General features: G+C 70.2%; 41 protein-coding genes, 1 tRNA gene, 2 pseudogenes and 1 riboswitch. Of the genes and pseudogenes, 22 read left to right on the top strand and 22 right to left on the bottom strand.

Annotated elements, in window-relative coordinates:
- Positions 1-169 precede the first annotated feature (169 nt).
- From ACWGKQ_RS20225 to ACWGKQ_RS20215, 3 genes are read left to right on the top strand one after another with little or no spacing between them, the layout of a single operon-like run.
- Positions 170-970, top strand: a complete 801-nt coding sequence (locus ACWGKQ_RS20225; RefSeq protein WP_453293295.1) for a hypothetical protein — start codon at positions 170-172, stop codon at positions 968-970.
- Positions 967-1,854, top strand: a complete 888-nt coding sequence (locus tag ACWGKQ_RS20220; RefSeq protein ID WP_453293294.1) for a DUF6339 family protein — start codon at positions 967-969, stop codon at positions 1,852-1,854. The genes ACWGKQ_RS20225 and ACWGKQ_RS20220 overlap by 4 nt, the downstream gene beginning before the upstream one ends.
- A gap of 29 nt (positions 1,855-1,883) precedes the next feature.
- A complete protein-coding gene (locus ACWGKQ_RS20215; protein WP_453293293.1) occupies positions 1,884-2,546 on the top strand; it encodes an HAD family hydrolase in 663 nt (220 codons plus the stop codon).
- On the opposite strand, the gene ACWGKQ_RS20210 is transcribed toward ACWGKQ_RS20215, so the two are convergent.
- The gene (locus ACWGKQ_RS20210) at positions 2,527-3,807 is read right to left on the bottom strand and encodes a transcriptional regulator (RefSeq protein ID WP_453293292.1); all 1,281 of its coding nucleotides are present in this window, start codon (positions 3,805-3,807) and stop codon (positions 2,527-2,529) included. The genes ACWGKQ_RS20215 and ACWGKQ_RS20210 overlap by 20 nt on opposite strands.
- A gap of 348 nt (positions 3,808-4,155) precedes the next feature.
- Between ACWGKQ_RS20210 and ACWGKQ_RS20205 the strand changes: the two genes are divergently transcribed.
- From ACWGKQ_RS20205 to tgmC, 4 genes are read left to right on the top strand one after another with little or no spacing between them, the layout of a single operon-like run.
- Positions 4,156-4,479, top strand: a complete 324-nt coding sequence (locus ACWGKQ_RS20205; protein ID WP_453293291.1) for a hypothetical protein — start codon at positions 4,156-4,158, stop codon at positions 4,477-4,479.
- Between the two features lie 43 nt (positions 4,480-4,522).
- Positions 4,523-4,789 (top strand): putative ATP-grasp-modified RiPP, encoded by a 267-nt coding sequence (gene tgmA / locus ACWGKQ_RS20200; RefSeq protein ID WP_453293290.1) that lies wholly within the window; start codon positions 4,523-4,525, stop codon positions 4,787-4,789.
- Between the two features lie 11 nt (positions 4,790-4,800).
- Complete coding sequence (gene tgmB / locus ACWGKQ_RS20195) at positions 4,801-5,784, top strand: ATP-grasp ribosomal peptide maturase (RefSeq protein WP_453293289.1); 984 nt, start codon at positions 4,801-4,803, stop codon at positions 5,782-5,784.
- Entirely contained in the window at positions 5,781-6,980 is a 1,200-nt protein-coding gene (tgmC, locus tag ACWGKQ_RS20190; protein ID WP_453293288.1) for an ATP-grasp peptide maturase system methyltransferase, read from the top strand. The genes tgmB and tgmC overlap by 4 nt, the downstream gene beginning before the upstream one ends.
- 380 nt (positions 6,981-7,360) lie before the next feature.
- Here the strand turns inward: tgmC and ACWGKQ_RS20185 are convergent, their stop codons facing one another.
- Positions 7,361-7,954, bottom strand: coding sequence for a PASTA domain-containing protein (locus ACWGKQ_RS20185; protein ID WP_453293287.1), 594 nt, complete (start codon positions 7,952-7,954; stop codon positions 7,361-7,363).
- Between the two features lie 233 nt (positions 7,955-8,187).
- A pseudogene (locus ACWGKQ_RS20180) lies at positions 8,188-8,292 on the bottom strand (IS5/IS1182 family transposase); the annotation flags it as partial.
- Between the two features lie 229 nt (positions 8,293-8,521).
- Here ACWGKQ_RS20180 and ACWGKQ_RS20175 point away from each other — a divergent pair.
- The gene (locus ACWGKQ_RS20175; protein WP_453293286.1) at positions 8,522-10,444 is read left to right on the top strand and encodes an N-acetylmuramoyl-L-alanine amidase; all 1,923 of its coding nucleotides are present in this window, start codon (positions 8,522-8,524) and stop codon (positions 10,442-10,444) included.
- Positions 10,445-10,532: 88 nt separating this feature from the next.
- Here ACWGKQ_RS20175 and ACWGKQ_RS20170 read toward each other — a convergent pair whose 3' ends face one another.
- On the bottom strand, positions 10,533-11,237 hold the full coding sequence (locus ACWGKQ_RS20170) for a Clp protease N-terminal domain-containing protein (protein WP_453293285.1): 705 nt from the start codon (positions 11,235-11,237) through the stop codon (positions 10,533-10,535).
- A 94-nt stretch (positions 11,238-11,331) separates the two neighbouring features.
- On the opposite strand from ACWGKQ_RS20170, the gene ACWGKQ_RS20165 reads away from it, so the two are divergent.
- Positions 11,332-12,501, top strand: coding sequence for a serine hydrolase domain-containing protein (locus ACWGKQ_RS20165; RefSeq protein ID WP_453293284.1), 1,170 nt, complete (start codon positions 11,332-11,334; stop codon positions 12,499-12,501).
- A 162-nt stretch (positions 12,502-12,663) separates the two neighbouring features.
- Here ACWGKQ_RS20165 and ACWGKQ_RS20160 read toward each other — a convergent pair whose 3' ends face one another.
- Positions 12,664-13,512 carry an SDR family oxidoreductase gene (locus ACWGKQ_RS20160; protein WP_453293373.1) on the bottom strand — a complete coding sequence of 283 codons (849 nt, stop codon included), beginning with the start codon at positions 13,510-13,512 and terminating at the stop codon, positions 12,664-12,666.
- 142 nt (positions 13,513-13,654) lie between these two features.
- On the opposite strand from ACWGKQ_RS20160, the gene ACWGKQ_RS20155 reads away from it, so the two are divergent.
- From ACWGKQ_RS20155 to ACWGKQ_RS20140, 4 genes are all read left to right on the top strand, one after another.
- Complete coding sequence (locus ACWGKQ_RS20155) at positions 13,655-14,203, top strand: TetR/AcrR family transcriptional regulator (protein ID WP_453293372.1); 549 nt, start codon at positions 13,655-13,657, stop codon at positions 14,201-14,203.
- Positions 14,204-14,292: 89 nt separating this feature from the next.
- Positions 14,293-14,814, top strand: coding sequence for a SigE family RNA polymerase sigma factor (locus tag ACWGKQ_RS20150; RefSeq protein WP_453293283.1), 522 nt, complete (start codon positions 14,293-14,295; stop codon positions 14,812-14,814).
- Between the two features lie 36 nt (positions 14,815-14,850).
- Entirely contained in the window at positions 14,851-16,122 is a 1,272-nt protein-coding gene (locus ACWGKQ_RS20145; protein ID WP_453293282.1) for a hypothetical protein, read from the top strand.
- Positions 16,123-16,217: 95 nt separating this feature from the next.
- Entirely contained in the window at positions 16,218-16,520 is a 303-nt protein-coding gene (locus ACWGKQ_RS20140; RefSeq protein ID WP_453293281.1) for a hypothetical protein, read from the top strand.
- Between the two features lie 63 nt (positions 16,521-16,583).
- Here the strand turns inward: ACWGKQ_RS20140 and ACWGKQ_RS20135 are convergent, their stop codons facing one another.
- Together ACWGKQ_RS20135 and ACWGKQ_RS20130 are read right to left on the bottom strand one after the other, a co-directional pair.
- A complete protein-coding gene (locus tag ACWGKQ_RS20135; protein ID WP_453293280.1) occupies positions 16,584-18,758 on the bottom strand; it encodes a DEAD/DEAH box helicase in 2,175 nt (724 codons plus the stop codon).
- Between the two features lie 265 nt (positions 18,759-19,023).
- Positions 19,024-19,980 (bottom strand): GlxA family transcriptional regulator, encoded by a 957-nt coding sequence (locus ACWGKQ_RS20130; RefSeq protein WP_453293279.1) that lies wholly within the window; start codon positions 19,978-19,980, stop codon positions 19,024-19,026.
- Positions 19,981-20,124: 144 nt separating this feature from the next.
- On the opposite strand from ACWGKQ_RS20130, the gene ACWGKQ_RS20125 reads away from it, so the two are divergent.
- Both ACWGKQ_RS20125 and ACWGKQ_RS20120 read left to right on the top strand, forming a co-directional pair.
- Positions 20,125-20,583 (top strand): hypothetical protein, encoded by a 459-nt coding sequence (locus ACWGKQ_RS20125; RefSeq protein WP_453293278.1) that lies wholly within the window; start codon positions 20,125-20,127, stop codon positions 20,581-20,583.
- 86 nt (positions 20,584-20,669) lie between these two features.
- On the top strand, positions 20,670-22,124 hold the full coding sequence (locus ACWGKQ_RS20120) for an alginate lyase family protein (RefSeq protein WP_453293277.1): 1,455 nt from the start codon (positions 20,670-20,672) through the stop codon (positions 22,122-22,124).
- Between the two features lie 35 nt (positions 22,125-22,159).
- Here the strand turns inward: ACWGKQ_RS20120 and ACWGKQ_RS20115 are convergent, their stop codons facing one another.
- The 6 genes from ACWGKQ_RS20115 to ACWGKQ_RS20090 form a co-directional block, all read right to left on the bottom strand.
- On the bottom strand, positions 22,160-23,656 hold the full coding sequence (locus ACWGKQ_RS20115) for an MFS transporter (protein WP_453293276.1): 1,497 nt from the start codon (positions 23,654-23,656) through the stop codon (positions 22,160-22,162).
- A gap of 61 nt (positions 23,657-23,717) precedes the next feature.
- Positions 23,718-25,034 (bottom strand): DUF445 domain-containing protein, encoded by a 1,317-nt coding sequence (locus ACWGKQ_RS20110; RefSeq protein ID WP_453293275.1) that lies wholly within the window; start codon positions 25,032-25,034, stop codon positions 23,718-23,720.
- A 692-nt stretch (positions 25,035-25,726) separates the two neighbouring features.
- Entirely contained in the window at positions 25,727-26,500 is a 774-nt protein-coding gene (locus ACWGKQ_RS20105; RefSeq protein ID WP_453293274.1) for a DUF1707 SHOCT-like domain-containing protein, read from the bottom strand.
- Between the two features lie 33 nt (positions 26,501-26,533).
- Positions 26,534-27,550 (bottom strand): ABC transporter ATP-binding protein, encoded by a 1,017-nt coding sequence (locus ACWGKQ_RS20100; protein ID WP_453293273.1) that lies wholly within the window; start codon positions 27,548-27,550, stop codon positions 26,534-26,536.
- Positions 27,551-27,581: 31 nt separating this feature from the next.
- Entirely contained in the window at positions 27,582-28,346 is a 765-nt protein-coding gene (locus ACWGKQ_RS20095; RefSeq protein WP_453293371.1) for an ABC transporter permease, read from the bottom strand.
- Positions 28,347-28,389: 43 nt separating this feature from the next.
- Positions 28,390-29,175, bottom strand: coding sequence for an ABC transporter permease (locus ACWGKQ_RS20090; protein WP_453293272.1), 786 nt, complete (start codon positions 29,173-29,175; stop codon positions 28,390-28,392).
- Positions 29,176-29,396: 221 nt separating this feature from the next.
- On the opposite strand from ACWGKQ_RS20090, the gene ACWGKQ_RS20085 reads away from it, so the two are divergent.
- Positions 29,397-32,156, top strand: coding sequence for a transglycosylase domain-containing protein (locus tag ACWGKQ_RS20085; protein ID WP_453293271.1), 2,760 nt, complete (start codon positions 29,397-29,399; stop codon positions 32,154-32,156).
- On the opposite strand, the gene ACWGKQ_RS20080 is transcribed toward ACWGKQ_RS20085, so the two are convergent.
- The 3 genes from ACWGKQ_RS20080 to ACWGKQ_RS20070 form a co-directional block, all read right to left on the bottom strand.
- On the bottom strand, positions 32,150-32,470 hold the full coding sequence (locus ACWGKQ_RS20080; protein ID WP_453293270.1) for a DMT family transporter: 321 nt from the start codon (positions 32,468-32,470) through the stop codon (positions 32,150-32,152). The two genes, ACWGKQ_RS20085 and ACWGKQ_RS20080, sit on opposite strands and share 7 nt — an antisense overlap.
- Positions 32,471-32,504: 34 nt before the next feature.
- Positions 32,505-32,578: riboswitch (guanidine-III (ykkC-III) riboswitch) on the bottom strand.
- Between the two features lie 53 nt (positions 32,579-32,631).
- Positions 32,632-32,988: a GroES family chaperonin gene (locus ACWGKQ_RS20075; protein WP_046730549.1), complete on the bottom strand. Its 357-nt coding sequence runs from the start codon at positions 32,986-32,988 to the stop codon at positions 32,632-32,634.
- Positions 32,989-33,012: 24 nt separating this feature from the next.
- Entirely contained in the window at positions 33,013-33,345 is a 333-nt protein-coding gene (locus ACWGKQ_RS20070; RefSeq protein WP_351490942.1) for a DUF3618 domain-containing protein, read from the bottom strand.
- A gap of 96 nt (positions 33,346-33,441) precedes the next feature.
- On the opposite strand from ACWGKQ_RS20070, the gene bcp reads away from it, so the two are divergent.
- The 3 genes and pseudogenes from bcp to ACWGKQ_RS20055 all read left to right on the top strand — a co-directional run bounded on the left by bcp (position 33,442) and on the right by ACWGKQ_RS20055 (position 34,611).
- Positions 33,442-33,909, top strand: coding sequence for a thioredoxin-dependent thiol peroxidase (bcp, locus tag ACWGKQ_RS20065; RefSeq protein WP_453293269.1), 468 nt, complete (start codon positions 33,442-33,444; stop codon positions 33,907-33,909).
- An 87-nt stretch (positions 33,910-33,996) separates the two neighbouring features.
- Positions 33,997-34,527 (top strand): annotated as a pseudogene (locus tag ACWGKQ_RS20060) (HNH endonuclease).
- Positions 34,528-34,536: 9 nt separating this feature from the next.
- Positions 34,537-34,611: transfer RNA gene (locus ACWGKQ_RS20055), tRNA-Leu, on the top strand.
- Positions 34,612-34,656: 45 nt separating this feature from the next.
- On the opposite strand, the gene rdgB is transcribed toward ACWGKQ_RS20055, so the two are convergent.
- From rdgB to ACWGKQ_RS20035, 4 genes are all read right to left on the bottom strand, one after another.
- Positions 34,657-35,262 (bottom strand): RdgB/HAM1 family non-canonical purine NTP pyrophosphatase, encoded by a 606-nt coding sequence (gene rdgB / locus ACWGKQ_RS20050; protein WP_453293268.1) that lies wholly within the window; start codon positions 35,260-35,262, stop codon positions 34,657-34,659.
- A 33-nt stretch (positions 35,263-35,295) separates the two neighbouring features.
- Positions 35,296-35,703, bottom strand: a complete 408-nt coding sequence (locus tag ACWGKQ_RS20045; protein WP_453293267.1) for a hypothetical protein — start codon at positions 35,701-35,703, stop codon at positions 35,296-35,298.
- A 148-nt stretch (positions 35,704-35,851) separates the two neighbouring features.
- Entirely contained in the window at positions 35,852-36,589 is a 738-nt protein-coding gene (gene rph, locus ACWGKQ_RS20040; protein WP_453293266.1) for a ribonuclease PH, read from the bottom strand.
- 86 nt (positions 36,590-36,675) lie between these two features.
- Positions 36,676-36,909, bottom strand: a complete 234-nt coding sequence (locus tag ACWGKQ_RS20035) for a glucose PTS transporter subunit EIIB (RefSeq protein WP_453293265.1) — start codon at positions 36,907-36,909, stop codon at positions 36,676-36,678.
- 201 nt (positions 36,910-37,110) lie between these two features.
- On the opposite strand from ACWGKQ_RS20035, the gene ACWGKQ_RS20030 reads away from it, so the two are divergent.
- Entirely contained in the window at positions 37,111-38,409 is a 1,299-nt protein-coding gene (locus tag ACWGKQ_RS20030; RefSeq protein ID WP_453293264.1) for a PTS transporter subunit EIIC, read from the top strand.
- Between the two features lie 132 nt (positions 38,410-38,541).
- Positions 38,542-39,792 (top strand): PTS transporter subunit EIIC, encoded by a 1,251-nt coding sequence (locus tag ACWGKQ_RS20025; protein ID WP_453293263.1) that lies wholly within the window; start codon positions 38,542-38,544, stop codon positions 39,790-39,792.
- 77 nt (positions 39,793-39,869) lie between these two features.
- On the opposite strand, the gene ACWGKQ_RS20020 is transcribed toward ACWGKQ_RS20025, so the two are convergent.
- Complete coding sequence (locus ACWGKQ_RS20020) at positions 39,870-40,622, bottom strand: MBL fold metallo-hydrolase (RefSeq protein WP_453293262.1); 753 nt, start codon at positions 40,620-40,622, stop codon at positions 39,870-39,872.
- A gap of 237 nt (positions 40,623-40,859) precedes the next feature.
- Between ACWGKQ_RS20020 and ACWGKQ_RS20015 the strand changes: the two genes are divergently transcribed.
- A complete protein-coding gene (locus tag ACWGKQ_RS20015; RefSeq protein ID WP_453293261.1) occupies positions 40,860-41,318 on the top strand; it encodes a type II toxin-antitoxin system PemK/MazF family toxin in 459 nt (152 codons plus the stop codon).
- 3 nt (positions 41,319-41,321) lie between these two features.
- Here ACWGKQ_RS20015 and ACWGKQ_RS20010 read toward each other — a convergent pair whose 3' ends face one another.
- Positions 41,322-41,834: a hypothetical protein gene (locus tag ACWGKQ_RS20010; protein WP_453293260.1), complete on the bottom strand. Its 513-nt coding sequence runs from the start codon at positions 41,832-41,834 to the stop codon at positions 41,322-41,324.
- Positions 41,835-42,051 lie beyond the last annotated feature (217 nt).

The following is a 42,051-nucleotide window of genomic DNA, read 5'->3' as shown; positions in this document are numbered from 1 at the left end:
CGCCAGGACCGCCCGCCTCCGGTGCCGCCGGAACCCCCAGCAGCGCTCTCGCCCACCCGGCGTCGGGGGGGCGGGAGGGGGGGCGGCCCCCGGCCGCCGGCCGCGCGCCCCGCCCGCCCGCCCCCCCCCCCACGACTGGCAGATCGCGCGGATCGCGCTTACGGCGACCGTGCCGGTCCGAGAGATCGAGACGAAGGGGCATTGGTCCGACATCACGGTTGTCGCCGTTCTGACGGAGGGGGCCACGAACACGCGTACTTGCGTCCCGTTGACGTGTGGTGCGGATGGTGACAGAGAGTGGACTGGCGAGATCGAGCTCGACCGGGACGACCATCTGGATCGCGCGTCGCTGGCTGTGCACGTGGTGGCCACAGTCGAGGAAACACCAGGACGGATCATCGGCTCCATCGATCAGGACTGGGTGGTCGACCTCACTTCCGACGTCCCACTCAGGGATCGCCAACTGGAAGTCAGCACAGTCAGTTTCGCTCGCGGTGCCGAGTGGTTGCGTAGCTTCCGGGACGCGCCCTGGATAGTGGACACCTCGGGCCGCATGCCTACTGTTCGCCTCAACTCAGACTTCGAGGGCCTCGCAGCGCTGGTGGAGGGTCGGGGCTCGAAGGTGGAGGGCGTGGTAGGGGAGATGCTGCTGGCCCAGATGTGCGCCGATGTATGGACCGCTGTGTTCCACACTGCCATCGGCGACCTGGAGGTCGAGGACGACGGGACGCCGCTCTTCCCGCCCGACTGGCGAGGCGCGGTGCTGCGAGAGATGCTTCCGGACATCGTCCCGGGGCGGGCGGCGGAGGATGCGCTCCGCGAGGTGCATCTCCGGCGCACCGGTGAGGGGAGTTGGACTGATCTGCAACCTCGGATCCAGTACGCCGCCGCACGTCGTGCCGAGGTTCCCAAGGCGTTGGCCACCACTGTCCGTGACATCGAACGAATCGACCAGGAGACCCTCGCGTGACTTCCCGTCCCGAGCATCTGCCGGAACGGCTTGCTCTGATCTCCGATGTACAAGCTGCCGAGTTCATCTCGACAGGACTGCTCGAGGGACGCGAGGACGTCCCCTCCATCGCGCTTAACAAGATTGCCGAGAGACTGCCGGGTGACGACGCGCGCAGGCGACTGGACCGAGTTCGGGATCTGATCGAACACGCGCTGAGCAGATTCGGGAACGAACGCCCCACAGCCGCGGACGCATGGCTGGCGCCGCGTCTGCACGAGACCCTTCGACTCACACGTCGGGAAGCGGCCGAGAAGGGGTTCTGGACATATCTAGCCCTTGGAGTTGCGCCGGACTACGTAGTGTGGCGGCATCTGTCCGAACCAAAGGCGGATGGATCGCCTGGGCGCGTAGCTCGCGACAGGTTCATCGGCCCGCACTACAAGCAGACGTTCGCCCGGCTCTGGTGGGCAGCCGAACTCTTCCGTGACGGTCCGGACTACCGTCCCGTCGCAGTGGCCTGCGGCAACCAAGACATGCTCAACTCTGCCCTTCGACTCGACATCATCGACCACCGACCCACCGCCCTTGCCCTCGTCCGGCTCATGGAAAGGAGTGCTGTTCGCACAGGTCGAGAAGTCAACGCCCTGACTTCTGCGGTCAATGCTGCCGCAGCGACCTTGATGTACGACGTCATCGCTCTGGATGTGGAAATGGATCGGGAGCCGCTGCGCGACTGGATCGCGGGCGCAGAGTCATCACTTCCATCGCCAAGGAATGAGCTGCCCCAAGGTCCGGAGGAGGAGAGGGTGCCAGAGGAGGCAGTTGAGAGACTGATCGTTCACTTCGAGGATCTGTTTGCGTACGCGCAGGTCAGGGGGCGGATTTCAGGCGAGAGCGAATGACATTGCCAGCCTCCCGACAACCTGCTCCCGTGATCCGCGCAGTGGTCTTCGACGTAGGTGAGTGTCTGGTAGACGAGACCCGGGAGTACGGGACCTGGGCCGACTGGCTAGGTGTATCCCGGCACACCTTCCACGCGATGTTCGGGGCCGTGATCGCTCAGGGGCGGGACTACCGGGACGTCTTCCAGGAGTTTCGGCCCGGCTTCGATCTCTACGAGGAGCGGCAGGAACGGGCAGCCGCTGGGCAGCCGGAGTCGTTCGGGGAAGAGGATCTCTACGCGGACGTCAGGCCTGGGCTTGCGGCGCTGCAAAGTGACGGGCTCTGGCTCGGGATCGCCGGAAACCAGACTGTTCGGGCGGGCGAGATTCTGCGGGAGTTGTTCTCTAACGACGTCGATCTGATCGGTACGTCGGACGACTGGGGGGCCAGCAAGCCCGACCCTGAGTTCTTCAAGCGGGTCGCCGACGCCGTGCCGTTCGATGTCGGCGAGATCCTGTACGTCGGGGACCGCTGCGACAACGACATCCGTCCCGCCCGGCAGGCCGGCATGCTCACCGCCCTCGTGCGCCGCGGGCCTTGGGCCACCATCCAGTGGAGCGATCCCTCGGCCAGGGAACTCCCGACCTTCCGGGTTGAGGGGCTGCTCGAACTTCCGGATCGGATCAGTCAGTTCAACGGCCGAGTGCGCTGAGCGTCGTCGACCAGTCGTACAGGCGGTCGTCGAGGTCACGCACGCAGCGTTCGGCCTGGTGGGGCGCGAGCGTCCGGCGTACCTCTCGTACCCGGTCCATGCCGGTCGCGTACCAGGTGAGCGCCAGCTGGTCGAGGGCCTTGTCCGCGTACCCGCACGCCTGCTCCGGGTTTCCGGACGCCGCCTCAACGGCTGCCAGGTCGGCGTAGACCACCGAGCGTTGCTTGTCCTCGGCCGGTGTCATCGCGGTCAGCGCATGCAGCAGACTTTCACGGGCTTGCGGAAGATGGCCCGCGATCATCTGGGTATTGCCCTTGAAGGCCGCCAGACGGGCCGGGGAGAACCAGTCCAGCCATTCCGGCGAAGGGTGTTCGTTGCCCGCCGTCAGGACGTCCTCGGCGTGGCCGAGCAGGTGCAGCGCGGTACGGCTGTTGCCCGACCTCGTCTCGCACTCGGCTTCCACCGCGTCCAGCCAGGCCAGGAACTCGGCGGAAGCGAGGGTACGTCGTGCGTAGGTGCGCGCGGCAGTCATTCGCTCAAGCGCTCCGTCGCGATCCGCCACCCATCCCGGGACGAACGCCATGTGGGCGATGATCGCCGATCCGAGCAGCGCGTCGTTCGCCTCCCCCGCTGCCTGTAGGGCCAACAGGAGGGTGTCGTTGGCCGTAGTCGGCTCGCGGAGATCGAAGAATTCGATACGACCTGCCAGGAGGTAGGTCTCCGCCATCGCCGCGGCGATCTCACGACGTGTCGAATCCGCCGTCTCCGGCAACAGGGCGCATCCCAGCGTCGCGTGCGCGACAACGGCCGGGTGCAGCTCGGCCGGTGCGACCGACCAGTAGAGCCGGCGGTGGGCACGGGTCACCGCCATGAAATCGGTGCCGGCGGAGGAAGGTTGAGGCGCCACCGCGACTTTGCGAGGCAGCGATGTCCGGCCTCCCAACATTGTCCGGCCGCCGGTGGTCGGGGGCCGCCGTGCGTGCTCTGCGGGCTGTGGCCCGTCTGTACCCCACGGGGGCGTGAACCCCAACGCCTCCATGCTCTGGCCGAGCATGTGCACAAGAACGCGTTGACAGTCCGGCTGCGGCCAGGGCGGATTGTCCGACTCCCAGCGGCGAACCTGTCGTACACCGATCGACAACCCTCGAACGCCCATCTCCTTGGCGTGCTGGGTGAGCGCATCGGCCAAATGCTGCTGGGAGTTGAAGCCCGCGGCTACGCGGGCGGCCTTGAGCCGGACGTTGCCGGTGGGCCTGGGCACTGGAGCACCTCCTGCTACGGCTTCTCCAACTCTTCCACACAGAGTCCTGTTCACGCATGGCCTCCCCCTCAAGGAGTCATAGAGGCCCCCTTGGAGTCCTTTCGGCGACCTCTTCAAGTCCTCGAATATGACGCTCGGTTACTGGACGCTTTGTGTTGTTCCCAGGACAGGAGGCAGGTCGTGGACACACAAGAGGCCCTGGACAGAGCGATCTCAGAATGGCTCGCACGAACCCACCCGACGCCTGCGCAGGCCTGGCACGAGTGGGCGGTTCACGGCGTCGCCCTGTTACCGCTCGGCGATCGGTTCGCAGCGGTGCGGATGGCGTCGGACGAGGTACACGCAGCCGTGGATTCGAACGACCCGGACCAGGTCGCCGTCTGCCTCGGCCTCCTCCTCGGCGGCTCGATCATCTACGACCGCCGCGTGGCGGGTGGCACGTACTACGCCCTGATTCAGGGGCACGCCGGTCTGGTCTGGGCGTACGACGACATCGCCACGTGTCTGGGGTATGGCACCTATCTCGGCGTGCCACGGCTCGACCGGCAGCAGCCCCCGGGCACCTACTGGCTGGTTCCGCCCCGCTACGAGGGCGATCTGTGCGCGCCGCGTTCGATCACGGCCCTGGTCAAGAGGGGGCGGTCACGACTGGCCGCACGCTCGGAAGTCTGATCCTCCGCCGCGAAGAACCTCGAAAGGAATGGTGAGCAATCACATGACGACTACGGCCGTTCAGGCGCCATGGGCCATGCGGTTGGTGACCGATCGGCTGCCGGTCGCGGCTTCGTCGTACGTGTCCGTGGTGCTGGATGCCGCCTCGCAGACCGCCGTGTACACGGACGCCACCGGGCAGGTGGTCGAGATGGGGAAGCACGGGACGTCGAAGACGACGGGTACGGCCTCGGTCTCCGGTGGTGGGGACGGGCAGCAGCCCCAGCCTCAGACGCACGACGACAACACGACCGACTACGAGTCGGACTGAGGGGTGAAGTCGTGGAGTCCGTTGTTCTGGCGCTCACCGCGTTGGAGGACGTCACCGCGGACCGGGTCATCGAGGCTCTGAACGAGCGCGGCGCGGCCGTCGTACGCGTTGATCCAGGGGATGTCGGGCCGGACCTTGTTTTCGGTTTTCGGCTCGAGCAGGGAGGCGGCTCGACGTGGGGTGGGCGGTTGCGTACCGCGAGCCGGGAGGTGGATGTGGAGGCCGTGACGGCCGTCTACTGTCGCCGGCCGACCCCGTACACCGCGCGCTTTCGGCAGTTGCCCCGTCAATCTGGCGAGTTCGCCGCCGCCGAGGCACGTCATGGGCTCGGGGGTGTGCTTCACGGTCTGCGCAGTGCGTTGTACGTCAACCATCCGTCCGCCGTGGCCCGCGCCGATTTCAAGCCCGCCCAGCTGCAGAGGTTCGCCGCTCTCGGTCTGCGTGTTCCGGCGACCCTGGTCACCAATGACGTGGAGGAGGCTCGGAAGTTCGCGGCCGAGTACGAGCACGTCGTCTACAAGTCGTTCCGCGGGTTGCCGGAGGGGGAGGACGGGCGCGCCGGGGCGATCTGGGCCCAGCGGATCGAGGCCGATGCCCTGGACGACTCGGTCGCGGTGACCGCGCATCTTTTTCAGGCCGAGATTCCGAAGAGCGGGGATGTGCGGGTCACCGTGGTCGGACGTCGGGTCTTTGCCCAGCGGATCACCACGCCGGACGGTGCGCTGGACTGGCGCCGGGGTGACTGGGACCGTCTCGTCCACACCCCCGTCGCCGTGCCCGAGTCCGTTCGGGCCGCTCTGCACGGCTACTTGGCCTCTTTCGGGCTGGTCTTCGGTTGCTTCGACTTCGCGCTCACCGGTGACGGGACGGCTCCGGAGGACTGGTGGGCGATCGAGTGCAATCCGAACGGGCAGTGGGGTTGGCTTCCGGACGCCCCGTCCATCGCCGACGCGTTCGCCGAGATCCTGAGCAGAGAGGGAATCGAAGAACCTTGACGACACCAAACGCCCTTGAGAGCAATGCCGTTCTGCTTCGGCGGAAGATGGCGAAGGGGCTCGCGCGGGACGGGTCGGTGGACGATCCGCGCTGGTTGGCGGCTGTGGACGAGGTGCCTCGGCATCGGTTCGTGCCAAGCTTCTATCTGGCGGCCGGCGAGACAGACGAGAACGGGCTGGCGGTCTGGGAGCCCGTCACTGCTGAGCTCGACTACGGCAGATGGCTGGCCGCCGCGTACTCCGATGCCACGCTGATCACCCAGTTCGACGACCGGGAGCCGGACTGGAACGCGCCCGAGGTGCGGCACGGTGGGGCGCCCACCTCCTCCTCGACCCTGCCGTCACTCGTCCTGCGGATGTGGGGCGATGCCGAACTGAGCGACGGAGACACGGTGTTGGAGATCGGTACAGGCAGCGGCTACTCCACCGCCCTCGCCTGCGAGCGCCTCGGGTCCGCCGACGTCACGAGCATCGACGTCGATCCCGACCGGCTGGCGGTGGCAGCGGATGCGTTGTACGGCTGCGGCTACACGCCGACCCTGGCCGTGGCAGACGGGCGGTACGGCTACTGGCCCGAGGCTCGCTTCGATCGGATCGTGGCCGCCTGCTCCTTTCGTTCCGTGCCGGAAGCGCTCGTCGCACAGACCCGGCCTGGCGGGAAGATCCTGCTCACTCTGTCGGGCTGGTTGTACGGCTATGCGCGCGTCCTCCTCACGGTCGCCGAGGACGGTAGGGCGGAGGGGCCGCTGCTGCCGGGCACGGTCTCCTTCATGTCGGTCCGGGCGCAGGCCGCTCCGGCCTTCGGGAACCCCGCCCACTGGGCTGCGGGGTTGCCGGAGAGAACCAGGGCAGCGCGGTACGGGCCGGAGCGGATCACGGTTGCCAGCCCGGAGGGGTTCCATCTGCGCTTCCTCGCCCAGTGCGCGGTGCCTCATGCTCAGATGACCACCGTGGGGAAGGTCGTGCACCTGGTCGACGTCGTCCATGGCTCTGCCGCGTCGCTCACGCCGCGCGACGGTGGGTGGGAGGTGCGGGAGGCCGGGCCTGTGCGGTTGTGGGAGCGCGTTGAGGAGGTCGTCGACGCCTTCGACTCTGCGGGGTGTCCGGGGCCGGAGTCGTTCAGGCTGCAGGTGTGCGGGAGCGGGCAGAGGCTGGTCCACGCACAGGTGTCCGGTCTTGGGTTGCCGGGGGCTTGAACTGCTTCTGGAGTGGGGCCCGGTATCGAGGTCGACGTGCCGAACTGTTGGCTGCAAGGTGCCCCAGCCGCCCGGAAGGATGCGGGGAGTCTCACGCCGGGCAGTCGTCACCCGGGTGGACAGGACCCGGCGGTGGGAACTCGGGCCTCCGGTGGTTGAAGACGCCCGGGTTGGGAGGGCTTGCGCATCCGCAGGGGAGGATCGTCGCAGGTGGCGGTGAGGGTGGGGGTGAGGGTGGCGGTGGCCGGCTCGGGGCGATCGCGGGGCTCTGCGGAAGGCGCTGGAAGGCGCCAGAAGGCGGGGAGAGGCCGGGGGAGTCGTGGATCTCCCCCCGCCTCTCCCCGCCTTCCGAATTGCCGCGTCGGGCAACCCGGCCCGGATCAGGGACAGTTGTGGGTCGGTCCCACGGTCACGATCAGGTCCACGGTGCTGCCCAGCGGCAACGCGGTGCCGCCGTCCGGGATGGTTTCGAACACCTCACCGCCGGGGCAGTCCGGCGTGGTGCCGCCGATCACCGGCACGTACCCTGCGGCGCGCAGCACGTTCTGCGCCACGGCCGTCTTTTGCCCGACCACGCCCGGCACGTAGGTCACCCCCGTCACCGGGACCGTCAGGGTCGCGAGGACACGGCTCGCGCCGGTGTCTGAACTCGCGTCGATCAGGACCTCGGTCCACGACGCGGTGGAGGTGTCGGTGATGAACACCGGCCGCGACCCGCCGAGGTTCAACTCGTCGGTGGCCGGGTTGAATCCGGGCCCGAAGATCTCCACGATGTCCTCCGGCGTGGGAGACACGCAGTTCACCCCCCATGACACCGTCGTGTTCTGCCCGTACGTCACCGGGTTCGACGACGTCGTGAGCGAACCGGTGGCCGTCGCGAGGCAGTTGGCACCCGGGTCGTCCGCGTGCGCCGGCACCGCCAGGAACAGCCCGGCCAGCGCCGCGACGAACGCGGGCACCGTCCACCGTGCCACGCGCCTCAGCCCGCCCGGACCGCGTGATCCGGATAAACCTTTCATTCCGTTCATTTCCGCGTCTCCCTCAACACCGCCGTCCGGACCGTCCGGGCGAACGCCCGACCAGATTGCTCGCGCGGTCCCGTGAAGGCCCGTACTGGTCCGCTCAGCGGAACGGCGCGGGTCGCCGGGGTGCGAACCCCGCAACTGCCAGGTCCGGGGGCCGAGAAGTCGGGCGGACAGGCATGCGGTCATGGGCGTCGGTTCGGGCGTTCGTCGCAGTGGTGGGTGGTCCAGGCCCGTCGGATCAGGTTGCGCACGGTGGTGCTCGTGTCGGCGAGGTCGAAGAGGGCGTCGGCGAACCCGTTCTTCCCGGGTTGCTTGTCTCTTGCTCAAGTTCCCTTTGAACAACTGAAGTTGACTCAACTTGAGACAGAGGGGGATCATCCACTGCCAGGCGTCGACGGACGGAGCCCCGCGTAGGTCGCGGAGGCCTGCGCATACCGGCTCGGCCGATGAACCGATGCCCCGTCGTATGCATCCTCCATTCCGCCATTTGATCCTCCGAGGTTCGGGGACTTTTTCATGAGTTCAAGCAATTCCAGACGCACAGACGCCTCGAAGCGTCGTCGTCCGGCCGTGCTGACCGCCGTTGCCGCGCTCGCCGTTGCGGGCGGCGCGGCGGTGCCGGTGCCGGCGTTGGCCGACGGTGCGGCCGCGGGTGCGGTGACCGGCACGCTGCAGCAGGACTTCACGGCCGCCGCCGACGCGTACCACGTCCCGCGTCAGTTGCTGATGGCGGTGGCGTACCAGGAGTCGGCCTGGGACACGCATGCCGGGCAGCACAGCACCGACGGCGGGTACGGGCCGATGCATCTCACGGACGTCACCCCGGCGATGATGGCCGGTGGCGACGCGGGCGCGGCGGGGCGTGGGGATGTGGCGAAGCTGGCGGACGCGCCGGCCCTGCACACCGTCCAGGCCGCCGCGAAGCTGACCGGGCTGTCGGCCGGGGAGTTGCGTACCGACCCGGCGGCCAACATCCGCGGTGGCGCGGCGCTGCTCGCGTCGTACCAGAAGGCCGTGACCGGTTCCGTGTCGTCGGATCCCGGCAACTGGTACGCGGCCGTGGCCCGTTACAGCCAGGCCACCGAGCGGCAGGGCGCTTCGGCCTTCGCCGACCGGGTCTTCGCCACGGTGAAGAAGGGCGCCCACCGCACCACGACCGACGGTGAGCACATGAAGCTGGCGGCTGACGGCGATGTCGCCCCGGCCACCAAGCAGTTGGCCTCGCTGGATCTGAAATCCGCGGCGGACACCAGCGTCGAGTGCCCGGCCACCGTCGCCTGCACCTTCGTGCCGGCGTCGCCGTCCAACGGGCAGGTGTCCAACCGCCCCGCCAACGGCATCCGGATCGACAGCATCGTCATCCACGACACCGAGGGCTCGTACGACTCCGCCATCACCAGCTTCGAGCAGCCGGGCGGCGCCGCCGCGCACTACGTCATGCGGTCCTCCGACGGCGCGGTCACGCAGATGGTGCCCACCAAGGATCTCGCCTTCCACGCGGGCAACTACTCCACCAACATGCACTCGATCGGCATCGAGCACGAGGGCTACGCCGCGCACGGTGCCACCTGGTACACCGAGGCGCAGTACGAGGCCACGGCCGAGCTGGTGAAGTACCTCGCGGCGCGCTTCGACATACCGCTGGACCGTGAGCACATCATCGGCCACGACAACGTCGCCGGGCCGAACTCGTCCCTCGTCTCCGGCATGCACTGGGACCCGGGCCCCTCCTGGGACTGGAACCACTTCATGAGCCTGCTCGGGGTGAACACCGGGCGGCACGGCGTCGGCCCCGTCGGCTCGGTGGTCACCATCGCGCCTCGTTTCGCCGACAACCTGCAGACCGTCCAGATCTGCCCGTCCGACGACCCGACCGGCGCCACCACCGCGTGCACCGAGACGCAGCAGGCGTCGAACTTCGTGTACCTGCGCACCGGGCCCAGTGACTCCGCTCCCCTCTTCGGCGACCAGGCGCTGCACCCCGGCGCGGCCGGTACCGACCGGATCAACGACTGGGGCAGCACGGCGGCGGCGGGACAGCAGTTCGTGGTCGCCGGACAGGACGGGGACTGGACCGCCATCTGGTACAGCGGCTCGGAGGTTTGGTTCTACAACCCGCACGGGTGCAACACCGCGCCCGCCCACGGGGTGCAGGTGATCGCAGCGGCCGACACCTCGCCGGTGGCGGTGTACGGCTCCAGCTACCCGGACGCCGCCGAGTACCCCGCGGGCCTGTCGCCCTCGAAGCAGGCCCCGCTGAGCATGTACTCCGTCCCGGCCGGTCAGGCCTATGTGGCCACCGCGGCGCCGTCCCTCACGGACGACTTCTTCCCGTCCAGCGGGACGGTCGTCACCGGTGCCAAGGCGATGTACACCATCCAGTACAACCACCGGGTCGCCCTCGTGTACGCATCGGCGGTCACGGCCACGGACGGCTGACGGTCCGCCGGCCGCACACCGGCCGCGCGCCGACGCACGTTCATGTGGTGCCCAGGAGGTTCCGGCCTCCTGGGCACCATTTGTCTTGTCACCGGTCGCCGCGCGCGGCGAGCCGCTCGGTGATCTCGGTCCGGACCGTCTCGTGCAGTTCCTCCGACGTGAAGCCGAGGGTGCGGAGGATCTGGGCGGCCGGGCTCTGTGCGGTGCGGATCAGGCCCAGCAGCGTGTGTTCCGTACCGACCCAGTCGTGGCCGAGGTCGGCGGCCGCGCGGCGGGTCTGGCCGATGGCCTCCTTGGTCTCTTCCCGGAACGGGATGTGGCCGCGCAGTGCCTTCTCGCCGGCCGGCGGCAGTGCTTCCCGGATCGCGTCGCGGACGCGTTGCTCCGAGCCGGCCTTGGCCACCAGCACCTCGTACGCCAGGCCCCGTGGTTCGCCGAGCAGGCCGAGCAGGAGGTGTTCGGTGCCGATGGAGTCGTGCTTGTAGGTGCGGGCGGCCTCCTGGGCCAGCACGATGCTGTGCCGGTTCAGGTTGGTGAACCGCTCGAACGCGGCGGGCGCGTGGCGTTGCTGGGCGGCCTGCTTGGACACCCCGATGGCGTCGCCGATCTCGGTCCACGACGCGCCGGTCTGCTTGGCCTTGCTGACGTAGTGGTCGATGAGCTGGTCACCGAGGTCGGACAGGGTCTGGGCGCGCAGTCGGGCCTCGCTGATGCGGGCCAGTTCGCTTGCTTCCGGGAGCTCCTCGTCGAGACGGGCGATCAGGTCCGCGAGGCTGATGTCGAGTGGGCTCATGCGTCAACTTTAAGTTGACGATCCAGGATCGTCAACTTGTAATTGACGATCCTTTTCGGCACGCGCTGCGCCAACTCTCTTGCAGGATGAGGGGATGACGACCATTCACGGGGAAGTGGCCGACGGGTTCGAAGGCGTGCGGGAGGCGTTCCGCGCCAACTTCGCGGAGCGGGGGGATGTCGGGGCCGCCGTCTGCGTGTACCGGGACGGGCGGCCCGTGGTGGATCTGTGGGGCGGGGTGGCCGATCCGAGCACCGGGCGGGAGTGGGAACGGGACACCTTGCAGCTCGTGTACTCGGCGACCAAGGGCGCCACCGCCACCGTGGCGCATCTGCTCGCCCAGCGGGGGGAGTTGGACCTCGATGCGCCGGTGACCGCCTACTGGCCCGAGTTCGGGGCGGAGGGGAAGGCGGAGATCCCGGTGCGGTGGCTGCTGTCGCACCGGGCCGGGGTGGTGAGCGTCGAGCCGCCGGTACCGGTGGGCGAGGCGTTGCGCTGGCAGCCGATGGTCGACGCCCTCGCCGTACAGCGGCCGCAGTGGGAGCCGGGGACCGCGCACGGGTATCACGGGCGGACCTTCGGGTGGCTGGTGGGCGAGGTCGTACGGCGCGTCTCCGGGCGTACGCCCGGCCGGTTCTTCGCCGAGGAGGTCGCCGGACCACTGGGCCTCGACTTCTTCATCGGGCTGCCGGCGGCCGAGCGCGGGCGGGTCAGCCGGATGGTGTATCCGAAGCCGGAGGTCGACCTGAGCACCGTACCGCTGGAGTTCGTGCCGCCGGAGGCGCGGGAGTTCGTCGCCGCGCTGCAGGATCCGCGGTCGTTGAGCAACCGGGCGTTCACCGTCACCGATCCCGCCGAGATCGACTTCAACTCGGCCGAGGTGCAGGCCGCGGAGCTGCCCGCCTCCAACGGGATCGGCACCGCGCGCGGCCTCGCGCGGATGTACGCCGCGCTGATCGGGGAGGTGGACGGGGTACGGCTGTTCAGCCCGGAGACGCTCGCGTCGGCGACCGCGGAGCAGGCCGCCGGGGTGGACAAGGTCATCATGTTCCCGGTCCGGTACGCCTCCGGGTACATGCTGCCGGTCGACATGAACCCCCTGACCGGCCCCCGCGCCTTCGGCCACCCCGGCCGCGGCGGATCGCTGGGCTTCGCCGACCCCGAGCACGGCATCGCCTTCGCCTACGTCATGAACAGCATCGTCGAGGGGGCGGAGGACACGCGGGCGTCCACGCTCGTCGAGGCGGTACGGGCCGCGTTGTGACCGGTACGACCACTACCGGCACGACCACTACCGGTACGGCCGATACCGGCACGACCACTACCGGTACGGCCGATACCGGTACGGCCGATACCGGCACGACCGCTACCGGCACGCCGGCCACCGAGACACCGGCTATCGAGACACCAGCTGCCGAGACACCGGCTATCGGAACGCCCGCAGGTTGCGCCCCACCCACCCCCCGAACCCGGCCGCCGGCCGCCCCAGCACCGCCTCCACGTCAGGGCTGACCCCCAGCTCCGTGGGGAGCGGTGCGCCCAGGACGTCCAGCGTGCCCGTGACCGCCTCTTCCGGCATGAAGCGGGACATGGCCGCGTGGGCCTCCTCACGGGAGAGTTCCACGAACGTCACCTCCTCGCCCAGCACCGAGGAGATGACCGCCGTCTGCCGGCGCGGGCTGATCGGTTCCGGGCCCGTCAGCTCGTACACCCGGCCCCCGTGGCCGTCCCCGCGGAGCGCCTCCGCCGCCACCGCCGCGATGTCCGCCGGGTCGACGACCGGGAGGGCCACGTCGGCGAACGGGGCGAAGACCGTGCGCTTGGTGCGGATCGTGTCGGCCCACGCGAAGGCGTTGGAGGCGAAGCCGCCGGGGCGCAGGATCGTGAAGCCGAGGCCCGATGCGCGTACCGCCGCCTCGTACTCGCGCAGGCGGGCATGTGAGGGTGCCTCCGGACGGGTGGCGCTGACCTGGGAGGACACCAGGACGACCCGTTCGACGCCGGCGTCCGCGGCCGCTCGCAGCAGGAGCTCCGGGTTCTCGCCCCGGGCGTTGAGTTCGCCGCCCAGGACGACGAACAGGGCACGGGCGCCGGCCAGGGGTGCCCGCATGCTCGCCGCGTCACCGACATGGCCCTCGGCCCATCGGACACCGGGCCGCCCGCCGGACGCCTGCCGGGGTTGCCGGGACACCGCCGTCACGTCCTCGCCCGCCTCGGCCAGCAGGTCCACCAGCGTCCGGCCGATGTTGCCGGTCGCGCCCGTCACTGTGATCATCATCGATCCCCCTGTTAGTTAGTTGACTGACTTACTCGATGGGCAGACGCTAGCACGACCGAACCCCGGGTTGTCTATAGTTAGTTGGGTGACCAACTCAGTGGATCGGCGGGGGCAGGCGACGCAGAAGCGGCAGCGGCTGATGGCGGCGGCCGCCCGGGTGCTGCACGAGCAGGGCGTCGAGCGCACCACCCTCGCCGACATCGCACGGGAGGCCGACGTCCCCGTCGGCAACGTCTACTACTACTTCAAGACCAAGGACGAGCTGGTCCAGGCCGCCCTGTCCGAGCACACCGCGCACCTCGACGAACTCACCGGCCGGCTCGACCTGTTGCCCGACCCGCGCGAGCGGCTCAAGGCGCTGGTCGAGGCGTGGGTCGGGCAGCGCGACATCGCCGCCCGGTACGGCTGCCCCACCGGCACCCTGGCCGCAGAGCTCGGCAAGCGCACCGAAGGGACCCTCGACGCCGAGGCGGGCGCGGTGATCCGGCGGCTGCTCGACTGGGCCGCACGCCAGTTCCGTGAGATGAGGCCGACCGGCCCGGACGGCCCGCAGGACCCGGACGACCTGGCCCTCACCCTCGTCTCCGGCTACCAGGGCATGTCGCTCATGGCCAACGCGCTGCGCGACCCGGAGATCATGAACCGCGAAGGCGCCCGTCTCCTCGGCTGGCTCGACTCCCTCCGGTGAGCCTGCCCTGAGAAACCTTTGAAACATTTTCCCGGCCCACCGCATCAATGAGGTGAGCGGCAGAGCGCCGGGGACGGGGGAACACGCGGATGAGTCAGCGCGCTGGGGAGGACTACGCCGAGTTCGCCGCGGCGCGGGCCGGGCATCTGTACCGGTCCGCCTGTCTGCTCACCGCCGGGGACACCCACCTCGCCGAGGACCTGGTGCAGGAGGCCCTCGGGCGGATCTACGTCCGCTGGGGCCGGGTCTCCCGCGTCGAGAACCCCGCCGGGTACGCGCAGACGGTCCTCACCCGGACCTTCCTCGCCCACCGGCGGCGGTTCAGCAGCAGAGAGCGGGCCAGGGACTCGTTCCCCGAACTGGCCGACACCGGCGCCGACCAGGCCGGCAACGATCCCTCGCTGCGGCTGACCCTCCTCGACGCGCTCGCCCGGCTGCCCGCCAAGGACCGGGCCGTGGTCGTCCTGCGGTACTGGGAGGACCGGTCGATACACGAGACCGCGGACGCGCTCAACGTGAGCTCGGCCGCCGTCCGTACGCGGTGTGTGCGGGCCCTCGCCCGGCTGCGCGAGCTGCTGGGCGAGGACCTCGCCGAATACGCCCGCCCCTGACCTCAACCCTGTGGAAACTGGAAACGGTGGTTCGTCATGCCCGTCGAGCGGCAGCACAGCGACAGCGATCCCCTCGCTCCCTTCGAACAGCGGCTCTCCTCCGCCCTGCACGACGCCGGCGGCACCTTCGACGCCGACCGGGGCGCGCTCGCCGCCGCCGGTACGGCCCGGGGACGGCGGCTGCGGCTGCGGCGCCGCGCCACCGTGCTGGGCGGCGTGGCGGGCGTCGCGCTGGCGGGGGTGGGGGGCGCCCTGGTGGTGGCGGCGGACGGCGGGTCCGCCGACCGCTCCCCCGCCTCCGTGGCCGGCACACCGAAGCCGACGGCCAGCGCGTCGCCCGCGCCGGTCACCGGGGACCAGATGGTCCGCACGCTGGAAAGGCTGCTGCCCAAGGGGAAGTTCAGCAAGGCACAGGGGCGGGGCGTCGACCCGGAGCAGCCGCTCGTGGCGCCGTACGCGCAGCTCGTGTACGACGACGGGCACGGCGCCGCCGCCATCAGTATCTCGGTGAACCGGGTGCTGCCGGGCGGGTACGACGCCCAGCAGACCCTCCGGTGCCCGGACAAGGTCTACACACCGTACGACAGTTGCACCACCAGCCATCTGCCGGACGCGTCCGTGGTCACGGTCGTCAAGGGGTACGAGTATCCGGACCGGCGGGTGGACACCAAGCTCTGGACCGCGAACCTCGTCACCCCGGACGGGCATCACGTCTCGATCAGCGAGTGGAACGCCGCCGCCGAGAAGGACGCCCCGATCAGCCGGGAGCAACCTCCGCTGTCCGCAGCGCAGTTGAGGACGCTCGCGGCCGCGAAGGACTGGCGCGGGGTGATCGACGCCATTCCGGAGGATCCGCGGCAGACCCAGGAACCGCCCAGCGCGCAGGGGGACGGAAAGGCCGTCCGGCAGACCCTCACCTCGCTGATCCCGAAGGGGCTGAAGGTCGTGGCGCACGGGGCCGATGACGACACCCAGTTCAGCTACGTCGTCGTCGACGACGGCAAGGGCAGGAGTCTCGTCCAGGTCAACGTGCAGCCGGACATGTCCGATGTGGCCGGTGACCTGTTCGGCAGCGGGTCCGAGACCCTGCCCGACGGGACGAAGGTCGCCGAGCGGCAGGGGCCCGGGGAGAAGGGGGGCGCCGGGGTCGTCATGTGGACCGTCGACACGATGCGCACCGACGGTTTCCGCGTCGTGATCAGCGCCTTCAACTCCGGCTCCCAGCAGACCGCCGCGACCCGCAAGGCCCCGGCGCTGACCATGAAGCAGCTGCGTGCGATCGCGCTCAGCGCGAAGTGGCGGCCGTAGTTCGGGGTCGGGTGCGGGTGGGTGGGGGCCGGTCGCGAGCCGCCGGTTACTCTCGGGAATCCAGGCGGAAGCGGCAGAAGCAGAAGGAGACAGGCATGGCCAGGGTTCCCAGTTCGGTGATCGCCGCGAGCGGGCTCGTCGGAGGTTACGGCGTGGCCCGGTGGACGAAGAAGCGGCCGCTGGGCGGAGCTGTGCTGGCCGTCGCCGGCGTCGCCGCCGCGCAGCAGTGGCGGCAGCAGGCGGGCGGCAAGGCCGCCGGGGCGCTGTCGGTCGCCTATGTCGCCGCGTTCGCCGGGTCGCATCCGCTGGCCAAGAAGGTCGGCGCCTGGCCGTCCGTGTTCGGGGTGGCGGGCGCGGTGGCACTGGCGTCCTGGGCCGTCGCGGACCGGCGGGCCTGAGGAGGGCTGGGCTCAGGGCTCGGCGGTGACGACCCCGGCGCACCACGCTGGCCCCTCCGTTCGTCAGGCGCCCGCACTCTCGATGTGGTCCCTGACCGTCATGCCCAGACGCGCCTGTTCCTCCTCGACGATCCGGCGGGCCAGTTCGGTGTCCGACACGTCGACCGCGTCCGGGGTCGCTTCGGCCACCGCGCTGCGGCGGGCGTAGGCGTCGAACAGGCGGGTCTTCCGCTCCAGCATCCGCACCAGGCGTTCGTCCACTCCTCCGGTGGCGAGCAGGCGGTGCACCCGGACCGGTCTGACCTGGCCCATGCGGTGGGCCCGGGCCACGGCCTGGTGTTCGATGGTCGGCTTGATCTGGGGTTCGCAGATGACGACGACGGAGGCGGCCTGCATGTTGAGGCCGACGCCCGCCGCCTGGATCTGCGCCAGGAGCACCGCGGCGCCCGGGGCGGCGGCGAAGTCGTCGACGAGCTGCTGCCGGCGTGCGGCCGGGACGGCGCCGGTGAGCGGGCCGAAGACCGTGGTGCCGTCGGCGAGTGCCTCCTCGACCACACGCAGGACGTCCTTGAAGTTGGAGAAGACGACCGTCTTCTGCCCGTTCTCGCCGGCCTCCTCGACGATCTCCCGGAGCCGCTCCAGTTTGGCCGACTTCTCCGGGCGCAGGTACGCGGCCCTGCGCATCGCCATGAAGTTGCCGGCGCGGACGGCGTCGCGGTACGCCTCCTCGTCCGACGCGCTCAGCTGCTCCCACTCGTCGGTGTGCTGGAGGCTGGGGAGCTCCGTCAGCACGTCCTGCTGGTTGCGCCGCAGGTAGACGGGGGCGACGGCCTTGCGGAAGGCGACCGATCCGGCCAGGGCGTCCCCGTCGTCCAGGGACTCCGCGACCCCGTGGTCGAGCATCCCGACCAGGTTGCGGAACTCCGCGACCCGGTTCTCCATCGGGGTGCCGGTCATGAAGAGGGTGCGCTCGCAGCGCTCCGCCCACCGGGCGACCGCCTGGGACCGCTTGGCGCTCGGGTTCTTCACCGAGTGCGCCTCGTCGACCACGAACAGTCCGACCTCGCCGCCACCCGGTGCGGGAAACCCGCGCAGGGCGTCGAACGTGGTCACCCCGACCCCGCCCCGCCCCTTCCAGTCGGCGAACGCGTCACGCCGGTCGGGGCCGTGCAGCAGCAGCACGCGCAGGGCGCTGCGGGCCTCGATCTCCCGCGTCCAGTTCACGAGGACGCTCGCCGGGCACACCACCATGAAGTGGCTCTGCCCCTCGGCGGCCAGGTGGGCCAGCACGGCGATCGCCTGGATGGTCTTCCCCAGGCCCATCTCGTCGCCGAGGATCACCTTGCGCTGCGCGAGGGCGAACCGCGCGCCGAACGCCTGGTAGCCGCGCAGGGAGACCCGCCGGTGCGAGTCGTCGAGGTGCTGGGCCCGGACCCGCTCGGCGATGTCGTCCGGCAGGAAGCCCTCGGCGGCGGCCGCGTCGGGCGCGGCGCCGGAGATCTCGGCGAGCAGGCTGTAGTACTCGGCGGAGCGGAGTTCGAAGTCCGCCCAGGCGGCGAGGTCGGACGACGGCCCCCGGAGCAGGTCCACCGAGGCCTGGGCGAACTGTTCGGGCAGCCGCCCCCGGTCCGCCTCGTCCACCAGCGGACGGAGCTCGGCCACCGCCGCCAGCGCGCGGGCCTTCCGCTCCCGGCCGGCCAGCAGCATCCGGAACCGCCCGGCGGCGGGCCCGGCGTCGGCCAGCAGCGGTTCCAGCCGTTGCGACAGGGCAGCGGCCCGGTCGACGGCGCGCCGCGCCTGGGGCCCCGCCTCCACCAGCACATGCAGGGCCCTGACGAGCGCGGTGGTGCTCGGCTCCGGCCGGTCCACGTCGATATGGACGGCCACGGTCTCGTGCACGGCCTCGGAGAGTCTGCGGGCCGCGGCGAGCATCTGGTCGACGGTGCGCCGCCCGACACCGGGTATCTGAAGCAGCCGGTACGCGCCCGCTTCGAGCACGGCGCCCACCGTCCGCAGTCCGCTCTGCTCGACGCCGCCCAGCCGCAGCCGGCCCTCGGTGACGTCCTGGAGCCGCGCGACCGGGATGGCGTCGAGCTCCCGCCGTACCGCCGCTTCGTGGATCGGCGTGAGCGCCGCCCGTACCGCCCCGACGGCACCGTCATGGTCACCGACCACGTTCCGGGCCGCCTCGGCCAGCCGCGCTCCCCGCGCGACCACGCCTCGTTCTTCCCGCCCCACGCGCCCGCCCCTCACTCCTCACCGGCCGTTCCGGCATCTTCCCACCCCACACCGACACCGGCGGCAGAACCGGGTCCGATCCGGCGGAGCGTCCGGGGTGCGGAAGCATCACCAGGCGCTCCGCTGGAATTGCCGCGCTATGCCGTCTGTCGACCGCGGCTCCGTCGTGGCTGGTCGCGCAGTTCCTCCCCCAGCCTTCGGCCGGGGGTACCCCCAGCGCCCCTTCTGGGCGCTGCCGAACCGCAGCGGACTTCGCCGGACCCGCTCAGGCGTCCGAGGTGCGGAAGGCCCGGCGGTAGGCCTGGGGGCTGGTGCCGACGACTCTTCTGAAGCGTTCCCGGAAGGCCGTCGGGGAGCCGAAGCCCGACTGGGTCGCGATGCGTTCGACGGGGTGGGCGGTGGTCTCCAGGAGGTGCTGGGCCCTGCGTACCCGGGCCCGGTGCAGCCACTGGAGCGGGGTCGTGCCGGTCTGGTCGCGGAAGCGGCGGTTGAGGGTACGGGTGCTCATGCCGGCCTGCGCCGCGACCTCGTCCAGGGTCAGGTCCCGGTCGCAGTTGTCCTCCAGCCAGGCCAGGAGCGGCTCCAGGGTGGCGCCGGCCGGGGCCGGCGGCTGGTCGTGGACGATGAACTGGGCCTGGCCGCCCTCCCGTTCCAGCGGCATGACCGACATCCGGGCGGTGTGCGCGGCGACCGCCGAGCCGTAGTCCTTGCGGACCATGTGCAGGCACATGTCCATGGCGGCGGCCGCGCCCGCCGAGGTCAGGAACTGGCCGTTGTCGACGTACAGGACGTTCGGGTCCACCTCGACCGCCGGGTGCCGGGCGGCCAGGGTGTCGGCGGCGACCCAGTGCGTGGTGGCGCGCAGGCCGTCGAGGAGGCCGGTGGCCGCCAGGACGAACGCGCCGACGCAGACCGACGCGATCCGCGTGCCGTTCGCCGCCGCCGCGTGCAGGGCGCCTGCGACCTCCGGCGGGAGGGCGAGGGCGGGATCCGCGACGCCCGGCACGATGACCGTGTCCGCCTCGGCGAGCGCGTCCAGCCCGTACGGCGCCCTGACCGTGAACGCGCCGCCCGCCGCGGTCACCTCCGCCGCCGCCCCGCACACCCGCACCCGGTAGGCGTCCCGGCCGTCGGGCAGCCGGGCCCAGCCGAAGGTGTCGATCGGCACGGTGAAGTCGGACGGGATGACCTGGTCCAGGACGAGTACGGCGACGGTGTGCATGGCAGGAACGTAGCGGTTCGACGGGTTGCCGCCAATCGCGGGTCCGGTTACCGGGCAGTTCCCTCCGCCGACTGGCGAGAATCCGTCGAAGGGTGGCAGTATCGCCGCTTCTGCGCGATCATCCGGCCGCCTACGGTCGTCGCCGTGACCAAGTTCCTCCTCGCCGTCCATGTCCTCGCGGCGATCGTCGCGATCGGTCCCGTCGCCGTCGCCGCCAGCATGTTCCCGCCGGCCGCCCGGCGCGCCATCGAGGCACCGGACGACGTCCGGGCCGCCGAGACCGTTCAGCTGCTGCACCGGATCTGCCGGGTGTACGCCGTCGTCGGCGTCGTCGTCCCGGTGTTCGGGTTCGCCACGGCGAGCAACATGCATGTGCTGGGCAGCGCCTGGCTGATCACGTCGATCGCGCTCACCGCAGTCGCCGCCCTCGTCCTCGCCGCGCTGGTGCTGCCCCGGCAGAGCGCGCTGGTGGAGGGCGCCGCCGACGGACGTACCCGGCAGGCCACCGTTCAACTGGCCATGTTCACCGGGGTGTTCAACCTGCTGTGGGCCGTCGTGACGGTGCTGATGATCGTGCGGCCGGGGTCGACGACGGGCGCCTGAGCGATTTCGCGGCTTTCTGTTATCGCGGGGTGGGCCCGTTCGTCTCCCGGGGCATGCACATGACTCGACAGATCAGCCGCCGGAGCATGTTGAAGGCCTCGGGCGCGGCGGCGGGGGCCGCTGCCGCCGGGATCGCCGTGGGCAGCGGCCCCGCAGCCGCCGCCGGGGCCGCCGCCTTCGCCCACCCCGGCCTGCTGCACACCCGTACCGACCTCGACCGCATGGCCGCCAAGGTGAAGGCGGGCGCCGCGCCCTACACGGCCGGGTTCGCGAAGCTCACCGCCAACCGGCATGCGCAGAGCGGCTGGCAGGCGCGGCCGCAGGCCGTGGTGTACCGGGGCTCGGGCACCCCGGAGAACTACTCGCTCCTCTACAACGACATCCACGCCGCGTACCAGAACGCCCTGCGGTACCACGTGACCGGCGAGAGCGTGTACGCCGACACCGCCGTCGCCGTCCTCAACGCCTGGTCGGCCACCCTCACCGCGGTCAACGGCTCCGCCGACCGGTTCCTGGCCGCCGGACTGTACGGCTACCAGTTCGCCAACGCCGCCGAACTCGTCCGCGGCCACGGGGACTTCGAGCTCGCCCGCTTCCAGGAGATGCTCAGCAAGCTGTTCGGCGCGGTCAGCGACGACTTCCTGGTCCGGCACAACGACGCCGTCGTCTCCAACTACTGGACCAACTGGGACCTCGCCAACATGGCCTGCGTCCTCGCCACCGGCATCTTCTGCGACGACCGTGCCCAGGTCGCCCGCGCGGTCGACTACTTCAAGCACGGCGCCGGGCTCGGGTCGGTCAGGAACGCGATTCCCGTGGTGTACGACGAGAAGGACGGCGCGCTGGGCGAGTGGCTGGAGGCGGGGCGCGACCAGGGGCACGCGCTGCTCGGCGTCGGGCTGATGGGCACGTTCTGCGAGATGGCCTGGAACCAGGGGATCGACCTGTACGGGTACGACGACAGCCGGTTCCTCAAGGGCGCGCAGTACGTCGCCAAGTGGAGCCTGGGCGGGCAGGTGCCGTTCACCGCGAGCACCCGGCGCAAGGGAGCGGTCGGGGGATGGTCGGGGAGTGAGACGGTGACGGCCGCGGCGGCCGTCGATCCGTCGATGACCCGTCCCATCTGGGCGATGATCGCCAACCACTACACGAAGCGGCGGGCCATGCCGGCGACGTATGTCACGCGGATCGCGGCCAAGGCGGCGCCGGAGGGCGGCGGCGGGGACTACGGCCCGAACAGCGGAGGGTACGACCAACTGGGCTTCGGGACCCTGACGTTCACGCGGGACCGGGCGAAGGCGGCGGGCAGTACGGCGTCGTCCTCGCCGAGTCCTGGAGCGTCCGCCTCGGCGTCGGCATCCGCTTCCGCGTCGGCCTCCGCCTCGGCCTCGGCCTCCTCCGCCCCGTCGGCCATGGGCGGGGGCGGCGACCTCGCCGCCACCGGGACCGGTGACATCGTCGGGTGGAGCGCGGGGGCGGGGATCACCGCGCTGGCCGGCGGGCTGCTGTTGCTGCGCAGGCGGGCGCGCGGCGGTCAGTAGCGGCGCCCTTGCCCGAAGGGGCTTTCCCGCAGCCCCTAGGGGGTGTCCGGCGGGGCGGCGGCCGTCAGCGGGCGGGCGATGTCCTCCAGGGAGCGGCGCTCCGCCTTCACCGCCAGCGCCGCCGCCACCAGCCCCGCCGCGCACATCAGTCCGGCGCCGATCTGGAAGGCCAGCACCGTGTCGGACACCTTGCCCGTCCCCGTCAGGTCGGCGAACAGGAGCGGCCCGCTGATGCCGCCGGCCGCCGTGCCCAGCGCGTAGAAGAAGGCGATGGACATCGCCCTCGTCTCCATCGGGAAGATCTCGGAGACGGTCAGGTACGCGCTGGACGCGCCCGCCGACGCGAAGAAGAGGACCGCGCACCAGCACGCCGTCAGCGTTCCCGCCGTCAGCACGCCCTGGCCGAACAGCCATGCCGTGAGGAACAGGAGCAGGCCCGACAGGAGGTACGTCGACGAGATCATCACCCGTCGGCCGACCGTGTCGAACAGCTTGCCCAGCAGCAGGGGGCCCAGGAAGTTGCCCACCGCGATGACCACGAAGTAGTACCCGGTGTGGCCCGTCGGCACGTCGAAGAACGTCGTGAGGATCGCGCCGAAGCCGAAGGTGATCGCGTTGTAGAGGAACGCCTGGCCGATGAAGAGGGAGAAGCCGAGGACGGCGCGGCGCCGGTAGTCGTGGAAGACCGTGCGGGCGATCTCGGCGAAGGTGACGCTCGGCCGCTGGTGGATCACCAGCTCGCCGGCCGGTTCGGGGAGCGGGGTACCCGTCTCGTCCTCCACCTGCCGTTCGATGGACGTGACGATCTTCTCCGCCTCCTCCTCCCGGCCGTGGATCAGCAGCCAGCGCGGGCTCTCCGGGACGTTGCGCCGTACCAGCAGGATGACCAGGCCGAGGACGACGCCCAGCGCGAAGGTCAGGCGCCAGCCCACGTCCTTGGCCAGGAAGTCCGTGTTCAGCGCGACGATGGAGAGCAGCGAGCCGCCGACCGCGCCCACCCAGAAGCTGCCGTTGATGATCAGGTCGACGCGGCCGCGGTGGTACGCCGGGATCAGCTCGTCGATCGCCGAGTTGATCGCCGCGTACTCGCCGCCGATGCCGAAGCCGGTCAGGAAGCGGAAGGTGAAGAACCACCAGGGGGCGAAGGAGATCGAGGTCAGGGCGGTGGCGGCCAGGTACACCGCCAGGGTGATCATGAAGAGTTTCCTGCGGCCGTGGCGGTCGGTCAGGCGACCCCAGAACAGGGCGCCGGTGCAGGCGCCGGCCACGTAGAGCGCGGCGGCCGTGCCGGTGACCTGGGAGGAGGAGATCGCGAGACCGCTGCCCGGTTCGGAGAGGCGGCTGGCGATGTTGCCGACGACCGTGACCTCCAGGCCGTCCAGGATCCAGACCGTGCCGAGGCCGATGACGATCGTCCAGTGCCAGCGGGACCAGGGCAGCCGGTCCAGGCGGGCCGGGATCCGGGTGGTGATCGTGCGGCCGCCGTCGATCCCGCCCGCACCGCCCGCGCCCACACCCGTAGCCGTACCCATCGCGCCTCCTCGACCGGCGGAACCACCGAAACCCGCGGCCGAGTGCCCATCTCCGGGCGGGTTACCCGCCCAGTGCCCGGGACACCGTGAAGATCAGTACTCCGGCCAGCGACCCCACCACCGTGCCATTGATCCGGATGAACTGCAGGTCGCGGCCGATGTGCGCCTCGATCTTCCGGGTGGTGTGCTCGGCGTCCCAGCCGGCCACCGTGTCGGTGATCAGGGACGTGATCTCCTTGCGGTACGTCGTCACGACGTGCACGGCCGCGCCCTCGACCCAGCTGTCCACCTTGTCCTGGACCTTGGGTTCGGTGGCCATCCGGGCGCCCAGGGAGATCAGCGAGGCGCGGACGCGCAGCCGCAGCTCGCTGCGTTCGTCCTCGGCCGCCGAGACGATCATGGACCGTACGGCCGTCCAGGCGGACGCGATCAGGTCCTGCACCTCGCCGCGGCCCAGCACGTCGCCCTTGAGCCGCTCGACGCGGGCGCGGGTGTCGGTGTCGGACTGGAGGTCGTTCGCGAAGTCCGTGAGGAAGCGGTCCAGGGCGCCGCGGGCCGGGTGGGAGGGCATGTCCCGCATCTCGGCGCAGAAGCGCAGCAGCTCCTTGTAGACGCGCTCGCCGACCTTGCGGTCCACGAACCGGGGGGTCCAGCCGGGCGCCCCGCCCTGCACGGCGTCCATCACGGAGTCCGCGTGCAGCACCAGCCAGTCGTGCGCCCGGGTGACGACGAGGTCCACGACGCGGTTGTGGCCGCCGTCGGCGACGACCCGCTCCAGCATCTTGCCGATGCCGGGGGCGATCTCCTGGGCGTCGGCCCGGCGGGTGATCGCCTCGCCGACCACCGCCTGGACGTCGGAGTCCCGCAGCACGGTGAGCGCGCCGCGGAGCGCTGTCGCGAGCTCGGCGGTGACCCGGTCGGCGTTCTTCGGCTCCGCGAGCCAGGCGCCGAGCCGGCTGCCGATGCCTACGGCGCGCAGCCGTTGCCGTACGACGTCCTGGGAGAGGAAGTTCTCGCCGACGAACTCGCCGAGGGAGACGCCCAGCTGGTCCTTCTTCGTGGGGATGATCGCGGTGTGCGGGATGGGCAGGCCGAGGGGGTGGCGGAACAGGGCGGTCACCGCGAACCAGTCGGCGAGCGCGCCGACCATGCCGGCCTCGGCGGCCGCGGCCACGTAGTCCGCCCATGCCCCGGCGCCGGCGCCGGACGCCCACTTGGCCAGGGCGTACACCACCGCGACGACCAGCAGCAGGCCGGTCGCCGTGCGCTTCATGCGCCGGACGCCGCGCTGGCGCTCCTCGTCGGCGGGCGTGAACGCGTTCATGGACTTGTAGGACGGGGCGGCTGCCGCCACCGCCGCTTCCGTACGTTCCTCCATCTGCTCCACCCGTTCGAACCCGGCACCACCCTCACGGTGCTCCCCCACCCATTGTCCCTACCTGCCCTACTCCCGAACCGAACCAAGAGTTCCCCCATCGCCCAGCCCAAAAAACTCACCGCCGCGACGGCGGATGCCGACGGCGCCGAACCGGCCGGTGGATCCCTGCGGGCCGGTGGGGGCTGGCCGCGCCCACGCGGCGGAGCCGCACATCGACACAGCCCCGCGCCCCTGGGCGGGCCGCCCCCACGACGCCCGAAAGACCCCGTCACTCCCCTGGCCCCCGCCGTTCCCCTCTACCCCGCCGCTCCCCCCATCCCGCCGCGACGGCGATCAACCACGACGGCGGAATCCGGCGGCGCCGAACCGGCCGGTGGATCCCTGCGGGCCGGTGGGGGTTGATCGCGCCCACGCGGCGGAGCCGCACATCGACACAGCCCCGCGCCCCTGGGTGGGCTGCCCCCACGACGTCCGAAAGACCCCGTCACTCTCCCCCACCCACCGCGGCGGATGCCTGCGGTGCCGAACCGGCCAGTGAGTACCTGCGAGCCGGTAGGGGCTGGTCGCGCCCACGCGGCGGAGCCGCACATCGACACAGCCCCGCGCCCCTGGGCGGGCTGCCCCCACGACGCCGGAAAGACCCCGTCACTCTCAGTTCCCCGCGCCCCTGGGTGGGCTGTCCCACTGCCCGGTCAGTAGTCCCCGTGTCGCCGGCGTTCCCGTTCCTCGCGGCGTTCTTCGCGGTGCTCTCTGCGCTGCTGGTGCCATTCGTGGCGGGCGGCGTGCAGTTCGTGGCGGGTTGACCTGCGGTCCAGCTTCTCCTGGCGGCGTTCCTCCTTCAGACGTTGCTGTTCCGCCTTCGTGATCTTGTGTTTCACGTCCACCCCGCCCCAGAAGGCGAGGCCGGTCACGATCACCTTCGGGGCGCCCGGGTCGGGCGGTGTGCCCTCCTCGTGGTGGTCGAAGCCGCCCATGACGGCGATGCCCCGTACCACCACCTCGACCCCCGGCGGCACGATCACCTCCACCCCGCCCATGATCGCGACGCAGTTGAGCTCGACCTCGCCGTCCGCGAAGTTCGCCTCGCGCAGGTCGATCTCGCCGCCCCCCATGAACGCGAAGCAGGCGAACCTCTTGGGCACCGTCCAGCGCCCCTTGCGCTGGAACCCGGACATCACGGCCACCGCCCACGTCGACGTGCCTTCGCCACCGACGATCCGGCTTCGCCAACTGCCGTCGTCCACAGGAGGCTTGGTGAGCGACACGGCCGGCGACGTGCCCGCCACGGGCAGATCCTTCGTGATCGGCGCCAGCTCGCCGTACGTACGGGCCTGGTACGTCGCCTCCAGCCGCTCCTCGAACTCCGCCATGTCGAGCCGCCCCTCCGCGAGGGCGTCCCTGAGGATCTCGGCGACTCGTTCACGATCGGCGTCGGCGGCGCGCAGCTCCGGAGCATCGTCGGTCATAGAGTGCAGCGTACGAGTTCCCGGCGCCGCGGACTATGCCGTCGTCTGCTCGGCATACATCGCCGCGATCACCGTCTCGATGTCCGGCTCCCGGACCGACAGGTCCAGCAGGGGGTACTCCGCCGCTATCCGCGCCACCAGCGGCGCCGCCGACTCCGACGCCGGGAACGCCAGCCACTGCCGAGGGCCCTCCACCTTCACCACCCGCGCCGCGCCGCCCGCGTCGATCGGCGGCAACTCCCGCTCCAGGTCCACGACCAGGGTCCGTTCGCTCTCCCCCACCTCGTGCAGGCCGGCCAGCGGACCGTCGTACACCAGCCGCCCGTGGTCGATCACCATCACACGGGAGCACAACTGCTCGATGTCCTGGAGGTCGTGGGTGGTGAGCAGGACCGTGGTGCCGCGTTCGGCGTTCAGTTCGCGGAGGAAGTCGCGGACCCTGGCCTTCGAGATCACGTCCAGGCCGATCGTCGGCTCGTCCAGGTACAGCACGTCCGGGTCGTGCAGCAGCGCCGCCACGATGTCGCCGCGCATCCGCTGGCCGAGGGAGAGTTGCCGTACCGGGACGTCCAAGAGGCTTTCCAGGGACAGGAGTTCGACCAGGCGGTCCAGGTTCTCGGCGTAACGGGCGTCCGGGATGCGGTACATGCGGTGCATCAGGCGGTAGGAGTCGATGAGCGGGAGGTCCCACCATAGGGTCGTGCGCTGGCCGAAGACCACGCCGATGCGGTGGGCCAGGCGGGTGCGCTCGCGGGACGGGTCGATGCCGGCCACCCGGAGCCGGCCGCCGCTCGGGGTCAGGATGCCCGTCAGCATCTTGATCGTGGTCGACTTCCCGGCGCCGTTCGGGCCGATGTAACCGACCATCTCGCCGCGCGCCACCGTGAAGGAGAGCGAGTCGACCGCCCGCACCTGCCGGCGCTCCCGTTTCAGGAACCCGGCCTTCTTGCGGACCTCGAAGACCTTCTCCACCCCGTCGACCTCGATGAACGCCTCGCCGGTCCCGTCAGTCCCGTCGGCCCCGTCGAATTCGCCGGACATGTCCGACATCTGATCAGCACTCCTCACTCCGGTCATCGGATCAGCTGCCCGTACTTCGATACGACCTGAGGCCCGCCCGCCAGGCCAGGCCCGCCAGCACGCAGCACACCGCCGCCACCAGCGGCGGCGACCACACCGTCCACGCCGGCAGCCGCAGCGGATACGGCCGCCCCAGCACATACGCGGCCGGCACCCAGTTGACGAAGGCCAGCGGCAGCATGAACGTCACCCCGCGCACGAAGTCCTTCCCGAACACCGTCGGCGGGTACTGGAGCAGCGTCGTACCGCCGTACGTGAACGCGTTCTGCACCTCCGCCGCGTCCTGCGCCAGGAACTGGAAGGCCGCGCCCGCCACGAACAGCGCGCAGAAGATCGCCGCGCCGGCGGCCAGCATCAGCGGCATCAGCAGCACCTTCGCAGGCGTCCAGGCGATGCCCGCGGAGACCAGCGCCCAGCCGAGCACCACCGCGCCCTGGGTGATCCGGCCCAGGCGGCGCAGCGCGAAGTGGTCCGCGCCTATCTGCGCGAGCACCGGGGCCGGCCGGACCAGCAGCGTGTCGAAGGAGCCGTCGCGGATCCGGGTGCCCAGCACGTCCATCGAACCCAGCACCAGGTCGGCGACGCCGAACGCGGTCGCCGACAGGCCGTACAGGAAGCAGACCTCGGGCAGCGACCAGCCGCCGAGCGAGTCGACCCGCGAGAACATCAGCAGGATCGTGGCGAAGTCCAGCCCGGTCACCAGCAGGTTCCCGGCCATCGTGAGGGCGAAGGACGTGCGGTAGGTCATCGTGGAACGGATCCACATCCCGGCGATCAGCCGGTACGCCCGCAGCCCCGCCAGGGCACGCTCACCCACCCTGCACCACCACCCGCCGCGTCGCCGCCGACTGGAGCAGCCGCCCCGCCGCCAGCAACGCCACCGCCCACGCGGCCTGGAAGGCCAACGCCCCCGCCACGCTGGTCTCCCCCATCAGCACGTCCGCCGGCATCTGGATCTGCGCCGCCCAGGGCAGGGCGCGCGCCACCTCGCCGAGGGCGCCCGGGAAGACGTTCAGCGGCAGGGTCATGCCCGAGAAGAACACGCCCGTGATCATCATGACCTGGTTGACACCCATCCCGTCCATCAGCCAGAACGCGCTCAGCGCGACCAGGTAGCGGATGCCGAAGCTGACGAGCATCGCGAGGAGCAGCGCGACCAGGAACGCGGCCCAGGTGCCGGCGTCCGCGGGCAGCGCCATCGGGAACAACACCGTGCCGACCAGGAAGGGGACCACGCCCCGTCCCAGCAACTGGAACAGCGAGCGACCCAGATCGGTCGCCAGCCACCACAGTTGCAGATCGGCCGGACGGTACAGGTCGATCGCGATCGCACCCGTACGGATACGCTCCATCAGGTCTTTTTCCATGCCCCCGCCCTGGATCGCGAGGGTCGCGTAAAGGCACTGCCCAAGCCACACATAGGTCACCGCCTGTGCCTGGTCATAGCCTCCGAGGTGCGGTTTCTCGTGCCACAGCGCCAAGTACGTGTAGACGAGGATGATCCCGAAGGCCGTATTGGTGAACACCCCGGCCGCGGTGGCCGCCCGATACGTCGCGTACCGTCGGAAACCCCCCGCCGCGACGGCCGTGTACAACCGTCCAGCGCCCACGCCAACCGACCTCCCGGACCGTCCGACACCGAAGCGCAGGAGCCTACTGCGCCGACGACATCGCAGGCCACGCAATTTCCGTGACCGAAGCGTGCCGGAATCCGGGAACGGAACGCACGGTGCGAGAGTCTTCAACAGGGGGCGCAGAAGCGTACGAGGTCGTACGGGAACGAACGTACGACGCGAAACAGGAGTCCGTGCACGACATGAGCGACGAGCCGCAGCCGCAACAGCCGAACCAGGGCGGCGGAGGCCCGACGGAGCCGCCGACTGCGGCCGAGGAGAAGAAGACCCCACCGCAGCCGGGGGCCGAGGCGAAGCAGCCGGAGCCGCCCGCGGCGGCCGAGGACAGGCAGGACCCGCAGGACACGCAGACGCGTCAGCTCACGGCGGTCACGGTGCCGAGGGCACGGCCGCCCGCGGCGGCCGAGAGCAGACAGGACACGCAGGACACGCAGGACGCGCGGGACGCGCACGACAGGCAGGACACGCAGACACGGCAGCTCGCGGCCGTCAGGGTGCCGAAGGCAGAACCGCCCACGGCGGTCACCCCGGTCACGGCGCCCACCGCTCCCATCGCGCCCACGGCGCCCGGGGCGGAACCGCCCGCGGCCGACGTGCGCACGAACGGGGGCGAGAAGAAGATGAAGCGGCCCAAACGGACCGGGTGGCGGCGGATCATCCCGACCTGGCGGATGGTGCTCGGCACCTTCGTGCTCGGGACACTGCTGCTGATCGGCCTGTTCTTCCTCGGCTACTCGATGGTCAAGATCCCGGCGGCCAACGCGTTCGCCACCAAGCAGTCCAACGTGTACCTGTACGCCGACGGCTCCCAGCTCGCCCGCGACGGCGAGGTCAACCGGGAGAACGTGACCCTCGCCCAAGTCTCCGCGGACGCCCAGCACGCCGTGCTCGCCGCCGAGGACCGCGACTTCTACACCGAGTCCGCCGTCGACCCCAAGGCGATGCTGCGCGCCGCCTGGAACACCGCGACCGGCAAGGGCACCCAGTCCGGCTCGACGATCACCCAGCAGTACGTGAAGAACTACTACCTCGCGCAGGAGCAGACCGTCACCCGCAAGGTGAAGGAGGTGTTCGTCGCGATCAAGCTGGACCGCAGCGAGTCCAAGGACGAGATCCTGGAGGGCTACCTCAACACCAGCTACTTCGGCCGCAACGCCTACGGCATCCAGGCCGCCGCCCAGGCCTACTACGGCAAGGACGCCACCGACCTCGACCCGGCCCGCGCCGCCTACCTCGCCGCGCTCGTCAACGCGCCGAGCGAGTACGACGTCGTCGCCCACCCCGAGAACAAGGCCGCGGCCGTCGCCCGCTGGAACTACGTCCTCGACGGCATGGTCAAGAAGGGCTGGCTCAGCGAGTCCAAGCGGGCCGGCATGAAGTTCCCGATGCCCAAGGAGCAGACCGTCTCCACCGGCATGTCCGGGCAGCGCGGCTACATCGTCAACGCCGTCAACGACTACCTGATCAAGAACAAGATCGTCGACTCGGACTCCCTGGAGGCCGGCGGCTACCGCATCACCACCACGCTGCAGAAGTCCCGGCAGAACGCCTTCGTGAAGGCAGTCGACGACAAGCTGATCTCCCAGCTGGACAAGAAGAACAAGGTCGACAACTACGTGCGGGCCGGCGGCGCCTCCGTCGACCCGAAGACCGGCAAGGTCGTCGCCATGTACGGCGGCATCGACTACGTGAAGCAGTACACCAACGGCGCGACCCGCGGCGACTTCCAGGTCGGCTCCACCTTCAAGCCCTTCGTCTTCGCCTCCGCCGTCGACAACGGCTCCACCACCCAGTCCGGCCAGACCATCACCCCGAACACCTACTACGACGGCACCAACAAGCGCACCGTCCAGGGCTGGTCCGGCGGCGCCTACGCGCCGGAGAACGAGGACGAGAAGTCGTACGGCCAGATCACCGTCCGCAAGGCCACCGACCTCTCCGTGAACTCGGTGTACGCGCAGATGGCCGTCGACGTCGGCCCGTCCAAGGTCAAGCAGACCGCCGTCGGCCTGGGCATCCCCGCCGACACCAAGGACCTCCAGCCGTACCCGTCCATCGCGCTGGGCACCGCCACCGCCAGCGTCCTGGACATGGCCGAGGCGTACGCCACGCTCGCCAACCACGGCAGGCACGGCACGTACACGATGGTCGACAAGATCACCAGGGACGGCACGGAGGACATCAGGCTGCCGGAGTCGACGACCAAGCAGGCCGTCAGCCGGCAGGCCGCCGACACCACCACCTCCATCCTGCAGAGCGTGGTCGACAACGGCACCGCCACCGCCGCCCAGGCCGCGGGCCGCCCGGCCGCCGGCAAGACCGGCACCGCCGAGGAGGACACCGCCGCCTGGTTCGCGGGCTACACCCCCGACCTCGCCACCGTCGTCTCCGTGATGGGCCAGGATCCGGTCACGGCCGCCCACAAGTCGCTGTACGGCGCGCTCGGCCTCGCCCGCATCAACGGCGGCGGGGCCCCGACCGAGATCTGGGCGCAGTACACCAAGGCCGCCCTGAAGGGCACCACGGCCTCCGACTTCAACCTGGACCTCCAGGCCGGCGCGGAGACCCAGGCCCCGGCCACCCTGAACCCGGCCACCCCGGGCACCGGCGGCCAGGACAACGGCGGCACCACCGACCAGGGCCAGAACAACGGCGGCACCACGGACGGCGGCACCGGCAACGGCGGCACGGACGGCACCACCACCGCCGGCACCACCGACGGCGGCACGACGGACGGCTCCACCACCAACGGCGCCACCACGTCCGGGACGACGACCTCAGGCACCGACGCGGGGACGACGACCGGCGGTACCGATACCGGTACGACCACGGCGGGCACCGACGGCGGCACCAATACCGGTACGACCACCGCGGGCACCGACGCCGGCACCACCGCCGGCACGACAGCGGGCGACGGAAACGGATTCGGGTTCATTCAGTGACCGCTGGTCGCCTTGAGCCCCACCACGGCGACCAGCAGCAGGCACACGAAGAAGATCCGGGCGGCGGTGGCCGGCTCCCCCAGCACCACCATCCCGAACACCGCCGCCCCGGCCGCCCCGATCCCCACCCACACGCCGTAGGCGGTACCGATGGGCAGGGTCCGGGCGGCGTACGACAGCAGCAGCATGCTGGCGACGATCCCGCCGCCGGTGAGCAGACTGGGCACGGGCCGGGTGAACCCGTCCGTGTACTTCATGCCGACGGACCAGCCGACCTCCAGCAGACCGGCGACGGCAAGCAGGACCCAGGCCATGACAGACACCTCCGAGACGATTCACCGAACACGGGGTGCGTCGTCTTTGCCTTCACGGTCCCGGTACGGCGCGTCTCGTCGGGCTGGCTCCTTCGAAGGTAGCAAAGAAACAGCAAAGGGGCCCGGTGACCACAGTCACCAGGCCCCTCCAAGCCTCTGAATCAGAGATACAGGCCGGTCGAGTCCTCCGAGCCCTCGAAGCGGTCGGCGGCCACCGCGTGCAGATCGCGCTCCCGCATCAGCACGTACGCCACGCCCCGCACCTCGACCTCGGCACGGTCCTCCGGGTCGTACAGCACCCGGTCCCCGGGCTCCACCGTCCGCACGTTCTGCCCGACCGCGACCACCTCGGCCCAGGCCAGCCGGCGCCCGACGGCCGCCGTGGCGGGAATCAGGATGCCCCCGCCCGACCGTCGCTCGCCCTCCCCGGTGTCCTGCTTGACCAGGACCCGGTCGTGCAGCATCCGGATCGGCAGCTTGTCGTGCTGGCTGCTCTGCTCGTCTCTCTTGGCGCTCACGCCTTTGAACCTACCTGCCTCTGGTCAGCTCTTGCGCCGCCGGGTACCGCTGAAGACCAGCAGCCCGACCACGCCCACGGCGACGAGCGCGACCGGCACCACCCGCTCCAGCCGCGGCGCGCCCTCTTCGTCCACGAACTGGGCCTTCACATCGCTCACGACCCGGTTGACCTGGACGTAGGCCCTCCCGAGCGTGTGATCGACGTTGGCCGCGACCTTGGCCTTCGCATCGCCGACGATGGTCTTCGGATGCACCCGCACCCCGATCTCGTCCAGCGTCTCGGCCAGCACCTCGCGGCGGCGCTTGATGTCCGCCTCGATCTGCGCCGGGGTTCTGGTGTCCGACGTCTCCGCCACCGTAGGCCCTCCGAAGTCTGCCGTACTGCCTGTTCTGGACAGTCTGTCAGTTCTCGCCACCGCCGCCATGCCAGGACCCCCCGTTACGCTAGACCGATGAGCGAGCGACTCCAGCCCGGGGACGTAGCCCCCGACTTCACCCTCCCCGACGCCGACGGCAACGAGGTGTCCCTCTCCGCCCACAAGGGCCGCAAGGTCATCGTCTACTTCTACCCCGCCGCCCTCACCCCGGGCTGCACGAAGCAGGCCTGCGACTTCACGGACAACCTCTCCCTCCTGGCCGACGCCGGCTACGACGTCCTCGGCATCTCCCCCGACGCCCCGGAGAAACTCGGCAAGTTCCGCGAGAAGGAGAACCTCAAGGTCACACTCCTCGCCGACCCCGACAAGAAGGTCCTGGACGCCTACGGCGCCTTCGGCGAGAAGATGAACTACGGCAGGACCTACCTGGGCGTCATCCGCTCCACGGTCATCGTCGACGAGGAGGGCAAGGTGGAACGCGCCCTCTACAACGTCCGCGCCACCGGCCACGTGGCCAAGATCATCAAGGATCTGGGCATCTGAGCAACCCATTCCGCCACTGACGGCTCACACCGGGATGACCCGGCGTGAGCCGTTTTCCCTTTTCCGGCTTCCGGGCGTGACTGTCCGATAAACGGTTCGTTACTCCGTACGAGCTGCGAACGTGCAGGCGGACAGCGACGGCCCGGGGCCGAAGAGTTGCGCACGGCTGTGGCCGAGTCGGTTTCCATCGCAGGGACGCTGCGCCTGTTGCGGCGGCCGGACACCGGCACACAGCGTGCGCTGCTGCGGCAGTGGATCACCGAAGAGGGACTGTCGACCGCGCATTTCCTGGGGTAGGCGCATCAACGGGGAAAGGCTCGGCCAGACAAGGCCAGGCGTCCGAAGGACATCCTGGTCAAGCACGACGGCACGCGCGGCACCAGGACCGCGCTGTTACGCCGAGCCCTTCGGAAGGTCGGCGTACCGGACGTGTGCGCCGAGTGCGGTGTGGGTCCGGAATGGCTCGGGAAGCCCATGACACTGGAGATCGACCACATTAACGGGAACTGGAGCGACGACCGACAGCAGAACTTGCGGTTGCTGTGCCCCAACTGCCACGCGATCACCAGTACCTGGTGCAGGGCAGGCAATCGGCAATCGCTCGCCGAGTACCAGTAAGGTGTACGCGGGGCCGTAGCCCAACTGGCAGGAGGCACCACTTTTAGGTAGTGGACAGTGCGAGTTCGAGTCTCGTCGGCCCCACTTGCAGGGCGCGGCTCCCCAGGGGGCGCCGCGCTCCTCCATTCCTCAGCCCAACAGCTCCCGCACCACCGGCACCAGCGCCCGGAACGCCTTCCCCCGGTGGCTGATCGTGTTCTTCTCCTCGGGGCTCAGCTCGGCGCAGGTCCGCACCTCCCCCTCCGGCTGGAGGATCGGGTCGTAGCCGAAGCCGTTGGTGCCGGACGGGGTGTGGCGGAGCACGCCCCGCAGTTGGCCCTCGACCACGCGCTCCGTGCCGTCAGGCAGGGCGAGGGCCGCCGCGCAGGCGAAGTGGGCGCCCCGGTGCTCGTCGGCGATGTCCGAGAGCTGGGCCAGCAACAGGTCCAGGTTGGCCTTGTCGTCGCCGTGGCTGCCTGCCCAGCGGGCGGAGAAGATGCCCGGGGCGCCGTTGAGGACGTCCACGCAGAGGCCGGAGTCGTCGGCGACCGCCGGGAGGCCGGTGGCCTGGGCGAGGGCGTGGGCCTTGAGGAGGGCGTTCTCGGCGAAGGTGACGCCGGTTTCCTTGACGTCGGGGATGTCGGGGTACTCCTCGGCGCCGACCAGGTCGTGGGGCAGGCCCGCCTCGGCGAGGATGGCGCGGAGTTCGGTGATTTTGCCGGCGTTGCGGGTGGCGAGGATCAGGCGGGTCGTCATGACAGTGAGTATGGCAACCGCCGCGCCTTCCGCTTACGGCGTGCAGACCTTCGTCAGTTCGCCGGCCGCGTCGGTGACCGGGGTGACGTCGGGGGTGGAGTCGCCGTTCCTGACGGCCGTGCGGACGTTGTCCACGGCCTGCTGAAGGTGGTCGACGGCCTTGTTGACGTCGGCGTCGTCGGTCTTGTCGCCGATCTTCTTCAGGTTCTGCTGGATCGAGTCGAGGGAGGCGTCGGTCCGGGTGGGGTCGTTCGCGGCGTTCTCCACGGCCTGCTGGAGGGCGGTGACGCTGTCGGCGATGGAGTCGGCGGTGCGGACGCAGTCCATTGCCGTGTCGACCGAGTCGCAGCCGGCCAGCAGGGCGGCGGTGAGTGCGGTGGTCGCGGCTACGGCGGCGATGGCGGTGACGCGACGGCGTCCTCGGCGTCGGCTGGCGGCCATGGTGGTGTTCCCTCCCCGTTGTACGGCTGGCCGGGCGCACGGTTGTTCGTACCGTGCGCCCGTACCCATAGGGACGCTGGGTCGGCCGCCGGGGTTGCCCTGCCGTACCTCTGCTTTTTCCCTTCCCTTTACTTCTTGAGGGGCTCTTCTACTTCTTGAGGGTCTCTTCGAGCGCGGCCTGCTGGATCGTGGCGAGGTCGGTGCAGCCGGCGACCGCGAGGTCGAGCAGGGCGTTGAGTTCGTCGCGGGCGAAGGGTTCGGCCTCGGCGGTGCCCTGGACCTCGACGAAGCGGCCGTCGCCGGTGCAGACGACGTTCATGTCGGTCTCGGCCCTGACGTCTTCTTCGTAGCAGAGGTCGAGGAGCGGCACGCCGCCCACGATGCCGACCGAGACGGCCGAGACGGTGCCGGTCAGGGGCTGGCGGCCGGCCTTGACGAGCTTGCGTTCCTTCGCCCAGGTGACGGCGTCGGCGAGGGCCACGTAGGCGCCGGTGATGGCGGCGGTGCGGGTGCCGCCGTCGGCCTGGAGGACGTCGCAGTCGAGGACGACGGTGTTCTCGCCGAGGGCCTTGTAGTCGATGACGGCGCGCAGGGAGCGGCCGATGAGGCGGGAGATCTCGTGGGTGCGGCCGCCGATCTTGCCCTTGACGGACTCGCGGTCGCCGCGGGTGTTGGTGGCGCGGGGGAGCATGGAGTACTCCGCGGTGACCCAGCCCTCGCCGCTGCCCTTGCGCCAGCGGGGGACGCCTTCGGTGACGGAGGCGGTGCAGAAGACCTTGGTGTCGCCGAAGGAGACGAGGACGGAGCCCTCGGCGTGCTTGCTCCAGCCGCGTTCGATGGTGACCGGGCGGAGTTGTTCGGGGGTGCGGCCGTCGATTCGAGACATGGCGACGAGCCTATCGGGAGCGGCGCAAGGGGCTCCGCCCAGGAGGGAGGAGCCCCTTGCCGGTGAGGCCGGGTGAGCGCGTGGGCTCACATCATGTCTTCGATCTCCGCGGCGATCGGGTCGGCGTCGGTGCCGATGACGACCTGGATGGCGGTGCCCATCTTGACGACGCCGTGGGCGCCGGCGGCCTTCAGGGCGGCGTCGTCGACGAGGCCGGGGTCGTTCACCTCGGTGCGCAGCCGGGTGATGCAGCCTTCGATCTCCTCGATGTTCTCGATTCCGCCGAGGCCGGCGACGATCTTCTCAGCCTTGCTGGCCATGTTCCTTCTCCCTGATCCGAACCGCTTTGTCGCAGTAACCCACAGTTGGCCCATCTTTGCGAGCGGCCGTACCGCGGGTGCCGAATGATGGCGAGCACCGCGGCGGAACCGTCTGCCGACTGGTCTACACCAGCTGGCGGCCGGTCGACAAACCCTCGCGACGACCCCGCGGTACAGCCGAGCGGCCGGGAGGACGCGCCCATGAGTGCCGAGAGCGCCGACAGTACGGCCGGTCCCGCGCGGGAGCGGTGGCATGTGCTGTTCCAGGGGCTCCAGAAGATGGGCCGCAGTCTTCAGCTGCCGATCGCGGTGCTGCCGGCGGCGGGGATCCTCAACCGGCTGGGCCAGCCCGACGTGTTCGGCGACCAGGGGCTGGACTGGACGGCGGCCTCCAAGGTGATGAAGGGGGCGGGCGGCGCGCTGCTGGACGGGTCGGTCGGGCTGCCGCTGCTGTTCTGCGTCGGGGTCGCGATCGGCATGGCGAAGAAGGCGGACGGTTCGACGGCGCTGGCGGCGGTGGCGGGCTTCCTCGTCTACTACGGGGTGCTGCACCAGTTCCCGGAGGACTGTCCCGGGGGCTCGAAGACGTTGCCCGAGATCGGGTGCCAGGTGCGCGACGGGACGGTGTCGACGTTCACGTTCCAGAATCCGGGGGTCTTCGGGGGGATCGCGCTGGGGCTGCTGTCCGCCTTCTTCTGGGCCCGGTACCACCGGACGCGGCTGGTGGACTGGCTGGGGTTCTTCAACGGGCGGCGGCTGGTGCCGATCATCATGTCGTTCGTGGCCATCGTGTTCGCCGCGCTGTGCCTGTGGGTCTGGCCGCCGATCGGCAGCGGTCTGGAGAGCTTCAGCCACTGGCTGCGGGACGCGGGGGCGTGGGGTGCGGGGGTGTTCGGGCTCGCGAACCGGGCGTTGCTGGTGGTCGGGCTGCACCAGTTCCTGAACGTGCCCATCTGGTTCCAGTTCGGCAGTTACACCACACCCGACGGGAAGACGGTGCACGGTGACATCAACATGTTCCTGGCGGGTGATCCGCACGCGGGTCAGTTCACGTCGGGGTTCTTCCCGATCATGATGTTCGCGCTGCCGGCCGCCGCGCTCGCCATGACGCACTGTGCCAAGCCGCACCGGCGCAAGGAGATCGGCGGTCTGATGCTGTCGGTGGCGCTGACGTCGTTCGTGACCGGCATCACCGAGCCGCTCGAGTACTCGTTCCTCTTCATCGCGCCGCTGCTGTACGCGGTGCACGCGGTGCTGACGGGGGTGTCGATGGCGGTGACCTGGGGGCTGGGGGTGCACGACGGGTTCAGTTTCTCGGCGGGGCTGATCGACTACGTCATCAACTGGAAGCTGGCGACCCGGCCTTGGGCGATCATTCCGATCGGCCTGTGCTTCGCGGCGGTGTACTACGTGATCTTCCGGTTCGCCATCACGCGGTTCGACCTGAGGACGCCGGGCAGGGAAGCGGAGGACGAAGTGGAGGATGTCACCAAGGCCTGAGCAGCATGTCACCGGGCGGTGCACGGCACGTAGCGCTCCGGTTGCGGAATTGACGGGTTCCTTATATCGCCCCCATCGTGTACAACAGGTCTACACCACTGAGTGGTGTAGACCACCACCGATGGAGGACGTATGACAACCGCCACCGCGACGGCGGCCCCCACAAAGAAGTGGGGATCCGGTCTGTTCCAGGGTCTGCAGAAGGTCGGCCGCAGTCTCCAGCTCCCGATCGCCGTGCTGCCGGCGGCCGGCCTGATGGTCCGGCTCGGTCAGCCGGACGTCTTCGGGACCGACGGCCTCGGCTGGGACAAGGTCGCCTCGGTCTTCGCGAACGCCGGCGGCGCCATCACGGGCAGCCTTCCCTTGCTCTTCTGCGTGGGCGTCGCCATCGGCTTCGCGAAGAAGTCCGACGGTTCGACCGCCCTCGCGGCGCTGGTGGGCTTTCTGGTGTACAGCAAGGTCCTGGAGTCCTTCCCGGTGACCGACGCCAAGATCACCAAGGGTGCGGACATAGCCGCGACCTACAACAACCCCGGTGTCCTCGGCGGCATCGTCATGGGCCTGCTGTCGGCGGTCCTGTGGCAGCGGTACCACCGCAAGAAGCTCGTGGACTGGCTCGGCTTCTTCAACGGCCGCCGGCTCGTCCCGATCATCATGGCCTTCGTCGGCACGGCGGTCGGCGTCTTCTTCGGGCTCGTCTGGGAGCCGATCGGCGACGCGATCACGAACTTCGGCGAGTGGATGACCGGCCTGGGCGCGTTCGGTGCCGCCCTGTTCGGTGGCATCAACCGCGCGCTCATCCCGATCGGCATGCACCAGTTCGTGAACACGGTGGCGTGGTTCCAGCTCGGCGAGTTCAAGGACTCCGCGGGCCAGGTCTTCACCGGTGACTACAACCGCTTCCTGCACGGTGACCCCACCGCCGGAATGTTCATGTCCGGCTTCTTCCCGATCATGATGTTCGGTCTGCCCGCCGCCGCACTGGCCATGGCGCACACCGCCCGCCCGGAGCGCCGCAAGGCCGTCACGGGCATGATGCTCTCGCTCGCGCTGACGTCCTTCGTGACCGGCGTGACCGAGCCGATCGAGTTCTCCTTCATGTTCATCGCCCCGCTCCTCTACGTCATCCACGCGGTGCTGACCGCCGTGTCCATGGCGGTCACCTGGGGCCTCGGAGTCCACGACGGCTTCAACTTCTCCGCCGGGTTCATCGACTACGCCCTGAACTGGAACCTGGCGACCAAGCCCTGGCTGATCATCCCGATCGGCCTGGTGTTCGGAGCGATCTACTACTTCGTCTTCCGCTTCGCCATCCTCAAGTACAACCTCCCCACCCCGGGCCGCGAGCCCGAGGAGGAGGTCGAGGACCTCACGAAGGCGTGAGTCCGCAGCACACATGACGAAGGCCCCCGCCACGGCGGGGGCCTTCTCGTCGTACGGTCCTGAACTCCGTACGTGCGTCAGATCTCGTACGTCGCCCGCGGTGCCGCGAGATCCACCGGGCCGTCGAAGACCTCGCGGGCGTCGGCGAGGTTGACGGCGGGGTCGGTCCACGGCGGGATGTGGGTGAGGACCAGGCGGCGGGCGCCGGCCCGGGCCGCGGTCTCGCCGGCCTCGCGGCCGTTGAGGTGCAGGTCCGGGATGTTCTCCTTGCCGTGCGTGAAGGCGGCCTCGCACAGGAACAGGTCGGTGTCCCGGGCCAGGTCCTCCAGCACCGGGGTGACACCGGTGTCGCCCGAGTACGTCAGGGACTTCCCGGCATGCTCGACGCGGATGCCGTACGCCTCCACGGGATGGCGGACCCGCTCGGTGTGGACCGTGAAGGGGCCGACGTCGAACGTGGACGGCTTGACCGTGTGGAAGTCGAAGACCTCGCTCATCGAGGAGGCGGTGGGGGTGTCGGCGTAGGCCGTGGTCAGGCGGTGCTCGGTGCCCTCGGGGCCGTAGACCGGGAGCGGGGGGCACGGGCCGCCGTCGTGGCGGTAGTAGCGCGCCACGAAGTAGGCGCACATGTCGATGCAGTGGTCGGCGTGCAGATGGCTCAGGAAGATCGCGTCGAGGTCGTAGAGACCGCAGTGACGCTGCAACTCGCCCAGGGCGCCGTTGCCCATGTCGAGGAGCAGCCGGAAGCCGTCGGCCTCTACGAGGTAGCTCGAACAGGCCGATTCCGCGGACGGGAACGACCCCGAGCAGCCGACGACGGTGAGCTTCATGAAGCAGAAACCTCCGTTGGCGGAAACCCAGATGCGCTGGGAACTGGAGTCGGGAAAAAGGGCATGACGGGGGTCGTGCGGTTTGTCGAGCGTAAGGCGCAAAAGAGCCGGTCGCTCCTCCGCCAGGGGCCGTTGTGGGCGAACTCACCTGTGGTGTCACCGGTTCGGCTGGACCGGGGGCGTATGAGGATCGCGTAAGGGCGCGCGTCGATTATCTCGCGCCGGTAACGTCGTCGTATGGACACGTCATGGTGGCTCGCGCTCGCGGCAGTCGTCCTGCTGGCGCTGGTCGCCACGCTCGTCGACGGCTGGGGCAGGGGCCACCGGCCGCGCGGGCACCGCACCCGCCCGCCGGGGTATCCGCGCGGGACCCGCGGGCCGGCCGGACGGCCGCACCCGGGGGACATCTGGTGGGCCAACGTGCCCTACGAGGACGGTCCCGGCGCCAAGGACCGGCCCTGCCTGGTGCTGGCCGTGCGCGGCAACCGGGCGACGGTCGCGAAGATCACCAGCAAGTACCACGACGAGCGCGCCGGGGTGATCCCGCTGCCGCCCGGCTCGGTCGGGGACGCCCAGGGCCGGCCGAGCTTCCTGGAGACGGACGAGCTGCGCGAGATCGAGGTGTGGGAGTTCCGGCGCCGGGTGGGCGTGGTCGACCCGGTGCTGTGGGACCAGGTCCGGCACCTGGCCGGCTGACGGTCAGTTCACCCGTACGGTGACCTGCCACTCCTGGACGCCCTTGCAGGAGACCTGGCCGGAGCCGGTGGGCTCGGCGCACAGCGGGCGGGTGGCGGAGAGCGTCACGGTCCCCGCGGCGGCCGCCTGGTAGGCGGCTCCGGCGTCGCCGCCGCGCAGCATGATCCCGTAGTTCATGGGCTTCAGGGCGGCCGTGTCGCCGCCCGCGGTGATCTTCTTCCAGGGGCGCTGCTCGGAGCCGGTCAGGGTGACCCGGAAGGTGCCGTCCTGGGCCAGGCAGAAGGTACGGCCGCTGTCGGCGGTGGTGAGTTCCGAGGTCAGGGGCGTGCAGCCGGCGGAGGAGCCACTGGCGGAGGGGGTGGGTGTCGAGGTCGCGGTCGCGGTCGGGGTGGGTGTCGGTTTCGGGGACACCGCACCGCTGCCCTTGTCGCCGCCCCCGCTCTGCGAGCCGCAGCCCGCCAGCAGGAGCAGGCTCGCCGCGGCGAGAGCCGCGCGGTGGAACGTCCTACGGCGCATGAGGTGTCCGCCTTTCCGTCGGGGTACGGACCCTTGGTGCCGATATGACGTATCCCCCTCTCGTACGGATCCCGCACCCGGACGGCTTCCGGGTGCGGGATCCGGTCAGTTCACGGGCGGGCTCAGCCGGTCGTGACGGCGGTGTCGTCGACGACGAAGCTGGTCTGGAGCGAGGAGTCCTCGACACCGCTGAACTTCAGGGTGACGGTCGAGCCCG

This window comes from Streptomyces sp. NPDC054770 (assembly GCF_053611985.1).
Note: the sequence above shows the minus strand (reverse complement) of the source record. Positions and strands in the feature narration are given on the sequence as shown.

Excerpts from the sequence above, each read along its gene's own strand:
- tgmA (WP_453293290.1), top strand. The coding sequence starts at position 4,523 with ATGACGACTACGGCCGTTCAGGCGCCATGGGCCATGCGGTTGGTGACC.
- ACWGKQ_RS20175 (WP_453293286.1), top strand. The coding sequence starts at position 8,522 with ATGAGTTCAAGCAATTCCAGACGCACAGACGCCTCGAAGCGTCGTCGT.
- ACWGKQ_RS20170 (WP_453293285.1), bottom strand. The coding sequence starts at position 11,237 with ATGAGCCCACTCGACATCAGCCTCGCGGACCTGATCGCCCGTCTCGAC.
- ACWGKQ_RS20165 (WP_453293284.1), top strand. The coding sequence starts at position 11,332 with ATGACGACCATTCACGGGGAAGTGGCCGACGGGTTCGAAGGCGTGCGG.
- ACWGKQ_RS20160 (WP_453293373.1), bottom strand. The coding sequence starts at position 13,512 with ATGATCACAGTGACGGGCGCGACCGGCAACATCGGCCGGACGCTGGTG.
- ACWGKQ_RS20155 (WP_453293372.1), top strand. The coding sequence starts at position 13,655 with ATGGCGGCGGCCGCCCGGGTGCTGCACGAGCAGGGCGTCGAGCGCACC.
- ACWGKQ_RS20150 (WP_453293283.1), top strand. The coding sequence starts at position 14,293 with ATGAGTCAGCGCGCTGGGGAGGACTACGCCGAGTTCGCCGCGGCGCGG.
- ACWGKQ_RS20145 (WP_453293282.1), top strand. The coding sequence starts at position 14,851 with ATGCCCGTCGAGCGGCAGCACAGCGACAGCGATCCCCTCGCTCCCTTC.
- ACWGKQ_RS20140 (WP_453293281.1), top strand. The coding sequence starts at position 16,218 with ATGGCCAGGGTTCCCAGTTCGGTGATCGCCGCGAGCGGGCTCGTCGGA.
- ACWGKQ_RS20130 (WP_453293279.1), bottom strand. The coding sequence starts at position 19,980 with ATGCACACCGTCGCCGTACTCGTCCTGGACCAGGTCATCCCGTCCGAC.
- ACWGKQ_RS20120 (WP_453293277.1), top strand. The coding sequence starts at position 20,670 with ATGTTGAAGGCCTCGGGCGCGGCGGCGGGGGCCGCTGCCGCCGGGATC.
- ACWGKQ_RS20115 (WP_453293276.1), bottom strand. The coding sequence starts at position 23,656 with ATGGGTACGGCTACGGGTGTGGGCGCGGGCGGTGCGGGCGGGATCGAC.
- ACWGKQ_RS20110 (WP_453293275.1), bottom strand. The coding sequence starts at position 25,034 with ATGGAGGAACGTACGGAAGCGGCGGTGGCGGCAGCCGCCCCGTCCTAC.
- ACWGKQ_RS20105 (WP_453293274.1), bottom strand. The coding sequence starts at position 26,500 with ATGACCGACGATGCTCCGGAGCTGCGCGCCGCCGACGCCGATCGTGAA.
- ACWGKQ_RS20100 (WP_453293273.1), bottom strand. The coding sequence starts at position 27,550 with ATGTCGGACATGTCCGGCGAATTCGACGGGGCCGACGGGACTGACGGG.
- ACWGKQ_RS20095 (WP_453293371.1), bottom strand. The coding sequence starts at position 28,346 with ATGTGGATCCGTTCCACGATGACCTACCGCACGTCCTTCGCCCTCACG.
- ACWGKQ_RS20085 (WP_453293271.1), top strand. The coding sequence starts at position 29,397 with ATGAGCGACGAGCCGCAGCCGCAACAGCCGAACCAGGGCGGCGGAGGC.
- ACWGKQ_RS20080 (WP_453293270.1), bottom strand. The coding sequence starts at position 32,470 with ATGGCCTGGGTCCTGCTTGCCGTCGCCGGTCTGCTGGAGGTCGGCTGG.
- bcp (WP_453293269.1), top strand. The coding sequence starts at position 33,442 with ATGAGCGAGCGACTCCAGCCCGGGGACGTAGCCCCCGACTTCACCCTC.
- rdgB (WP_453293268.1), bottom strand. The coding sequence starts at position 35,262 with ATGACGACCCGCCTGATCCTCGCCACCCGCAACGCCGGCAAAATCACC.
- ACWGKQ_RS20045 (WP_453293267.1), bottom strand. The coding sequence starts at position 35,703 with ATGGCCGCCAGCCGACGCCGAGGACGCCGTCGCGTCACCGCCATCGCC.
- rph (WP_453293266.1), bottom strand. The coding sequence starts at position 36,589 with ATGTCTCGAATCGACGGCCGCACCCCCGAACAACTCCGCCCGGTCACC.
- ACWGKQ_RS20035 (WP_453293265.1), bottom strand. The coding sequence starts at position 36,909 with ATGGCCAGCAAGGCTGAGAAGATCGTCGCCGGCCTCGGCGGAATCGAG.
- ACWGKQ_RS20030 (WP_453293264.1), top strand. The coding sequence starts at position 37,111 with ATGAGTGCCGAGAGCGCCGACAGTACGGCCGGTCCCGCGCGGGAGCGG.
- ACWGKQ_RS20025 (WP_453293263.1), top strand. The coding sequence starts at position 38,542 with ATGACAACCGCCACCGCGACGGCGGCCCCCACAAAGAAGTGGGGATCC.
- ACWGKQ_RS20020 (WP_453293262.1), bottom strand. The coding sequence starts at position 40,622 with ATGAAGCTCACCGTCGTCGGCTGCTCGGGGTCGTTCCCGTCCGCGGAA.
- ACWGKQ_RS20015 (WP_453293261.1), top strand. The coding sequence starts at position 40,860 with ATGGACACGTCATGGTGGCTCGCGCTCGCGGCAGTCGTCCTGCTGGCG.
- ACWGKQ_RS20010 (WP_453293260.1), bottom strand. The coding sequence starts at position 41,834 with ATGCGCCGTAGGACGTTCCACCGCGCGGCTCTCGCCGCGGCGAGCCTG.